Below are 57,671 nucleotides of genomic sequence, written 5' to 3' on the forward strand. Positions count from 1 at the left end.
GGGCAAGGCGCGCGCCTACGGCAATGCTCTCGTTGATCGAGCGATCCTCGGGGTAGTAGTACGCGGTGTCGGCCATGTAGAAGCCTTCCAGCGGAGTCTTCATCGGTGGCAGCATGTCCTGGAACCCTGGCGGGCAGATGGTCTGGGCATACTCATAGCGGTGGCAATGGGTGGCCTTGATCCAGTCCGGCTTGAATGCCGGGTTGATCATCGGCAGATAGCTGAGCACTTCATCGATGAGCTGCTGGTTGCTCCACTGCCACTTCGGGTGCGTCTTGGGCATGTAGTACGGGGCATAGACGATGTGTTCGCCCGGCCCGTTGCCTGGATTGAGGTTGCTGTATTCGATCAGCCCGGGGATGGTGATCCGCTCGTCGCTGATGTTCATCCAGAAATTCTCGCTCACCGGCTTGGAGAGCTTGAGGATGACGCAGGCCACCGGGATGTTCTCGATGGCGCCGACCTGCGCGGCGAACGCGACCGGCAGGCCCGGAACCAGTTTGGGCACGTACTGGATCGGCGCAGTGGAGACCACGCGGTCGTACGCGATGTGTCCGTCGCGGGTGACGATGCCGGTGACCTTGCCGTCGGTCGAGGCGACTTCCTCGATGGGCTGGGACAGCAGAATCCGACCGCCAAGCGTCTGCACGTGCGCCGCCATCTTCTCCAGCAGCACGGTCGAACCACCGTCCAGGTAGCCCATGCTTTCATTGAAAAGATTGCGCCGCGACAGGGCCACGCGCTTGATGCGGGTACCGATCCAGGAGGCCGACAGGTCGTTCTGGTACTCGAAGAACTTCAGCGCGAAGGCCTTCTCCCACATCACCTTGTAGGCCTTGGGCCCAATCCAGCGGGTGATCCAGTCGCGCGCGTTCTCTTTGTCCAGCGCGGTCCAGTCCTGGATGCCCTTGGTATGCATCACGTGCAGGGCATAGCGGACCTTGTCGATCAGGCCCAGGTGCGGGAAACCGAGCAGCGCGAACGGAGTACCCCACTTGTGGAGTTTGCCTTCGTAGTAGTACCCCATCTTGGTGTCCGTCCAGTGCAGGCGCTCGGACAGCTGCATTTCATCCAGCAGCTTGAACAACGGATAGTCGGTCTTGCAGATGAAATGGTAATAGCGCTCGATGCGCAGGCCGTCGAAATCGAAATCTGCCGACATGCCACCAATGCGGTCGTCGCGCTCGTACACGTCAACCCGGTGCCCCTGCTTGAGCAGCTCCAGTGCTGCCATAAGACCCATGGGGCCACTGCCGATGATGGCGAAATTGCTCATGTGATTGTTCTTCCGTCTGTTTTGTTCGGTCAGCGCTGCAAGACGATGTGGCTGTAACGCGGGTCGGTATAGCTTTCGCGGATGGCTTCCTCGAACGGCGTCTGCTTCACCCCGAACACGGCTTCGGTATCGATACCTTTGAAGTCATCGCCAGCGCTCAGCGCCTTCAGCTGGTCGGCGGTGAACGGCGGCTTGCTGCTGAACATGCTGTAGACCCGCAGCAGGAACGCGAAGAACCCGATCGGGATATGCACGATCAGGGTATGCAGCTTCTTGACCCTCTTGATCGTGCGGATGATGTCCACGTAGTCCACGCGCGTGGCGCCGACGATGTCGTAGATGTCGCCGTCCGGCTCGCGCGCGATGCACTGCACGATGCAGCGGCAGAAATCGCGCTCGTACAGCGGCTGGCGCATGAACTTGCCGTCGCCGGGGATCGGGAACACCGGCGTGCGCGCCATGAAGCGCGAGAGCCAGCCAAGGTGCTTGGGATCGAACCAGCCGAACATCAGGGTCGGCCGCAGCACGCAATGGGCAATGCCACTGTTGCGCACCTGGGCTTCCTGCAGCGTCTTGGTCTCGGTGTAGTCATCGGTGGCGACCGAATTCACCACCGACGAGCTGATGTGCACCATGTAGGGCACAGTGTGCTCGGCGCAGGCAGACAGGACACGTTCGGTGGCCTGCAGGTTGTTGCGGTCGAACAACGCCCGGAATTTTCCGGTGATCTGCGCATGCAGCTGCACTACCAGACGCGCACCGGCAAACGCCTGGGTCCAGTCGCCCGGCTCGGCCAGGTCGGCCAGGATGGTCTGAACGTCCGGATGGAGCTCGCGCAGGATGGCCAGGTTGTGCTCGTGCTTGTCGATGGCGACCAGCTGGGTATAGCCCTGCTGTTTCATCTCGACAATCAGGTTCTGTCCCACCAGGCCTGCGGCGCCGGTCAGGACGATCTTGTCACTCTTCTGTGCCATGCTCGGGCCCGGTATAGGTATGAACGACGGTAATCAGCGCTTGTACGCAACGACCAGCGCCTGCTTGCCCAGGACGTGCCAGGCCAGCGGGATCTTCAGGTAAAGCGACACCAGCCAGGGGGCCTGGGGCAACCGGCTCTTGGTGGTGTAAGGCAGGAACTTGGGCACCACCACCTGCGGGTCCAGGCCGGCCATCAGCACGCCTTCGACCAGGCTGCGATCGCTCAATGCAGTATGGTGGTCGAAATAGTCCCAGTACTCGTCGTACAGAAAGCGGATGTTCGGCTGCAGAATGATCACGCGGCCGCCCGGGCGCAGCATGCGCGCGCTCTCGCGCAGCGTCTGCAGGACCAGGTCCTTGGTGGGCAGGTGCTCCAGGAAGTTGCTCATGAACACCGCATCGACGCTGCCGCTGGGAATGGAGCTCACCGCGGTGCAGGATTCGTTGATGATGCGGATGCCATCGGCGGCGAACTTGCGCACGTCCGGGTTGAGGTCCACCGCGATCTTGTGCGCGGCCGGGATGTTGTTGATGAACTCGCAGTAGCCGGCGCCGATATCCACGACGGTCTCGTCCGGCTTCACGTACCGGCTGAAGTACTGCGTGCAGAGCACCTGCCAGATACGGTTCTTGTTGGCGAGTTCTTCCTTGGGAAAACGGTGCTGATAGAGCACATCCAGATCGTGGTCGATATCCGGCATCGGTAGGCGTCCTTGGTCAGGGCTGGATCAAAGGGAAATACGGCGGAAAACAAATTCGGGAATATTCTTGATCACCATCATGATCGCCCACCAGAAACCCGGCAGGTAGGCCACCGCGCGGCGCCGGTCCGAGGCGCGCACGATGCCCTGCGCGACCTTGTCGGCCGAGGCCCACAGCGCGCCCTTCTTGAAGGCCTGCGTCATCGGGGTATCGACGAAGCCGGGCTTGATGGTCAGCACATTGATGCCCAGCTTGCCCAGGCGCTGGCCTTGTCCGCTCAGGAACGCGGTGACCGCCGCCTTGGCGCTGCCGTACAGGTAATTGCTGGCGCGGCCGCGGTCACCGGCGACCGAGGAGATCACCGCCAGGTTGCTGCCGGCCGACAGGCGCTGCGCCAGTGCCGTACACAGCGCGATGGTCGAGGTGCCGTTGGTGATGAACTCACGCATCGCCAACTCCACCGACTGGTCGCAGGCGGCCTGGTCGGGCAGGGTGCCGTGGGCGATCAGCACCGTATCGATGCCGCCGCTGGCTGCCCAGGCCGCATCGAGCATGGCCGCGTGACCGGCCAGGTCGTTGACGTCCAGCGCATAGGCATCCACCTGGTGGGCGCCGCGCACGCGCAGGTCGGCGGCGATGGCGTCCAGGCGGGTCGCATTGCGGCCCACCAGGAAAATCGTGCTGGCGCGGGCGGCATACAGCCGTGCCACCGCTTCAGCGATGGCGGAGGTGGCGCCGATGATCAGAACCTTTTGCATGCTTACTCCATGACCCGGCGCCAGAAGCCGGACGAAAAACGGGGATCGATATGCTGGGAGAAGGCCTCCCAGGCCGGGAATGCCTGGCGGAACAGGGCGCCGGACATGCGCGCATCCTTGGCCGGGTACACCGCTCCACCGGCCTCGGCGACGATACGGTCGAGCCGCTCCAGCATCCTGAACAGGTCAGGGCCGGTATTCGGGAAATCCAGCGCCAGCGTCGTGCCCGGGCGCGGGAAGGAAAGCATACCCGGTGCCGGGGCGTCCCCGAATTCCTTCAGGACCGCCAGGAACGACCCGCGCCCGCTGCGCGATATCTCTGAAAGCAGGGCGGCCGTGGCATCCCGCGCGGCCGCCGGGGGCAACACGCACTGGTGCTGCAGGAACCCGCCGGGGCCGTACATCCGGTTCCAGTCGTTGATGCCGTCCAGCGGGTAGAAATAGCTCTGGTAGTGGGACAGGTGGCGTTTGCGCCGTGCCGGCTGCCGCCAGTAGTACAGCGTATTGAACGGGCGCAGGGTCAGGCCGTTGACCATGGAGACCGGCGGCACGAACGGGATGCTGCGGCGGGGCATCGCGCTGGGCGTGGCCGCGCGCGGGTCGCCCCGGGCATGGTCGCCGCGCAGGAAGTGGCCGCGCCCGAGCTGCTTGCCGGTGGCCAGGCAATCGATCCATGCCACGGTGTATTCGAAGCCGGCCGCCGAGTCGCGCGAGAGCGCGAAGAAGTCGTCCAGCGAGTCGAACCGGATGGACTCGGTTTCGATCCACGGCCCGGGAACGCGCCGCAGTTGCAGTTCGGCCCAGGTGATGAACCCGGTCAGGCCCAGCCCGCCCACCGTGGCGGCGAACCGCCCGGTGCCGTCGTTCCCGTCCAGTTCGATCCGTTGGCCGTCGCTGCGTAGCAGTTCCAAGGCCTGCACGTGGTGGCCAAAACTGCCGGCGCGGTGATGGTTCTTGCCGTGCACATCGTTGGCGATCGCCCCGCCGACCGTGGCGTAGCGGGTTCCCGGGGTGACCGGCAGGAACCAGCCCTGCGGCAGCGCCAGCTCGATGATCTCGGCCAGGGTGACGCCGGCCTCGCAGCGCACTACGCCGGTGGCGGGGTCGAAGGCGATGAACCGGTCCAGCGACCGCGCCATCAGCAGCGTGCCGTCCGGATTGAGGCAACTGTCGCCGTAGCTGCGCCCATTGCCATGGGGCAGCATCAGGCCATCGACGGCCGGCAGCAGGGCAGCACGGTCGGTAACCGGCGCCAACTGCTGCGTCGCCCGGGGATAACGCCCCCAGGACTGGCCGCCGGCAGCACTCATATCGCGGCCAACACGATCACCACGCCCAGCGCGATGACCATCTGGCTGCCACGGTCGGTGGCGGCGAACACGATGGGGTCATCGTGCATGTCGCCACGATGGGACACGATCCACATGCGGCTGATCCAGTACAGCAGGATCGGGCAGAGCAGCCACAACACCTTGGGGTGCCGGTACAGCTCCAGGCTCTCGGGGCTGTTGATGTACAGCGCGAACACCAGCACGCCGATGTAACCGGCGGCGGCGCCCAGCGACTGCACCAGCGGCAGGTCGGCGACCGAGTAGCCACGCCCGATCGCCAGCTCCTTGCCATTGGCCAGGGCGGCGGCCAGCTCGGTGTAGCGCTTGAGCATGGCCAGGCTGAGGAAGACGAACATCGAGAATGCCAGCAGCCAGAACGACAGTTCCGAGCCGATGGCCACGGTGCCGCCGATGATGCGTACGGTGTACAGCGCCGCCAGCAGCACCACGTCGATCATGACGATGCGCTTGAGCTGCAGCGAATAGCCCAGGGTCATCACGTAGTAGCACAGCAGGACCAGCGCGAACGAGGGGCTGCACAGCAGCGCCAGCGCGAACCCGGCCAGCGTGAGCAGCGGCGCGACCAGCAGGCCGTGCAGCAGCGGCAGCGTGCCGGCGGCGAACGGGCGCTTGCGCTTGCGCGGGTGCATCCGGTCCGGGGTGAGGTCGAGCAGGTCGTTGAGCAGGTACACGCCGGACGCGCAGAGCCCGAACGCCAGGAACGCCGTGCCGGCATCCACCAGTGCGGTGGGGTCCAGGAAGCGGTGGGCGGTCAGCAGCGGCACCAGCACCAGCAGGTTCTTGAGCCACTGGTAGATGCGCAGTGCCTTGATCCAGGTGAGCAGGCCGCCGTTCTGCGCGGGCAGGTGCGCCAGGACCTCGGTACGCTTGGCCGCATCACGGGCCAGGCCCTCGCCGTTGTTGACCACGATGGCGCCACCAGCGTGGGCCCAGACCTGCAGGTCGACCCGGCCGTTGCCCATGTAGTCGAAGCCGCGCTCGCCGAATCGTTCGGCCAGCGCCTTGCCCTTGTTGTGGCCGGACAGGTTGGTGTGGCCGTCGCTGGCCATCACCTCTTCGAACAGGCCCAGGTGGTCGGCGATCGGCTGCACCAGCATCTGGTCCGACGCCGTGCACAGCACGCGCGGCCGCTGCGTAGTGGTGCGCAGGATCTCCAGCACGCGCTCGTCATAGGGCAGCGTCTCGGCGGGCAGCTGCACGCGCGAGGCCAGCTGGCGCTTGACCGCGGCCTTGCCACCCAGCAGCCAGAACGGGATCAGGAACAGATACAGTGGGTTGCGGGCCAACAAGGCCAGCAGGGATTCGTAGAGGATGTCGCTGCGCAGCAGGGTGCCGTCCAGATCGACGCAAAGCGCACGGTTATCAGCCTTCATGGCGGGGCGACTCCTGCGTCGAATATCCAAATCGGGTCATGGCGGCCGACTTCACATACCTGAAAATTGACCGAATAGTATAGCGCGCGCGGTGAAACGATCCCCCTCACCATCAGGGCTTGGTCCGTGCCTCCAGTGAGGCCATCGCCAGCATTCCGACGGCGACGGCCAGCCAGAGGCTGGCGAGACGGATGCCAATGGCCACCGCCAGTGCAGCGTCCGTCGCGACGCCCAGCGCGCCGAGCATCAGCACGATCGCCGCCTCGGTGGTGCCCACGCCACCGGGCACGAACGACAACGCACCCACCAGCATCGCCAGGGGATAGATGGACAGGGCATGCTGCCACGACACCTCGATGCCCAGCGCCAGGCACAGCCAGGCGAACGCAAGGGAGGTGAGCAGCCACGCCACGGCTCCATACAGGGCGCTTACCGAGGTAAGGCCGGGTGCCAGCAATGGGCGCAGGTCCTGCGCACCGCCGAGCAGAAAGCGGGCAAGGCGTCGCACGCCCGCACCCGGGAGTCGGGAAACCAGGGCGGCGGCCAGCCGTTGCAGCCCGGGCCAGCAGGCCAGTACGCAGAGCGCCAGGACCAGTGCCAGCACGACGGCCGACAGCACGCCGAACAGCGGCACCAGACGCGCGGCTGCCGCGCTGAGCGCGGTGATGACCAGAAGATCCAGCGCCCGCTCGTAGACGAACGTTGCCAGGGTGGTCGATGCAGGCACGCCGAGTCGGGAAAAATAGCGGATGCGCAGCAGTTCGCCGGCTTTGCCGGGCGATGCGGTGAAGGCGAAGCCCGCCAGGTACGCATACAGCCCAGAGCGCCAGGGCACGCGATGGCCCTGGGCTCGCAGCACCGTGTGCCAGCGCTGGTAGCGGACCAGGTAGCTGCACAGCACCAGCACGACGCAACCGCACAACGGCGCCGCGAGTTGGCTCAATCGCGACAGCACATGCTTGTCGCGATCGACATACCACAGTGCCACCACGTAGACGAAGGCGATGACGGACAGCCAGCCCAGCGCCCGGCCCCGGCGAACCGGGGCGGGGGAGGTGAGGGAGGTGCCCTCGGCCACGCTTACAGCGCCGCTTCCAGCTCCGGCAGCAGCGTGAACAGATCACCCACCAGGCCGATATCGGCGATCTCGAAGATCGGCGAGTCCGGGTCCTTGTTGATCGCCACGATCGTGCCGGCATCCTTGATCCCGGTCAGGTGCTGGATCGCGCCGCTGATGCCCACGGCCACATACAGCTCCGGGGAGATGATCTTGCCGGTCTGGCCGACCTGCAGGTCGCTGGGCACATAGCCGGCGTCCACGGCGGCGCGCGAGGCACCGACGGCGGCACCGAGCTTGTCGGCGAGCTGGAAGATCACCTTGAAGTTCTCTTCCGAGCCCACGCCACGGCCACCGGAGACCACGCGCTTGGCGCTCTGCAGGTCGGGGCGGTCGGTCGCACCGGCGGCCAGGCCGACGAAACGCGTGTGGGTCGGCAGGGCCGCATCGACGCTGGCCGCTTCCACCGCGGCGCTGCCGCCCTTGGCCGCTTCCGGCCAGGACGCCGCGCGCACCGTGGCGACCACGATCTGGTCGGCCGGCACCTCGACGGTGATGATGGCGTTGCCGGCGTAGATCGGGCGCTTGAAGCTGTGGCTGCCTTCGACGGTCATCAGGTCCGAGACCTGGTTGACGCCCAGCAGGGCAGCCACGCACGGCATCAGGTCCTTGCCGAAGGTGGTCGACGGGCCGAACACGTGGGTGTAGCCCTTGGCCAACTGCGCGATCTGCGGGGCCAGCACCTGGGCCAGCGCCTGCGCGTTGGCGGGGTTGGCCACGGTCAGCACCTTGGCTACGCCGGCGAGCTGGGCGGCTTCCGCGGCCGCGGCGGCCGGGTCGGCAGCCAGCACCAGCACGTCGATGCTGGCACCGCTGATGGCGGCGGCGGCGCTGACGGTCTTGGCGGTGGCGGCGTTGAGCTTGCCGTCGTGGTGCTCGGCGACAACGAGGATCTTGGTCATTACAGCAACCCCTTCTGCTTGAGTGCGGCGACCAGTTCGGCCGCGTCCTTGACCATCACGCCCTTGCTGCGCTTGACCGGCGCGGCGTACTGGGTGGTCTTGACGGTATCGGCGGCGTCCACGCCGAGGTCGGCCAGTTGCAGGGTTTCCATCGGCTTGGCCTTGGCCTTCATGATGTCCGGCAGCTTGATGAAGCGCGGCTCGTTCAAGCGCAGGTCGGTGGTGACCACGGCCGGCAGGTCCACTTCCAGCGTTTCCAGGCCGGCATCGACTTCACGGGTGACCGTGGCCTTGCCGCCTTCGATCTGCAGCTTGCTGGCGAAGGTCGCCTGCGGGCGGCCCCACAGCGTGGCCAGCATCTGGCCGGTCTGGTTGGCGTCGTCGTCGATGGCCTGCTTGCCGAGGATGACCAGGTCCGGCTGTTCCTTCTCGACCAGCTTGAGCAGGGTGCGCGCGGCGGTCAGCGGCTGGATGGCCTGGTCGGTGACCACGTGGATGGCGCGGTTGGCGCCCATGGCCAGGCCGTTGCGCAGGTGGGCCTGGGCGTCGGCGGGGGCGATGGTGGCCACCACGACTTCGGTGGCGATGCCCTGGTCGCGCAGGCGCAGCGCTTCTTCCAGGGCGATCTCATCGAACGGGTTGGGGGACAGCTTGACGCCGTCGGTGACCACGCCGGAACCGTCCGGCTTGACCTGAATGCGGACGTTGTAGTCCACCACGCGCTTGTACGCGACGAGGATTTTCATCTGGTGCTGGATCCTTCAATAACGGGGGAACGTCCGGTTCTGTTCACAGCAACCGGTTCGGGGGTGGGACCGCGATTCTAACTGGCCGGAGGCAACCATGCGAATGCGTATGGTTATGCTGCGGTGCGGCATAATCTGCGCATTCCGTCGTCTTCGTTCACGTCCAGCACGCAGTCGTGAAGACGGCCCGCATGTATCCTGTAGCGCTGCATCCGGCGCGCTGCATTGGCGGCCGGAGACTCTAGAACCGAACAGGAGAACGGGTAGTGCCCACATGGCTTGTCACCGGCGGAGCCGGATTCATCGGCGGAAACTTTGTCCTGGAAGCGGTCGCCAAGGGCGTCAAGGTGGTCAACCTTGATGCGCTGACCTATGCCGGCAACCTGAAGACCCTGGCGCCGTTGGACGGCAACCCGGACCACGTGTTCGTGCACGGCGACATCGGCGACCCGTCGCTGGTGGCGCGCCTGCTGGCCGAACACCAGCCCGATGCGGTGCTCAACTTCGCCGCCGAGAGCCACGTGGACCGCTCCATCGATGGCCCGGGTGCCTTCATCCAGACCAACGTGGTCGGCACCCTGGCCCTGCTCGAGACCGTGCGCGACTACTGGAAGGCGCTGCCGGCCGACAAGGGCGCGGCCTTCCGCTTCCTGCACGTGTCCACCGACGAGGTCTACGGCACCCTGGGCGAGACCGGCAAGTTCACTGAAACCACCCCGTTCGCGCCCAATTCGCCGTATTCGGCGTCCAAGGCCGCCTCCGACCACCTGGTGCGTGCGTTCCACCACACCTACGGTTTGCCGGTGCTGACCACCAACTGCTCGAACAACTACGGCCCGTACCACTTCCCGGAGAAGCTCATTCCGCTGGTGATCGCCAAGGCGCTGGCCGGCGAGCCACTGCCGGTCTATGGCGACGGCAAGCAGGTACGCGACTGGCTGTTCGTCAGCGACCACTGCGAAGCGATCCGCACCGTGCTGGCCAAGGGCCAGGTCGGCGAGACCTACAACGTGGGCGGCAACTCGGAAAAGCAGAACATCGAGGTGGTGCACGCCATCTGCGCGCTGCTCGACGCGCGCCGCCCGCGCGAGGACGGCCAGCCGCGCAGCAGCCAGATCACGTACGTCACCGACCGCCCCGGCCACGACCGCCGCTACGCGATCGATGCCTCCAAGCTCAAGGACCAGCTGGGCTGGGAGCCGAAGTACAGCTTCGAGCAGGGCATCGGCTTCACCGTGGACTGGTACCTGGACAACCAGGAATGGGTCAACGGCGTGCTCGACGGCAGCTACCGCCTGCAGCGCATCGGCACCACCGCCTGAGTGGCGGTGATCACCAGACAGAGGAATAACGCATGACTCAACGCAAGGGCATCATCCTCGCGGGCGGTTCGGGCACGCGCCTGTATCCGATCACCAAGGGCGTCAGCAAGCAGCTGCTGCCGGTGTACGACAAGCCGATGATCTATTACCCGCTCAGCGTGCTGATGCTGGCCGGGATCCGCGACGTGCTGATCATCAACACGCCGCACGAGCAGGCGCTGTTCCAGAGCCTGCTGGGCGATGGCTCGCAGTGGGGGATGAACATCGAGTACGCGGTGCAGCCGAGCCCGGACGGGCTGGCGCAGGCGTACCTGATCGGCAAGGACTTCATCGACGGCAAGCCGAGCTGCCTCGTGTTGGGCGACAACATCTTCCACGGCCACGGCCTGCGCGAAGTGCTGCGCAATGCCGACCAGCGCGATACCGGCGCCACCGTGTTCGGCTACTGGGTCAACGATCCGGAGCGCTACGGCGTGGCCGAGTTCGACAAGGCCGGCAAGGTGATCGACCTGGTCGAGAAGCCGGCCAACCCGAGGTCCAACTATGCGGTGACCGGGCTGTATTTCTACGACGGCAATGCCAGCCATCATGCGGCCGAGCTGAAGCCGTCACCGCGCGGCGAGCTGGAGATCACCGATCTCAACCAGCGTTACCTGCGCGAGGGCAACCTGCACCTGGAAGCGCTGGGCCGCGGTTATGCATGGCTGGATACCGGCACCCATCAGTCGTTGCTGGAAGCGTCCAACTTCATCGAGACCATCCAGACCCGCCAGGGCCTGCAGGTCTGCTGCCCGGAAGAAATCGCCTTCGGCCAGGGCTGGATCAGCGCCGAGCAGCTGGAGGCGCTGGCCGCCCCGCTGATCAAGAATGGCTACGGCCAGTACCTGCATAAACTGGCTGTACGAGGAGTGGTGCCGTGAAAATTATTGAGACCAAGCTCCCGGGCTGCGTGGTGATCGAGCCGGCGGTGTTCGGCGACGAGCGCGGCTTCTTCTTTGAGACCTGGAACGCCGAGCGTTTTGGCCAGCACGGGCTGCCGACGAAGTTCGTGCAGAGCAACGTGTCCACCTCGGCCAAGGGCGTGCTGCGTGGCCTGCATTACCAGTGGCCGCGGCCGCAGGGCAAGCTGGTCAGCGTGCTGGAAGGCGAGGTGTATGACGTGGCGGTGGACATCCGCCGTGGTTCGCCGACGTTCGGCCAGTGGGAGGCGGTGGTGCTGAGCGCGGAGAACAAGAAGCAGTTCTGGATCCCGGAAGGCTTCGCGCATGGCTTTGCGGTGCTCTCCGAACGTGCGGTCTTCAGCTATCTGTGCACCGAGGTGTACCTGAAGGACTTCGACGCCGGCGTGCGCTGGAACGATGCCGACATCGCCGTGGATTGGCCGATCAGCGCACCGACGCTGTCGGGCAAGGACGAGGCGGCGCCGTTCCTGAAGGACATCGCCGATGATCGCCTGCCGGTCTACCAGCCGTGACCGTGCTGCTGTTCGGTGGCAACGGCCAGCTCGGCCAGGAGTTGCAGCGCGCTCTGGCGCCGCTGGGGACGCTCGTGGCGACCACCCGCAGTGGCACCCTGCCCGATGGCAGCGCCTGCGAAACGGCCGATTTCAACGAGCCCGAGTCGCTGGCAGCGCTGCTTGATCGCGTGCGCCCGGAGGTGGTGGTCAACGCGGCCGCCTACACCGCGGTGGACCGCGCCGAGGACGACCGCGATGCGGCCTGGCGCGCCAACGCCGAGGCACCAGGCGTGATCGCACGCTGGTGCGCGGCAGCGGGCGTGCCGCTGGTGCATTACTCCACCGATTACGTGTTCGACGGCCAGGGCACCCGCCCGTACCGCGAGGACGACGCCACCGCGCCGCTGGGCGTGTATGGCGCCAGCAAGCTGGCCGGTGAAGAGGCGATCCGGGCCGCCGGTGGACGGCACCTGATCTTCCGCACCGCGTGGGTATATGCCTCGCACAGCGCCAACTTCCTGCGCACCATGCTGCGCGTGGGCGCCGAACGTGATGTGCTGCGCGTGGTGGCCGACCAGGTCGGCACGCCAACCCCGGCGGCGCTGATTGCCGATGTCACCGCGCAGGCCTTGCAGCATGCCGGTGGCCTGTCGGGGACCTGGCACCTGACCGCTACGGGCGAAACCAGCTGGCATGGGTTTGCCGAAGCGATCTTCGACGAGGCGGTGTCGACTGGGAAGCTGGCGCGCGCGCCGAAGGTAGAGGCGATCACCACCGCCGACTACCCGACCCCGGCCAGGCGTCCGGCGTATTCGCACCTGGATGTGCGCAAGCTGGAGTCGGACTTCGGCATCGGGCTGCCGAGTTGGCAGGAAGGGCTGAAGCGGGTCATCGCAGCGCTCTGACGCTGCACGGTAGCGCCACGCCATGCGTGGCTGCACTGCCCGATCACCTGGACCACGTCAGCCACGCATGGCGTGGCGCTACCAGGCAATGAAAAACCCGGCCTCGGCCGGGTTTTTTGTCTGTGCGGCGCGCTTCGATCACGTGCGGCCGTAGGTATCCTCGAAGCGCACGATGTCGTCCTCGCCCAGATAACTGCCGGACTGCACTTCGATCAGTTCCAGCGGCAGCTTGCCCGGGTTCTTCAAGCGGTGGGTCACGCCCAGCGGGATATAGGTGCTCTGGTTCTCGGTGAGCAGCAGCACTTCCTTGCCGCGGGTCACTTCGGCGGTGCCGCTGACCACGATCCAGTGCTCGGCACGGTGGTGGTGCATCTGCAGGCTGAGCGTGGCACCGGGCTTGACGGTGATGCGCTTGACCTGGAAACGCTCGCCATGGTCGATCGAGTCGTAGGCGCCCCATGGGCGGTACACCTTGCGATGCCAGGTGGCCTCGGGCCGCGCGGCGGCCTTCAACTGCGCCACCACCTGCTTGATCTCCTGCATGCGGTCGCTGCGGCCGACCATCACCGCGTCATCGGTTTCGACCACGATCACATCGTCCAGCCCGACCAATGCGATCAGGCGCTCGCCGTAGGCATAGGTATTGCGGCAGTCGATGGCGATGACATCGCCGTGGTGGGCGTTGCCGTCGCTGTCCTGCGCGGACACATCGCGCAGCGCGGTCCACGAGCCGACGTCGTTCCAGCCCGCGTCGAGCGGCACCACCACCGCGTCGGCGGTCTTCTCCATCACCGCGTAGTCAATGGAATCGGACGGGACTGCGGCGAAGGCCTCCTTGTCCAGGCGGGTGAAATCCGCATCGCGACGTGCCTGCTGCCACGCCGTGCGGCTGGCGGCGAGCATGGCCGGATTGAATTTCTCCAGCTCGGCCAGGTAGCGCGATGCCTTGAACAGGAACATGCCGCTGTTCCAGAAATACTCGCCGGACTGCACGTACTGCTGGGCGGTGTCCGCGTCAGGCTTCTCGACGAAACGATCGACCGCGCGCACGTCCCCGCCCGACACCGCCTTGATGTAGCCATACCCGGTTTCCGGGCCGGTCGGCACGATCCCGAAGGTCACCAGCTTGCCCTCGCGCGCGGCGGGCAGGGCGCGCAGCACGGTCGCTCGGAACGCGTCTTCATCGGCGATCACATGGTCCGACGGCAGCACCAGCAGTAGTGCATCGTCGCCGTCGCGGGTCGCCTCGAGCGCGGCGACTGCGATCGCCGGCGCGGTGTTGCGACCGACCGGCTCGAGCAGGATGGCCAGCGGCTGCACGCCGAGTTGCTGCAGTTGCTCGGCCGCAACAAAACGGTGTTCCTCGTTGGCCACTACCAGCGGCGCGCGCCCGGCGATGGGCGCGATGCGCTGCCAGGTGGCCTGCAGCATGGTCTGCTCACCGGCCAGCGCAAGGAACTGCTTGGGATAGGCCTCGCGCGACAGCGGCCACAGCCGGGTGCCGGAGCCGCCGGACAGGATGACGGGAAGCAGGTCGTTCATCGGGGTGGGGGCCTCAGGATGCCGTGATCAACTGGGAGAGTTCATCGGTACGCTGCTGCAGCAGCGCCGCATCGCCACGGGTTTCGACATTCAGGCGCAGCAGCGGCTCGGTATTGGAGCTGCGCAGGTTGAAGCGCCACTGGCCGAAATCCGCACTGATGCCATCGGTGTGGTCCAGCGCCGGCGCCTGCGCGGCGTAGTGGTCCATCACCCGGGCGACTGCGGCCTTGGCATCGCTCACCTTGAAGTTGATCTCGCCGCTGCAGGGGAACTTGGCCATGCGCGCCTCGACCAGATCGGCCAGCGAACGGCCGGACTCGGACACCAGGGCGGCGATCAGCAGCCACGGGATCATGCCGGAGTCGGCGTAGGCGAACTCGCGGAAGTAATGGTGCGCGCTCATCTCGCCGCCGTACACGGCGTTCTCGCTGCGCATCTTTTCCTTGATGAAGGCATGGCCGCTCTTGCACAGCACCGGCTGGCCGCCGGCCGCCTCGACCATCTCCACGGTGTTCCAGGTCAGGCGTGGGTCGTGCACGATCTTGCCGCCCGGCTGGCGCGCCAGGATCGCCTGGGCGAGCAGGCCGACCAGGTAATAGCCCTCGATGAAGCGGCCGTTGTGGTCGAAGAAGAAGCAGCGGTCGAAGTCGCCGTCCCAGGCGATGCCGAAGTCCGCGCCATGCTCGCGGACGGCCTGCGCGGTCATCGCGCGGTTCTCCGGCAGCAGCGGGTTGGGGATGCCGTTGGGGAAGCTGCCATCGGGTTCGTGGCAGATCCGGATGAACTCGAAGGGCAGGTGCGGGGCGAGCAGGTCGACGATGGTGCCTGCGCCGCCATTGCCTGCGTTGACCACCAGCTTCAGCGGCTTCAGTGCGGCGCGGTCGATATAACTGAGCAGGTGCGCGATGTAGGCGCTCTTGTCCGGGTGCGACTGCAGGCCGGCCTTGGGCTCGACCGGTGCTGCGCTGTCGGCTTCGACCGCGTCGGAAATGGCGAGCAGGCCGGTGTCCGAACTGATCGGGCGGGCCTGCTCCTTGACCAGCTTCATGCCGTTGTAGTCCATCGGGTTATGGCTGGCGGTGACCATCACCCCGCCGGCCGCCTTGAGGTGGTCCACCTGGAAATAGACCTCTTCGGTGCCGCACAGGCCGATGTCCAGCACGTCGCGCCCGGCGCCGCGCAGGCCGGCGGCCAGGGCGTCCTGCAGGGCGGGGCTGGTCAGGCGGATGTCATGACCGACCACCACCGTACCGGGGGCGAGCTGCGCGTCCAGCGCCACGCCGATGCGGCGGGCCAGGTCTTCGTTCAGTTCGTCCGGCACGCGGCCGCGGATGTCGTATGCCTTGAATGCGGGGAGGGTCATCTATTCAGTCCTTCTGCCAGTCAGCGGGCTAGTTTAGCCGCAGGCATGTATGTGAATCGTTTTCAACGCCGACGGCCGGTGAACGGCACCCCGGGCACGTCGGGCAGCCCCGGCGTACTGGCTACAATGGCCGCTTACATCAACGAGGTGAGGGCGTAGATGAGTACTTCCCCAGGCAACGCCGGACGGCGTGGCAAGCAGTACGCCAGCGCGGCCGACGCGCTGGACGGCGTGGTCGCCGATGGCCAGACCCTGGCCGTGGGCGGGTTCGGCCTGTGTGGCATTCCCGAGGCGCTGATCGGCGCACTGCGCGACACGGGGGTGAAGGGCCTGACGGTGATCTCCAACAACGCCGGCGTGGATGGCTTCGGCCTGGGCCAGCTGCTGGCGACCCGCCAGATCCGCAAGATGATTTCGTCCTACGTGGGCGAGAACAAGGAGTTCGAACGGCAGTTCCTGGCCGGTGAGCTGGAACTGGAGTTCAACCCGCAGGGCACCCTGGCCGAGCGCCTGCGCGCCGGCGGTGCCGGGATCCCGGCCTTCTTCACCGCCACCGGCTACGGCACGGTGGTGGCTGAGGGCAAGGAAACCCGCGCGTTCGACGGCAAGCACTACGTGATGGAAACCGCGCTGCGCGCCGACGTGGCGCTGGTCAAGGCGTGGAAGGCCGACGCGTCGGGCAACCTGGTGTTCCGCAAGACCGCGCGCAACTTCAACCCGGCCTGCGCGATGGCCGGCAAGCTGTGCATCGTCGAGGTGGAAGAGGTGGTGCCGGTGGGCAGCATCGATCCGGACCAGGTGCACCTGCCGGGCATCTACGTGCACCGGATCGTGCACAACCCGCATCCCGAGAAGCGAATCGAACAGCGCACCGTGCGTGCGGAGGGCAACTGACATGGCGTGGACCCGCGATGAAATGGCCGCGCGCGCCGCGCGCGAACTGACCGACGGTGCTTACGTGAACCTGGGCATCGGCCTGCCGACCCTGGTCGCCAACCACATCCCCGAGGGCGTGGATGTGTGGCTGCAGTCCGAGAACGGCCTGCTCGGCATCGGCCCGTTTCCGACCGAGGCCGAGGTCGACGCCGACCTGATCAATGCCGGCAAGCAGACCGTCACCGCACGCCCGGGCGCCAGTTACTTCGGCAGCCACGACAGCTTCGCCATGATCCGCGGCGGCCACGTCAACCTGGCCATCCTCGGCGCGATGCAGGTGACCGACAAGGGCGACCTGGCCAACTGGATGGTGCCCGGCAAGATGGTCAAGGGCATGGGCGGGGCGATGGACCTGGTGGCTGGCGTGCAGCGCGTGGTGGTGCTGATGGAGCACACCGCCAAGAACGGCGAGCACAAGATCCTGCCCGACTGCACGCTGCCGCTGACCGGCGTGGGCGTGGTCGACCGCATCATCACCGACCTGGCCGTGTTCGACGTGACCGACGCCGGCCTGCTGCTGGTGGAGGCAGCGCCGGGCGTGGGAGTGGAGGAACTGAAGGAAAAGACCGGCGTGGCATTCGCCGCCGCCTGAGGTGATGGCGCCGCCCCGGCCAGCCGGGGCGGACGCTCATCCGCGCCTGGCGTAGGCGTAGCCGCTTGCGTCCGGTGCGCCCTTGCCAAGGCTGTCCACGCTGAAACCGGCATGCGCGCAGACCGCGCCAAGCAGGCGCTCGATCGCATGCGCGAGGGTGCCGTCGATCTGGCCTTGCTCGTGCTCGAACGCGCTGCGGTACAGGTGCGCATCCAGCAGCGGCCGCAATGCCGCCAGCCGCACCCAGAACATGCTGCCGGCGCTGAACTGCGTGTCCAGCGGCGCTACCGACAGGCCAAGCCTGGCCTGCAATCGGGCCAGCGCCGGTGCGTTGGCGCCGATGAAGTCGCGGACCGGCAACAGGTGGCCCCGCGGCGCCAGCAGCCCCAACGAGGGATCGCTGCCGAACGCGTCGACGGCCTGTTGCGCGTGGCCGTCGAGCAGCAGCTGCTGCAGCATCTCATCGCGCCACTGCGCACCCTGCTGCATGTGGGTCGAGCGCTTGGTGTGCAGTTTCAGCACCAGCGTTTCGCCCTGCCCGAGCAGCAGCTCGGCGACCTGCAGGAAGGGCAGGATGTCGCGGCCGTGGTTGGCGTAGACCATCACTTCGCCGCGCAGCTCGGCCAGGTGCAATGCGGCGTCCACCGCCGGGCGATGTTCCTGCGCGGTGGTGATGACCAGGCGGCACGCCAGCCCGCTGCGCTTGAGCTGCTCGAGCAGGGCGGCGAACTCAGGCAGATGCCACGCATGGATCACCACGCACGGACGCGTGCTGGCCTTGCCAGTGGTCGGCGCATGCAGCGCCTTCCGCGTCGCCTCCAGGTAGGCATGCCCCAGCCGTGCATCCGGCTCCAGCACTGCGCCTTCGGCCCACTCGTTCCAGGCGTTGATGAAGACCAGGCGCTGGTTGGCCGGCGCGGCGGCCAGGCGCGTGTGCACGGTGGTCGACAGCCAGTCGCCATACCCACGCGGTGAGGCGTGCAGGTAGACCCGGCCCTTGCCGGAGCGGCGTGCCTCGTTGTCCCAGCCCGGGTTGACCCCGGGATAGAGCGTGTACGGCGGCAGCGGACGCGCGGCGATCTCCGCGGCCAGTTCGCGCCAGTCGCGTACGTCGCCCTGGAAATCCGGATTGATCAGGTACTGGTCGGCGGTGAGCGAGCGCGGGTTGCTCATGTTCGGGGGGAACTCGACCGCGGCATCGAAGCCGATGTCGCGCGGATCGGGGCGCTCGAAGCCCTGCACGTAGGCCAGGTGGATCTCGCCGATGCCGTTGTCCAGGCACCACTGCCGCCAGCGCCGGGCGGTCGCGCGCGCATCGGGCAGCAGGTGCGGGCGGTACACCAGCAGCATGGGCTTGCCGTCCACGGTCAGGGCACGGCGGTCGCGCAGGTAGTCGGCGACGTGGGCGATGAAGGCCAGGTCGTCCTCGGCGCTGTGCTGCTGGCCGATCAGGATGTCCTCGTCGCGACCGTCCCAGCGCCGCGCCCAGTTCTCGTTGGCCCAGCACAGGCAGAACGGCAGGTCGATGCTGTCGTCGGCCAGCCACTGGCGCAGCGGCGTCTCCATCAGCGTAGTGCCGCTGAACCAGTAGTAATAGAAGCAGAACGCGCCGATGCCGTATTCGCGGGCCAACTGCGCCTGGTCGCGCATCACCTGCGGGGTGCGCAGGTCGTAGAAGCCCAGGTCGGCGGGCAGGCGCGGCTGGATGTGGCCTTCGAACTGGGGCAGGGCGCGGGTGACGTTGCGCCACTCGGTGAAGGCCTTGCCCCACCACGCATCGTTCTCGGCGAACGGGTGGAACTGCGGCAGGTAGAACGCCACCAGCGTGGCCGGCAGCGGTGCAGGCAGGGCCTCGCTGCGATGCGCGACATAGCCGATCGCGGCTTCATCGGCACGCAGCAGCGGGCGAGGGAGGGGACGATTCACCTGCCCCGGGCTGGCATCGATGCGGCCGCGCGGCGGCGGCGGCACCCAGTCGCCGTGATCGCGCAGGAAGCGTGCGCGCAGTCGATCACGCTGGCCATCGGACAGTGGCAGCGCCCGGAAACCGGCGCGCAGCGCCACGAAGACCGCCTGGCGCAGCCGGGCCTTGAGCGTGGTCACGCGCGACCGACCTCGATCCAGGGGAAAACGACAGCAGGCATGCGGGCTCCAGCGCTCCAACGGGTGGGGGCATTCTCGGGCTTTGCCCGCGCACCGGCAAATCGCCGCGTGCTAGCGTTCATCCATGGATCTCCACCTTCCCGATGCGCAGGTGCACTGGCACCGCCACTGGCTTGCCGCCGCCGATGCCGATGCCCTGCAGCGCACCCTGCGCGAGGACGTGCCGTGGGAGGTGCACCGCATCCGCATGTTCGGGCGCCAGGTCGACTCGCCGCGGCTGAGTTGCTGGATGGGCGACCCGGCCGCGCGCTATCGCTATTCGGGCACCGACTTCGTGCCGGCAGCATGGCACCCGGCGCTGCTGCCGCTGCGCGAGCGGTTGGCTGCGTTCTGCGCCACGCCGTTCAACAGCGTGCTGCTCAACCGCTACCGCGATGGCGATGACGGCATGGGCTGGCACAGCGACAACGAGCCCGAGCTCGGGCCGACGCCAATGATCGCGTCACTGAGCCTGGGCGCCGAACGTCGTTTCCTGCTGCGCCGACGCGAGGACCACGCGCGCAAGGCCGAGGTGACGCTGGGGCATGGCGACCTGCTGCTGATGGGCGGGCAGACCCAGCGCCATTACCAGCATGCCCTGCCGAAAAGCGCGCGGCCGCTGGCCGAGCGCATCAACCTCACCTTCCGCTGGATTGACGCAGCCGGCTCGGCATGACCTGCGCCTGCTGGTAGTCGGCCTGGCCGGTCACCAGCGTCCAGCCCACCAGCTCGGTGGTCATGGCCTGCAGGCCCTGCTCGAAGGCACGCGCCACATCGGCGGTAGCGGTGGTCGGCACCGGCTGTTCCTGGCGGAAGGTGCGGTCGGCGACCACGCGCTGGTCGATCACGTGGATCAGCTTGGCGTTGACCTCGATCAGCGCCGCCGGGGTGGCCTGGCCGCGGTAGTCGGCCTCGAAGCGGCGCACGTCCAGGGCCAGCTTGTAGTCGGCGCGAATGCCGGTGGTGGCACGGGCGACGCCGGCGACGCGGCCGGAATCCTCGAAGCCGCGCACCAGCGCGTCGTCCAGCATGTCGGTGGCCGGCTGCGCCCAGCTCACGCCCTTGTACACCTCCAGCTCGGACGGCGACGGGCGCACGTTGATGCGCGGGCTGTCGACCACGCGCGCGGCGCTGGGCTTGACCACGACGAGCTGCCAGTCGACCTTTGGCCAGCCGGGATCGGCCTGGATGCGCACGATCGGCGAATAGATGGTCACTGCGCTGCGTTCATTGCTGCCCAGCAGCGAGCAGCCGCCGAGGGTGGCGATCATCGCCACCGGCAGGAGGATTCGGGTGAGGGTCGGGCGGCTCATTTGGGTTCGAACTCCTTGGGCGCGTCGCGGCCCAGCAGATAGCGTGCCGGGTTGTTGTCCAGCTTGTCGCTGACCCGGCGCAGGTCGCGGATCAGTCCGCGCAGCTCGGTCAGGGTCGGGCCGAGCTGGGCCAGGCCGTCGTTGGCGAAGCTGTTGATCGCCGCGCGGTTCTCGCCGAGGATCGAATCGGCGCTGCCGGCGGCCGAATCCAGCTTGGACAGGGTGGTTTCCAGCTTGTCCAGGATTGGCGGCAACTGCTGCACCAGATTCTGGTCCAGCCGCTGGATGGTGCCATTGGTGCTCTTCAGGGTCACATCCAGGCTGCGCGCGGCATCGCGCGCGCTGAGCAGCAGCGCCTGGGTGCCCTGGTCACGGTCGGCGAGGCCGCCGCTGATCGTTTCCAGGTTGGCCAGGGTGGCGTTGATGCTGGCCACGTTGCGGTCGCTCAACACCTGGTCCATGCGCTCGACGATGCGGTTGGCCACGTCGGTGATGTTCTGCAGGGCCGAGGGGGTGGTCGGGATGATCGGCGCCGGGTCCTTGTTGACCGCGGTCAGCGCCGCGGCCTGCGGGGTGCCGCCGCTGAGCTGGATGATCGACGGGCCGGTCAGGCTGGTGATCGCCAGCTTGGCGCGGGTGTCGGTCTTGACCGGGGTATTGGAGTTCAGGCGGATGCGCGCGACCACCTGGCGCGGGTCGTCCGGGACCAGGTTCAGCTCGGTGATCGAGCCCACCGCGATGCCGTTGTACTGCACCGGGCTGCCGACCGACAGGCCGGTGACCGCCTCGCGGAACACCACCCGGTACTCGGTCCAGGTGCGGTCGGAGGAGTACTTGGCCGCCCACAGGCCGAAGGCCAGCAGCGCCAGCCCCACCACCAGGGTGAACGCGCCGATCAGGACGTAATTGGCTTTGGTTTCCATGGCTTACTCGCTCTCGTGCTTTGCATCGCGCGCAGCACGCGCGCGCGGTCCGTGGAAGTATTCCTGGATCCACGGGTGGTCCAGTTGTTCGATCTCGTGCAGCGGGGCATTGGCGATCACCTTCTGGTCGGCCAGCACCGCCACCCGGTCACAGATCGCATACAGGGTGTCCAGATCGTGTGTGATCAGCAGGACGGTCAGCCCCAGCGCTTCCTGCAGGGTCTTGATCAGCCGGTCGAAGGCGGCCGCGCCGATCGGGTCCAGGCCGGCGGTGGGCTCGTCCAGGAACAGCAGCGGCGGGTCCAGCGCCAGCGCCCGGGCCAGGCCGGCGCGCTTGCGCATGCCGCCGGACAGCTGCGAGGGCAGCTTGTTGATCGCGTCGGCCGGCAGCCCGGCCAGCTTCACCTTCAGCAACGCCAGCTCGTAATGCCAGCGCTCGGGCAGCTCGCGGTGGTGTTCCTTCAGCGGTACCTGCACGTTCTCGCCGACGGTCAGCGAGGAGAACAGCGCGCCGTCCTGGAACAACACCCCGGTATTGCGTTCGATGTGCAGGCGGCTGGCCGGATCGTCCGAGCGCGCGTCCACGCCGAGCACCTCGATCTGGCCGGCATCGGGCACCCGCAGGCCGAGGATGCTGCGCATCAGTACCGACTTGCCCGTGCCCGAGCCGCCGACCACGCCGAGGATTTCGCCACGGCGCACGTCCAGGTCCAGGCCATCGTGCACGGTCTGCGCGCCGAAGCGGTTGGTCAGCCCGCGTACGCGGATGGCCAGGCCGGCGTCATCGCCGGTGGTGTCCTCGGGTGCGGCCAGCGCGGCGGTCTCGGTGGTCATCGCTTACCAGCCCATCTTCATGAACCACAACGCGGCGAACGCATCGAGGATGATCACCAACGAAATGGCCTGCACCACGCTGGAGGTGGTGCGCTCGCCGACCGACTGTGCGGTGCCTTCGACCTTCAGGCCTTCCAGGCAGCCGATCAGGCCGATCACCAGCGCGAACACCGGCGCCTTGGACAGGCCCACCAGCATGTTGCGTACTTCCATGGTCTCGTGCATCCGCGCGATGTACATCTGCGGCGGGATGTCCAGGTCGAACGCGCCCACGGTGATGCCACCGGCCAGGCCGGCGACCATCGCGATGAAGGTCAGCAGGGGCAGTGTGATCAGCAGGGCGACCAGGCGCGGCAGCACCAGGAGGTCGATCGGATCCAGGCCGAGGGTGCGCATCGCATCGATTTCCTCGCGCGCCTTCATCGCACCGATCTGCGCGGTGAAGGCGCTGGCGGTGCGGCCGGCCAGCACGATCGCGGTGAGCAGGACGGCGAACTCGCGCAGGAAGGCGATGTTGACCAGCTCGACGACGTAAATCTCCGCGCCGAAATCGCGCAGGATGGTCGAGCCGAGGAAGGCGATCACCGCACCGACCAGGTAGGAGAGCAGGGCCACCAGCGGCACCGCATCCAGCCCCACCTGTTCCATCTGCGCCACGGTGGCGGTCAGCCGGAACCGACGTGGCTCCTTGATCAGGCGTGCGCCCTTGACCAGGTTCTCGCCGAGGAAGCTGGCCAGGGCGACGATGTTGTGGCCCATGCCGTGCACGCTGACGCCGAGGCGCTCCAGCGCGGCCAGCACGCCGAAGTCGCGCTTGGACCGCGGGCGGTCGTCGGCGACCTCCTCGATGGTGCAGACCAGTGCGCGGTGTTCCTCGCGGAACTGCAACGCCTCGTCGGCCAGGTCGGCGCGGCGGGCCACGCGCAGGACCTGCAGCACGCCGGCCGAATCGAGCTGGGTGATGCCGCTGGCGTCGATGCCGGTCAGCGCATCGGGAATGCCGCGCAGCACTTCGGCCGCGTCCAGCGCGGTATGCAGGGTCCAGTGGCCGGACAACCGGACCAGGCCGGAATCCTGCGCATCCAGTTCGAGATGGGGGGCTTGGGTTGGCGTCATGGGGCGTCCTGCGCGCAGCATACCTTGTCCGTGTCGACATCAAGTGTGTGCGTTGCGACATGATTGTTCAGCCGGGGCGGGCTTCGGGTAATACTACGAAGCATGTCCGTCGATACCGCCACCATTGCCACCCCCCAGGCCACCTATGCGCAGCGCGTGGCGTTCGTGTCGGAAATCGCCGGGCGCCTGCACAGTTACGGCACCACCGCGCAGCGGCTGGAGGCGGCGGTGGTGGCGCTGGCGCAGCGGCTGGACCTGGACTGCGAGCCCTGGTCGAACCCGACCGGGCTGATCCTGAGTTTCAGCGACCCGACCAAGGCGATCGGTTCGTCGGACATCACCCGCGTGATCCGGCTGGCACCGGGCGAAAATGACCTGCATAAACTCAGCATCGCCGACCAGATCACCGATGCGGTGGCCACCGGCAGCATGAGCATCGCCCAGGGCCATACCGCCCTGCGGCAACTGGACAAGGACCCGGGCCGGCGCGGCAAGATCCGGATGATCCTGTCCTACAGCCTGGGCGCGGCCGGCGTGGCCGGGCTGTGGAAGTTGCCGTGGCTGGATATCGCCACCGCCGGGGTGATCGGCCTGCTGATCGGGGTGATGACGCTGTACACCGATCGGCGCCCGGCCAGCCGCGAGGCGAGCGAGGCATTGGCGGCGTTGCTGGCGGGCACGGTGGCGGCGCTGGTGGCCTCGTTCCTGGGGCCGCTCAATCTCAATACCGTCATCATCGCCTCGCTGGTGGTCATGCTGCCCGGGATGTCGCTGACCAATGCGGTCAACGAGCTGGCCAGCCAGCATTGGGTGTCGGGCACGGCGCGGTTTGCCGGGGCGATCACCACGATCCTCAAATTGACGGTGGGTGCGGTGATCGCGGTGACATTGTCGGGGATCATCGGGCTGGAGCCGCACGTACGCGCGTCGCGCCCGCAGGCCGACTGGGTGGAGTGGTGCGCGCTGCTGCTGGCGGCGTTCGCGTTCGCAATGCTCTTCAAGGCCAACCGCCGCGATTATCCGTGGGTGATGGCGGCCTCGGTGGCCGGCTACGCGATTTCCAAATTCGCCGGGCAGGCCTGGGGACTGCCGGCGGGTATTTTCATGTCGGCGATGCTGATGACCGCGGCCGGCAATCTGTTCGGGCGGCTGGTGCAGCGCCCGGGCGCGATCATCCGCCTGCCCGGCATCATCATGCTGGTGCCCGGCAGTACCAGCCTGCGCGGCGTGCTGACGCTGGTGCAGCAGCAGGACATGAGCGCCGGCCAGACCGTGCTGATGACCGTCCTCAACGTGGTGATGGCGCTGGTGGCCGGCTTGCTGTTTGGCAATCTGCTGATTCCGGCGCGGAAGAATCTCTGACGGGTGTTGGGGTTTTGGGGTTTCTTGTAGGCGTGTCAGAGCGCAGGGCCGCTTGTCCCGTGGCTGGGCGGGGATGTGGCCATCGAAAAGACAGCGGCGAAAAAGCGCTTGGTGGCCCGCTTTCCGTTGCGCACCAGCACACTGTCAACGGGTGGGTGCGGGTGGGTTGGCGGGACCGTCATGCGCCATGGATGGCGCATGCGAGCCTACACGGACGTATTTACGGCGTGTCCCGCCAACCCACCCGTACCCGCCCAAGCCAGCAGGGCACGCACTCGCCAGTCGTTGATCCTGCAGTGCTCCAGCAACGGCCCTTCGCGCAGCTGAAAAACGCGCAGACCAAAAAAAACGCCGGCATCGCGCCGGCGTTTTCCGTTTTCAGTTTCCGATGAAACCGGAGACGATTACTTCTTGATCAGGAACTCTTCGACCTTCTTGCCCTTGGTGGTCAGCGCGGCCAGCCAGCGCGGCTGCTTGCCACGGCCGGTCCAGGTTTCCTTCGGGTTGGCCGGGTTGCGGTACTTCGGGGCCACCTTGCCAAGCTTGCGCACGGCCTTCTTGGCCGGGGCCTTGGTTGCCTTCGCGGCGCGGCCGCGGGTCGGGGCGGCGCCACCGAACACTTCCTCGATCGAATAACCGTGGGCCTTGGCCAGCTTGGTCAGCTGCGCGCGCACCTTGGTCACCGCCGGGCGCTTGGCCACGATGGTCTGCTGCTTTTTGGCGTTCTTGATCAGGGCGCCCAGCTCTTTGGCGGACAGGCCACTCAGGTCAATACTCATCAACTGCTCCGGAATCTAATTAAGGACGGGGTGGGCCAGTCCTTGGCTTGCGCGACAGCATACATATCCAGCCGGATGCTGCACAGAGTTAACCGGCATATTCAATCGCCGCAAGCAAAAGAAAAGCCGGGATATTCCACCCGGCTTTTCCTGATCAACCCGCCAGTCGGCCCAGCAGGGCGTCGCGGTCCAGGCTCTCGGCCTCGCTGGCGCTGCGCGACCGGTATTCGTAGGTGCCGGCGGCCAGGCCGCGCTCGGACACCACCACCCGGTGCGGCACGCCGATCAGTTCCATGTCGGCGAACATCTGGCCCGGACGCAGGCCGCGGTCGTCCAGCGCCGCATCCAGGCCCGCGGCCTGCAACTGCGCCAGCAGCTCGGCGGCGGCGGTGGCCACGGCCTCGTCCTGCTTCGGGTTGATCACGCACACCACCACCTGCCACGGCGCCATCGCGGCCGGCCAGATGATGCCGGCCTCGTCGTGGTTCTGTTCGATGGCTGCGGCGACGATGCGCGAAATGCCGATGCCATAGCAGCCCATCGCCATCACCGCCGCCTTGCCGTTCTCATCCAGCACGGTGGCCTTGAGCGCCTGCGCATACTGCCGGCCCAGCTGGAACACGTGGCCGACTTCGATGCCGCGCGCGATCTTCAGCTCGCCGCCATCGGCGGCGCGGTCGCCTTCCTTCGCGTTGCGGATGTCGGCCACTTCCGGCTCGGGCAGGTCGCGGCCCCAGTTGACCCCGGCGATGTGGAAACCCGCCTCGTTGGCGCCCACCACGAAGTCGGCCAGCGCCGCCACGTCGCGGTCGGCGACGATGCGGATCGGCTGGGCCGGGTTGAGCGGGCCCAGGAAGCCGGGTTCGCTGCCCAGGTGCGTGGCGATCTCCGCCTCGCTGGCCATGCGGTAGCCCTGCAACCCGGCCACCTTGCCCAGCTTGATCTCGTTGACCTCGTGGTCGCCGCGCACCAGCGCCAGCACGAAGCCATCGGTGCTCATGATCGCGATCGACTTGACCGTGCGCTCCAGGCCCAGGCCCAGCAGCGCGGCCACCGCTTCGCAGGTCTTCTGGGTCGGCGTCTCCACCTTGCGCTGCGCCTCGCTGGCGGCCGGGCGCTCACCCGGGGCAGCGGCGATCGCCGCTTCCATGTTGGCGGCGTAGTCCGAGCCGGTGGAGAACACCAGCGCGTCTTCGCCGGACTCGGCGATCACGTGGAATTCCTGCGAGGCGTCGCCGCCGATCGCGCCCGAGTCGGCCTGCACCATGCGGAAATCCAGGCCCAGGCGGGTGAAGATGCGGCTGTAGGCCGCCTTCATGTTTTCGTACTCGCGCACCAGGCAGTCGTCGTGCAGGTGGAAGGAGTAGGCGTCCTTCATCAGGAACTCGCGGGCGCGCATCACCCCGAAACGCGGGCGGATCTCATCGCGGAACTTGGTCTGGATCTGGAAGAAGTTGACCGGCAGCTGCTTGTAGCTGGACAGCTCCTGGCGCGCGAAGTCGGCCGCGGCCTCTTCGGCGGTGGGGCTGTAGCAGAACACCTGCTCCTTGCGATCCTTGATCTTGAGCAGCTGCGGACCGAACTTTTCCCAGCGCCCGGTGCTTTCCCACAGTTCCTTGGGCTGGATGGTCGGGATCTGGAATTCGACCGCGCCGGCGCGCTCCATTTCCTCGCGCACGATGCGCTCGACCTTGCGCAGCACGCGCAGGCCCAGCGGCGACCAGGTGTACAACCCCGAGGCCAGCTTGCGGATCATGCCCGCGCGCAGCATCAAGCGGTGGCTGGTGAGCTCCGCGTCACTGGGGGTTTCCTTGGTGGTGTGCAGGTGGAACTGGGAGAGGCGCATCGTCGGCTTCGCTGAACGGCAGAAGCCGATATTCTGCCAGCCCAGCCGCCGCCCTGCCCATCACGCCGGCCGGGCGGGCCGGAAGCGCCCCCGATGCCGCGGCGCCGACCGGGGCCGGCTCAGCCGGCCGGCTTGCAGTGGACCTTGATCGCCGCGTTGGCCAGGTCCTTCTGCGCACTGCGCTGTTCCGGGCTGAGGGGGCTGTCGGCCTTGCCGTCGCCGTTGGTGTCCTGCATCACTGCGCCCTGTCCGTTGAGCAGGGTCAGGTTGTTGCGTGCGGTGGTGCAATCGGCCGATTCGGCCGGCGCCTCGGCGACAGGCGCCGCGCGGGCCACCGGGGCGCGGGTGTCCACCTCGCGCGATTCGTACTTCTGGCCGGTCGGGGCCTTCTCCGAATACTGGGTCACGCCTTTGGCGTCCTTCCACTTGTAGACGGTTCCGGCAGTGGCCGAGGCGCTGGCGAGCAGCAGCAGGCAGCACAGCGAGGGCAGGGCACGCATGGCAACTCCGGGCATCAAGGTCAGGGGGGCGATTGCAGCATCCCGGCCGGGCGCTGGCAAGCCGGCGGCGACGGGCGGGTGCCCGGGCTGCCCCAAAGGCCACCGCACCCACTAAACTGGCCGCATGGATGAGATGAAACCCCCGCCGCGCAACCGCAGCATCTACCTGCTGCCCAACCTGTTCACCACCGCGGGCCTGTTCGCCGGCTTCTACGCGATCATCGCCGCGGCCAACGGCGACTTCGTCAATGCCGCCATCGCCGTGTTCGTGGCCGCGGTCATGGACGGCCTGGACGGCCGCGTGGCCCGGCTGACCGGCACCAGCAGCGAATTCGGCGTGCAGTACGACTCGCTGGCCGACCTGGTCAGCTTCGGCATGGCCCCGGCGCTGGTGATGTACCACTGGTCGCTGTCGTGGCTGAAGTTCGACGATCCGGTGATGGGCCGGGTCGGCTGGGCGGTGGCGTTCCTGTACGCGGCCTGCGCCGCCCTGCGCCTGGCCCGTTTCAATACCCAGGTCAGCGTGGTCGACAAGCGCTGGTTCATCGGCCTGGCCAGCCCGGCCGCGGCCGGGCTGATGATGTCCTTCGTCTGGGCCTTCGCCGATGGCAACCTGGGCTGGGACGGCAACCAGCTGCGCTACGTGGCCCTGGGCGTCACCCTGGTGGCGGCCTTGCTGATGGTCAGCCGGATCCGCTTCTGGAGCTTCAAGGGCAGCGGCCAGAAGGGCCCGCGCGCCGACCGTGTGCCGTTCCTGGCGTTGGCCCTGGTCCCGATCGCGATCGCGATCATGGTGATCGATCTGCCGCGCGTGTTGTTCGCGGTGGGCGTGGTCTACGCCCTGTCCGGGCCGGGTTTCTGGCTGTGGCAGCGGACCCGCAAGACGGCCGAGCCAAGCGCGTGAGCGAGACCGGCCTGCCGCCGCTGTGGTCGCCCGCGCAGCAGTCGTGGCTGCAGGCGATGGGCTATACGGTGTTCGTGGATGCCCAGGTCGACGAGGTGGCTGCCAGTGCACCGATCGAGCTCAGCGTGGCTGTTGCGCCGCCCGCGCCAGTGGCCGTGGTGGCCGCGCCTGACGCGGCGGCGGCGGCCCCGCCGCGGCGCAGCGCCGCACCGCCCAGCGAGCCGGTGGCCCCCGCCGCTGCGCCCCCTGCGCGCAGCGCCGCCCCCGGGCGCCGGACCGCGGTACGCATGCCCGATCGCCTGCAGATCGCGCTGCTGCGTGCCTCCGGCTGCAATCCGGCCGAGCCCGATACCCAGGCGCTGATGGCTGGCTGGAACCTGGACGAGCTGCGCGGCAATGCCGCGGCCAAGCGCGCGCTGTGGCCGCAACTGCGCGCGCTGCGCAAGCGGGGCCGTGCGTGAGCGCGGTGAGCTCGCCGCGTCCGGTCGCCCTGCGCGCCTTGCGCGAGGCCGACCTGGATGCGCTGATGCCGATCGAGCTGCGCGGGTATCCGTTCCCGTGGACGCGCGGCATCTTCGTGGACTGCCTGCGCGCCGGCTACCCGGCGCTGGCACTGGAAGAGGACGGCGTGCTGGTGGGGTACGGCGTGCTGAGCATCGCCGCCGACGAGGCGCACGTGCTCAACGTCTGCGTGGACACGCATACCCAATCGCGCGGCCTGGGGCGGTACCTGTTCCGCGCGCTGGTCAAGCTGGCGCGTGACCACGGTGCGCACCGCGTGTTCCTGGAAGTGCGCCCGTCCAACACCCCGGCGGTGGCGCTGTACCACAGCGAAGGCTTCAACGAGATCGGTCGACGCCCGCGCTACTACCCGGCCCGCGATGGGCGCGAGGATGCGCTGGTGATGGCCATGGAGCTGGTCGAGGACGACATCCAGACAATGCCGCCGCTCTGACGGCGCGTGCATCCCAGGCCGACACGCACCCGGTGGCGCCACCGTCATCGACCGTCGGGGGATTGCCGCAGCTGCGCTGCGGCAGCCGAGCATGGCTCGGCTCTACCATCGGCGTCTTGCTTCGCTGGATCTGCGTCTGATGGCCATGGAGCTGGTCGAGGACGACGTCCAGACAATGCCGCCGCTCTGACGGCGCGTGCCTCCCAGGCCGACACGCACCCGGTGGCGCCGCCGTCATCGACCGTCGGGGGATTGCCGCAGCTGCGCTGCGGCAGCCGAGCGTGGCTCGGCTCTACCATCGGCGTCTTGCTTCGCTGGATCTGCGTCTGATGGCCATGGAGCTGGTCGAGGACGACATCCAGACAATGCCGCCGCTCTGACGGCGCGTGCATCCCAGGCCGACACGCACCCGGTGGCGCCGCCGTCATCGCCCGTCGGAGGATTGCCGCAGCTGCGCTGCGGCAGCCGAGCATGGCTCGGCTCTACCATCGGCGTCTTGCTTCGCTGGATCTGCGTCCGGCGCTCGGCGGGTTGTGCGTGGTAATGGGTTATGCGAGCCTCACTACCGCTGCCCCCAGCACGATCAACCCCGCCGCGATCCAGCGCTGCCGGGTGACCCGCTCATGCAGGAGGAATGCCGAGATCAGGATGCCGAACAGGATCGAGGTCTCGCGCAGCGCGGATATCATCGCCACCGGGGCGACCGTCATCGCCCATAGCGCCAGCGCGTAGGAGGTGAGGGTGCCGACGCCGCCGACCACCCCGTAATGCCAGTTGGCACGTGCATACGTGCGCAGCGCGGCGGCACGCGTGCACAGCGCCCAGATCGGCAAGGGCAGGCCCGACAACAGGAACAGCCACAGCGTGTAGCTCAGCGCCGCTCCGGAGTGACGCGCGCCCCAGGCATCCACCAGCGTGTACGTGGCAATGACACCGGCGTTGAGCAGCGGCAACCACAGGTGATGGCGCGAGATGCCACGCGTCATGCAGAGGATGCCGGCGCAGATCAGCGCGATGCCGGCCCAGGCGATCCACGCCAGGCGTTCGCCAATGAACCATGTGCCCACCAGCGCGACGAGAAGCGGCGCGCAGCCACGCATCAGCGGGTATGACGCACTCATGTCGGTCAGCTGGTAGGTGCGGGCGACCAGCGCGTAGTAGATGACCTGTAGCGCGGTCGATGCCGCCAGCCACGGCCAACTCTGCGGTGCGGGGGCGGACAGGAACGGCAGGCCGATCGCAGCGAGGATCGCCGCCGAGCCGGTGACCAGGATCGTGGTCAGCAGCGTGTCGCGACCCCGTTTGACGATCGCGTTCCAGCTGGCATGCAACAGTGCCGCGAACAGCACGATGCAGAAGAGAGAAAGCGACATCGTGTCTGCGGACAGTCATTGCGTGGACGAACCCGCATGATGCCGCAGATGCGCGGGCATCGTATCGTCTGCCGCGCGCGCCGGCACCCTGTCCGCCATCGGCCCGGGTAGAGCCACCCCATGGGTGGCTGCACGTAGACCGGCCCGGGAGGCGCCACACATGGCGTGGCGCTATCCTCCAGCCGAGGCCCGCCTATCAGGTATCCGGGTAGAGCCACCCCATGGGTGGCTGCACGTAAACCGTGCTGGGAGGCGCCACGCATGGCGTGGCGCTACCCTCCAGCCGAGGCCCGCCTATCAGGTATCCGGTAGAGCCACCCCATGGGTGGCTGCACGTAGACCGGCCCGGGAGGCCGCCACGCATGGCGTGGCGCTATCCTCCAGCCGAGGCCCGCCTATCAGGTATCCGGGTAGAGCCACCCCATGGGTGGCTGCACGTAAACCGTGCTGGGAGGCGCCACGCATGGCGTGGCGCGCTGCTCCCGTGCTTACAGCTTGGCGCGCTGCTCGACCAGGCCGGCCAGCTGTGCGGTCCACTCGACCAGGCGCACGCGCTCCTGCTCGACCACCGCCGCCGGCACCTTGTCGGTGAACTTGGCCAGCTTGGTCTCGCTCTTTTCCTTCTCCGACTCCACCCGGGCGATTTCCTTGTCCAGGCGGGCGCGTTCGGCACCCAGGTCGACCAGCCCTTCCAGCGGCACCAGCAGCTTGAGCTCGCCGACGATCGCCGCCGCGGCCGGCGGCGCGCTGGCCGCGTCATCCAGCCACTGGATGCTCTCCAGCTTCAGCAGGAACGACAGCGACGCGCTGTAGCGCTGCACGCGCGCACGGTCCAGTTCCAGCCCGCCGAGCAGGCGCAGCGGGACCAGCCTGGAGGGCGCCACGTTGAGCTCGCTGCGGACGCGGCGCAGGGCGCTGATCGTCCCCTTCAGCCACTCCACGTCGGCCTCGGCCTGGGCGAAATCGCCCGCGAACTCGGCGGCCGTGGGGTAGGGGCGCAGCGACAGGGTGGCCTCGGCCAGGCCGAGGCGCGGGGCCACCTGCTGCCACAGCTGCTCGGTGATGAACGGGGTCAGCGGGTGCAGCAGGCGCAGCAGCGCTTCGAGCACGTACAGCAGGGTGTGGCGGGTGCTGTCGGCATCGGCGGCGTCGCCGGCGTTGAGCGCCGGCTTGCTCAGCTCCAGGAACCAGTCGCAGAACTCGTTCCAGGCGAACTCGTACAGGCACTGCGCCAGCAGGTCGAAGCGGTAGGTGGCGTAGTGGCCCTGCGCCTCGGCCGAGACCGCGGCCAGGCGCGCCAGGATCCAGCGTTCGGCATCGGTACGCGGCTTCGGCACGCCGGTGAAGCTGCTGCCCTCGGTGTTCATCAGGGTGAAGCGGCTGGCGTTCCACAGCTTGTTGCAGAAATTCTTGTAGCCCTCGGCGCGGTTCATGTCGAACTTGATGTCGCGGCCGTGGGTGGCCAGCGCGGCGATGGTGAAGCGCAGCGCATCGGCACCGTGGGCGATGATGCCCTCGGGGAATTCCTTGCGGGTCGCCTTCTCGATCTTCTCCACCATGCGCGGCTGCATCAGCCCGCCGGTGCGCTTGGCCACCAGGTCGTCGATGCTGATGCCGTCGATGATGTCCAGCGGGTCGAGCACGTTGCCCTTGCTCTTGGACATCTTCTGGCCCTGGCCATCGCGGATCAGGCCCGTGAAATAGACGTCCTTGAACGGGATCTTCCCGGTCAGGTTGTCGGTGGCCATGATCATGCGCGCCACCCAGAAGAAGATGATGTCGAAGCCGGTGACCAGCACCGACGACGGCAGGTAGCGGTCGAAGCCGCGCTCGGCCATCGCCTGCGCGTTGGGCCAGCCCAGGGTGGAGAACGGCCACAGCTGCGAGGAGAACCAGGTCTCCAGCACGTCGCTTTCCTGGCGCAGCACGACCTCGGCGCCGAGTGCGTTCTTCTCGCGCACCTCCACTTCGCTGCGGCCCACGTAGCAGGTGCCCGTCGCGGCATCGAACCACGCCGGAATGCGGTGGCCCCACCACAGCTGGCGGCTGATGCACCAATCCTGGATGTTGGCCATCCAGTGGCGATAGGTGTTGATCCAGTTCGGTGGCACGAAGCCGATCGCGCCCGGCTGCCCATCGGTGCCTTCGACGAGCTCCAGGCCACGCCGCGCCAGTTCGTCCATCTTCACGAACCACTGGTCGGTGAGGTACGGCTCGATCACCTGGCCCGTGCGGTCACCGCGGGGCACCTGCAGCTTGTGCGCCCTGGTCTCCACCAGGATGCCCAGGTCCTCCAGTTCGCCCAGCACGGCCTTGCGCGCCTCGTAGCGGTCCAGGCCCTGGAAGCGCTCCGGCGCGTTCTCGTTGATCGCCGCCACCGGGGTGAACAGGTTGATCATCGGCAGGTCGTGGCGCACGCCCACCTGGTAGTCGTTGAAGTCATGCGCGGGGGTGACCTTGACCACGCCGGTGCCGAACGCACGGTCGACGTAGTCGTCGGCGATCACCGGTACGCGGCGACCGGTCAGCGGCAGCACCACGTGCTTGCCGATCAGGTGCAGGTAGCGCTCGTCTTCGGGGTGCACCATCACCGCGGTGTCGCCCAGCAGGGTCTCCGGGCGGGTCGTGGCAACGACCAGGTAATCACGGGTTTCGCGCAGGGTTTCCACGCCATCGGCATCGCGCTCGACGTGCTCGTAGCTCAGCCCTTCGTCCAGCGTGTAGGCGATCGACCACAGGAAACCGTCTTCCTCGGCGCTCTCCACTTCCAGGTCGGAAATGGCGGTCTTCAGCACCGGGTCCCAGTTGACCAGGCGCTGGCCACGATAGATCAGGCCCTGTTCGTGCCAGCGCACGAAGGCTTCGATCACCGCTTCGGACGGTTGCGGGTCCATGGTGAAGGTGCTGCGCGACCAGTCGGCCGAGGTGCCGAGGCGGCGCATCTGGCGTTCGATGGTGTCGCCGGACTGCTGCTTCCACTCCCAGACCTTGCCGATGAAGCCTTCGCGGCCCAGCGAGTCACGGGTCTCGCCCTTGCCTTCGAGCGCCAAGTTGCGGCTGACCACCATCTCGGTGGCGATACCGGCGTGGTCGGTGCCCACCTGCCACAAGGTGTCGTAGCCGCGCATGCGGTGGTAACGCACCAGCGCGTCCATCAGGGTCTGCTGGAAGGCATGGCCCATGTGCAGCGTGCCGGTCACGTTCGGCGGCGGCAGCAGGATGGTGTACGGCTCGCCCTTGCCGGACGGCTTGAAATGGCCGGCCTTCTCCCACGAGTCGTACAACTCGGCTTCAAAGGAGGTGGGGTCGTAGCTGGAGGCGAGTTGGGTCATGCGGGAACCAGGATCGAAGACGGGAGATGGGGTTCCGGAAGATCAGCGGCCGAGGGCGCGCCGGATCTTCTGGTCGGTATGGAACTGCGAGACCGCATACGCGGCCCAGATGGCCGCGGGCAGCCAGCCGATCAGGGTGATCTGCAGGATCAGGCAGAGGATGCCTGCGAACGGGCGCCCGATGGTGAAGAAGGCGAACCAGGGAAAGATCAGGGCGATCAGCAGGCGCATCAAGGGCTCCGGTAGGCAGCGGCACCGCGGCGGGCGCCGCGCCGGTTACATGTCGTACTTGTTCAGGTCAAAGCCCAGGGCCTTGTACTGGCGCCAGCGCTCGCGCAGCGGTTCACGCGCTTCCGGGTCGGCCGGCACCACTTCCAGCACGCGGTCACACTCGGCCAGGTAGGGGTCGTCGCGCAGGTTGATCACCAGCGGACGCGCCGGGGCCGGGGTGCCGGGCACGGCGATCAGCACCAGGGCCTCTTCCTCGTCCATGTCTTCGCCGGCAATCTGATGCGGGATGTAGGCATCGTTGTCGAATGCCCACAGCAGCTCGTCCAGCTCCTCGGCCTGGGCCTGGTCGCGTGCCAGCACCAGGGTGAACAGCCCGGCGTCATTGGCCTTGCGGGCCAGCTCGCAGACCAGGCGCAGGGGCTCGGTGAGGAAGCGGGGCTTGGCGATCAGGTAGAAATCAGCACGGGACATGGGCAGGCCAGGAACGGAGGGAAAGGCCCGGCGCGGGCCGGGCAGGACCGCGGCCGCCGTGCGGCGGCCGCGATCGGGACAGCATCAGGCGCGGGCGGCCTGGTCCAGCAGCCACTGGCTCAGCAGGCCGACCGGGCGACCGGTGGCCATGCCCCGCTTGCCTTCGTCGCTGGCGACGCCGGCGATGTCCAGGTGGGCCCAGCGCTGGCCGTCGGTGAAGCGCGACAGGAAGCAGCCGGCGGTGATGGCGCCGGCCCAGCGGCCGCCGATGTTGTAGACGTCGGCGAAGGTCGAATCCAGCATCGGCTGGTACTCGTCCCACAGCGGCATGCGCCAGGCGCGGTCGAACACGTGCTCGCCGGCGGCCAGCAGTTCGTTGGCCAGGTCGTCGTGCTTGGTCATCAGGCCGGCGGTCTGGTGGCCCAGGGCGACCACGCAGGCGCCGGTCAGGGTGGCCACGTCGACCAGCGCGGCCGGCTCGAAGCGCTGCGCGTAGGTGAGCGCGTCGCACAGGATCAGGCGGCCTTCGGCGTCGGTGTTGCCCACTTCGATGGTCTTGCCCGACATCGAGGTGATCACGTCCGAGGGACGGTAGGCATTGCCGTCGATGGCGTTCTCGACCGCCGGCACCACCACCACCAGGTTCAGCGGCAGCCTGGCGGTGACCGCCGCGACGAAGGTGCCGATGACGTTGGCGCCACCGCACATGTCGTACTTCATCTCTTCGATGCCGCCCTGGGTCTTCAGGTTGACGCCACCGGTATCGAAGGTGATGCCCTTGCCGACCAGCACGTAGGGCTTGGCGTCGCCGCCGTTGCGCCACTTCAGCACGATCATGCGCGGGCGGTTGGCCGAGCCGCGGGCCACGGCCAGCAGCGAGCCCATGCCCAGCGCTTCCATCTGCGCCTCGTCCAGGATCTCCGCCTCGGCACCGTCATGGGCCTGGGCGAAGGCGACGGACGACTCGGCCAGGTAGGCCGGGGTGCAGACGTTCGGCGGCAGGTTGCCCAGCTCGCGGGCGTACTGCACGCCGGCGGCGATGGCCTGGCCCTGGGCCAGGGCCTCGGTGTCGCTGCCAGCGACCGCCAGGGTGGTCAGGCCGGGTTCGTCGACCTTCTTCTTGCCCAGCGTGGCGCTGTAGCGGTAGGCGGCGTGGTCGGCGGTGATGATCGCCTGGCGGATGTTCCAGGCCGCATCACGGCCCTTGACCTCCAGCTCGCTCAGGGTGAACAGCGCGTGGTGGTTGACCCCGGCCTTGAGCGCGCGGCTGGCATCGCCCACCGCCTTGAGGTACTGCGGCACGCCGAACTTGGCCGGCTCGCCCAGCCCGACCACCAGCACGCGCGGAGCGGTCACGCCCGGCAGGTCGTGCAGCAGCGTGGTGTTGCCGGTCTTGCCGCCGACGTCGCCGCGGGCCAGCAGGGCCGACAGGCGACCCCCGGCGGCGGTGTCCAGGGCCTGCGCCGCCGGGCTCAGGGTCTGGTCGGCGAAGGCGCCGACGATGACGCAATCGAACGCGGCCGAGGCCGGCGCTGCGTGGTTCAGGGTGAATTCCAGGGCCATTGATCAGATTCCGTTGGCAAATCCGTACAATCGCGAGCTGTTTACGTCCCGTCAGTAGACTGGGCAGCACCGCGAACGAATCCGAGAGTTTAAACCACCGCCCCATGTCGAAGCTCGATCGCTATCTCCTGCGTGATTTCGTCCAGAGTTTCCTGGCCACCCTCATCGTATTGCTGGTGGTGAGCGTCGGCGGTGTCCTGGTGGACATCCTCGGCAACATCGCCGATGGCCGGCTGCCCGCCCGCCTGCTGTTCTCCCAGCTGGGCCTGCAGTTCATCGTGTACATGCCGCTGATCCTGCCCCTGGCGCTGATGCTGGGCCTGCTGCTGGCCACGGCCCGCCTGTACCGGGACTCGGAAATGGCGGTGCTGACCGCCATCGGGGTGGGGCCCAAGCGGCTGCTGCGCCCGGTGCTGATGCTGGTGCTGCCGGTGGTGGCCCTGATCGGGCTGTGCTCGCTGTGGCTGGGGCCGTGGGCCGACCGCACCGGCGAGACCATGATCGAGGAGGCCAACCGCAGCGTGGTCATGGCCGGGCTGGAGTCGGGCAAGTTCACCACGCTGCCCAACGGCGGGGTGGTCTACCTGTCCTCGGTGTCGCCCGATGGCACACAGCTGGGCAAGGTGTTCATGCAGCGCCAGAAGGACGACCGCATCGAGGTGGTCTCGGCCGACCGCGGCCGGATGTTCTTCGAGGGCGCCCGCCAACGCTATCTGGAGCTGGAAGATGGCCACCAGGTGGAAGGGCCGGCCGCCGGCGCGCTGGACTACCGCCTGATGACCTTCGCGCGCAACGACGTGGCCATGCCCGACGGCGCCGATACCCGCGAGAAGGACGACCCGGAGCTGCTGCCGACCAGCCGGCTGTTCGGCGATGAACGTCCGGCCGCGCAGGCGCAGCTGCATTCGCGGATCACCCCGCCGCTGATCGCGCTGGCCTTCGCGCTGATGACCCTGCCGCTGGCGCGCAGCTCGCCGCGGCAACAGCGCTACGGCCGCATGATGCTGGCCTTCCTGGCCTACATGGTGGGCATGAACCTGATGTTCATCGGCACGCGCTGGATCGCCGATGGCAAATTGTCCGGCAGCGTCGGACTGTGGTGGCTGAGCCTGCCACTGCTGGCGCTGGCGATCTGGATGTACCTGCGTGATGGCAAGCTGTCGCGCCCGCGGAGGACCGCATGAAGCTTCGCCCGATGCGGTTTGACGTTTACCTGGGCCGGGCGGTGTTCAGCACCGTGCTGCTGACCTGGGCGGTGCTGGTGGGCCTGGACGTGGTGATGGCCTTCTCCGGCGAGTTCAAGGACGTGGGCAAGGGCAGCTATACGCTGGGCCATGCGGCGGCCTGGGTGCTGTACACGGTGCCGCGCCGGGCCTACACCTTCTTCCCGACGGCGGCGGTGATCGGCTCGCTGATGGGCCTGGGCCAGCTGGCGGCGACCTCCGAGTTGACCGCGCTGCGCGCGCTGGGCCTGTCGCGCAAGCGTCTGAGCGCATCGGTGGCGATCGCGCTGTCGTTGCTGACGGCGGTGATGGTGTTCAGCGGCGAGACGCTGGCGCCGTGGGCGCAGAGCCGTGCCGACGACATCAAGATGAGCGCCAAGTGGGGCAACAGCATGGCCGTGGCGCGTTACTCGGGCGTCTGGGCGCGCGAGGGCGATACGTTCCTCAATGCCGGCGCGGGCGATGAGCAGCTGTTGCCCGGTGGCGGGACCAAGCTGGTGCTGCGCGACGTGCGCCTGTACAAGATCGGCGACGATGGCCGGCTTGCCTCGTTGACCTATGCCGGGTCGGCCGAGCATGGCAGTGATGGCTGGGTGCTGAAGAAAGTGCGCCGGGATACCTTTGGCGAGCGTTCGGCCACGCGTGAAACGGTCGAGTCCGAGCCGTGGAATTCACGGCTGGATGCGGCGGCGCTGGCCAGCGGCATATCCAAGCCGCGCAACCTGACCGCGATGGACCTGCGCACCAGCATCGAGTACCGCAAGCGCAACGGGCTGGATGCGCGCGATTACGAGGACATCTACTGGAGCCGCTGGTTCTACCCGGTCAACGTGCTGGCGCTGTGCCTGGCGGCGGTGCCGTTCGCCTTCGGCTCGCTGCGCAGCGGCGGCATGGGCAAGCGCCTGTTCCTGGGCATCCTGTTCGCACTGGGCTTCTGGCTGCTGCAGTTGTTCTTCGGGCGCATGGCCGGCGCGCTGAAGTTCGATTACCGGATTGCCTACGCGCTGCCACCGATCGTGATGCTGGCGGTGTCGGGGATGCTGTTCCGACGCAAGTCCGGATGAGGCCGGGCTGATCCCGGCGGCGCGATCAGCGCTTGGGCAGGCGCCGGATCCGGGTGCCGCTGGCACGGTCATGCCACGCCAGCCGGTGGCGGTCGATCAATGCCCACCACAGGCCGAGGCCCCCGAGCAGGACCGAGAGCGTGCCCACCGCATACCGCAGCCACAGCTGCCGGCGGGTCGGGGCGCTGCCATCGGGGTTGACCACCTGCAGCCGCCACGGGCGCATGCCCAGGGTCTGGCCGCCGCGGCGCCAGCTGAGCGTGGCGTACACACCGGTGACGATCCAGCAGCACAGCCAGAGCAGCCATTGCAGGGCGCTGAAGGCCGGGATGTTCTCGCGTTCGGCATGGCCGGACAGCGTATAGGCCACGGTGAACAGGGTGCCGACCAGCATCCACAGCGCCAGTGCCGGGAACAGGTCGTAGAGCAGGGCCAGCAGGCGCCACAGCAGCAGGCTGGCGGGGCGGTCGGTGCGCGCGGCGGGAGCGGGGGTGGTGGCCATCGGCCGAGCATACCTGTGCATCGGCGCGGCTTCGATGGCCGCGGCCGGCGTCGCTCCGTATGCTGGCGGCATGTCCGATGCCTCCACTCCCGCGCTGCGCCGCCAGTTGGTCCAGCAGCTTCCGCCGTTGCGCGATGACGACAACATCCTGATCCAGCGTTTCCTCGATGCGATCTGGGCCGAGCATGGCCTGGCGCGGGCCAGCCTGGACAGCTATCGGCGCGATCTGGAAGGGGTGGCGCGCTGGCGCGATGGGGCGGGCGGCGGGCTGGGGGCAATCGACCGCGCGGGGTTGTTCGACTACCTGGCCTGGCGGGCGCGGCATGGCTGGTCGCCGCGCAGCAACGCACGGCTGTTGTCGGCGCTGCGCGCGTTCTTCGCCGATGCGGTGCGCCGCGGTCAGCGCAACGAGGACCCCAGCGCCCTGCTGGATCCGCCGCAGTTGCCCCGCCTGCTGCCCAAGGCCCTGGCCGAGAGCCAGATCGACGCGCTGCTGGGCGCACCTGACGTGGAGACGCCCCTGGGCCTGCGCGACCGGGCGATGCTGGAGCTGATGTACGCGGCCGGCTTGCGGGTCAGCGAACTGGTGCAGTTGCCGGCCAACGCGGTCAACCTGCGCCAGGGCGTGCTGCGGGTGACCGGCAAGGGCAGCAAGGAGCGGCTGGTGCCGCTGGGCGAGGAGTCGCAGCACTGGCTGGAACGTTATCTGGCCGAGTCGCGGCCGTTGCTGGCCGGCAAGCGGGCGGTGCCGGTGGCCGCCGATGGCGCGGTGCCGATGTTCCTGGCCCCCTCGCTGGAGCCGCTCAGCCGCCAGCAGTTCTGGGGACTGGTCAAGAAGTACGCGGTGCTGGCCGGGATCGACCCGGTGCGGATCAGTCCGCATGGGTTGCGCCACAGCTTCGCCACCCATCTGCTCAACCGCGGCGCGGACCTGCGCGCGCTGCAGATGCTGCTGGGGCACAGTTCGCTGTCCACCACCCAGATCTACACCCTGGTGGCGCGTGAACACCTGCAGAAGCTGCACGCCAAGCACCACCCACGGGGCTGAGTGCGGTGGCGGGAGCCGCTGCACGTCACTGTTCCGTCGCGGTCCAGCTGCGGCGCCGGGTGGCTGTGCGAGAATCAGCGCTACCTTCTTTCCCCCCGGATCGCTCGATGCTCCGTGTTGCCTTTGCCGCGCTCCTCGGCGCGCTCAGCCTGACTGCCTGTGCGCAGCAGCCCTCCGCTCCGGCCGCCAGCAAGGGCGCCGCGGCCCCGGCCAGCACGGCCGCCTCGGCCGGCGGCACTGCCGACCAGCGCGTGCGCAGCGCGCTGCTGACCCTGGACCCGAAGTTCCAGCCGGACTTCATCGGTGCAGCGCCGTTCCCCGGCTTCCGCGAAGTGCTGGTTGGCGGCCAGGTGCTGTACGTGTCCGATGACGGGCGCTACCTGATGCAGTCCCAGCCCTACGACATCCAGAACAAGGCGCCGGTGAGCAGTGCGGGCCTGCTGTCCTACCGCCAGAAGCTGCTGGCAAAGGTGCCGCGAAGCGAGCGCATCGTATTCGCCGCGCCCAATGCCAAGTACACGGTCAGCGTGTTCACCGATATCGAGTGCGGCTACTGCCGCAAGCTGCACCAGGACATCGCCGAGCTCAACCGCAACGGGATCAGCGTGGAATACCTCGCCTTCCCGCGCATGGGCCTGGGCAGCCAGGACTACACCGACATGATCTCGGTGTGGTGTGCCGACGACCGCAAGCAGGCGTTGACCGCGGCCAAGACCGGCAAGCCGGTCGCGCCGAAGAACTGCACCAACCCGGTGGCCATGCAGTACACGCTGGGCCAGCAGATCGGCGTCAACGGCACCCCGGCGATCTTCGCCGCCGATGGCACCCAGCTCGGTGGCTACGTCCCGCCGGCGCAGATGAAGGCCGCGCTGGAGCGGATCTCCGCCGGCGGCAGCCGCTGAAACCAACAACGCCCCGGCATGGCCGGGGCGTTGTCGTTACGGGGTAGGCCCGGTCAGGGGCCGGCGCCCGGTCAGTTCAGGCCGTCGCTGACCGCCTTGGTCAGCGTGCCCTGCGCATCATCGCCGCTGAACTCCCAGAAGAACGCGCCGCCCAGCCCCTGGGCCTTCACGTAGCCCATCTTCTCGGTGACCATCGCCGGGGTGTCGAAGCTCCAGAAGGTGGTGCCGTTGGAGATCCACGTGGCCTTGGCGACGGTGTCGGTATAGCCCGGCCAGGCCAGGTTCTTGAGCACCTTCCAGTCTTCGATGCCGGCCTCGTAAGTGCCCGGCGCCGCGCCGCTGGCGCTCTTGTACAGGCCGTTGTTGCCACTGGCCACGCCCGTCCAGCCACGCCCGTAATAGCCGATGCCGAGGTTCAACTTGGACGCCGGCACACCGCGGCTGAGGAAGGCCTCCATCGCATCGTTGCTGTTGTAGAGCTTCTGGTCACCGGTGGACGGATCGGCCGGGGAGTCGAACAGCGCCGAGTGATGGTTGGTCTGCGGGTCCCACGCACCGTGGAAGTCGTAGGTCATCACGTTGATGAAGTCCAGGTACGGGTGGTACGCGGCCGGGTCGGTCACGCGCACCTTGTCGATGCCCGCGCCCACCGCCACCGTCAGCAACAACCCCGGACGCACCGCATCGAGCTGGCGGCGGAACTCGGCCAGCAGCGCGGTGTAGTTGGCGTTGTCGGCCGGGGTGCCGCAGCTCAGCCCGCAGGCCACCGGGTATTCCCAGTCGATGTCGATGCCGTCGAACACGCCCGCCGCCGCGCCCACGCCACCGGCGCCGTCGGTGACCGGCAGGTTGCCCTTGATGTAGGCATCGATGCACGAGGCCACGAAGGCCTGGCGGTTGGCCGGCTGTGCCGCGCTGGAGAAGCCGCGCGACCAGGTCCAGCCGCCCAGCGAGATCAGCACCTTCACGTTCGGGTGCTTGGCCTTGAGCTGCTTGAGCTGGTTCCAGTTGCCACGCAGCGGCTGGTCCCAGGTATCGGCGCCACCGCTCACGCTCTCGCCGGCACCGAAGGCCTTGGTGTAATCGGCGAAGGCATCCCCGCCCACGCCCGTGTTCGGGTCCGAGGCCTGGGTGACGCCCACTTCGCAGCGGTTGTTGCGCACGTTGCCGAAGGCGTAGTTGATGTGGGTCAGGCGTGCGGCCGAGCCACTGGTGTCGATGTTCTTGACCCGGTAGTTGCGCCCGTAGATGCCCCACTGGGTGAAGTAGCCGATCACCCGCTTGGCGCCGCCACCGCCGCCGCCGGCCGAGGTGGTCACGCTGATCGCGCCGCTCTGTGCCGAGGCGTTGCCGGCGTTGTCGCGCGCACGCACGGTGTAGGTGTAGGCGGTGCTGGCGGTGAGGCCGCCATCGGTGTACTGGGTGGCGCTGGGCGAGCCGACCAGGCTGCCGTTGCGGTACACGTCGTAGCCGGCCACGCCGCTGCCGCCGCTGTTGTCGGTGGCCGCACTCCAGGCCAGGTTGACCGTGGTGGCGGTCTTCGACGGCGCAGCCAGCCCGCCGGGGACGCTGGGTGGGGTGGTGTCGTTGCTGGCCGCGGTGACGGTCACGCTCACCGTGGCCGAGGAGGTCACGGCGTTGTTGTTGTCGGTGGCCACCGCCTTGAAGGTGTGGCTGCCGGCGCTCGCGTTGGTCCACGTCACGCTGTACGGCGCACTGGTGTCGATGCCCAGCGAGGTGCCGCCGCGGAAGAACTCCACCTTGCTCACGGTGCCATCGCTGTCGCTGGCGTTGGCACTGACGGTGATGCTGCTGCCGGCGCTGAAGCTGGCCCCGGCACTGGGTGAGGTCAGGCTGACGCTGGGCGGCTGGTTGCTGCCGCTGCCATCGCAGGCGCCGAGGTTGGTGTAGTACGGCGCACCGGCCGGGTGGTCGGGCGGGGCGTTCCAGATGTCCTGGTTGGCCCGGTACAGCACGCCGCCCTTCTGCAGGGTGGTGCCGGAGAGGTAGATCACCGCCGGGTTCCATTCCGGCGCGCCGGTACAGTTGGCGGCCAGCGCGAGGGTGGGCGTGGTGGCCGCCGTGGCCAGGGCCAGGGCCAGCAACCAGCGTTTGCGGCGGCCCGCCGCATGGAGGGATATCGATGTCACCGCACTGCGCATCATCGGGTCAGGCATGGTCTTACTCCGATCTAGTGATGGGCGCGGGCCGCCGGGTGGGGCGGCCCGCGTGCAGCAGGTCCGGGCGCCGGGGAGAGGCCGGCAACAGCAGGGGGCGGACAAGGACCTGGCCGTGGGCCAGGTGGTGATAACGTTGTCATGCATTCCCGGATCAATCCGTGAGCCAGCGCAAGGTTCGGCCGTGAAGACCGGGCCGGCCGCCTACCCGCCGGGGCAGCCCCGGGAGCGGACTTGGGTACAATGGTGGGCCCCGTTCCCAACCACGGTTCCCCGGACATGATGGTCCTCGAGGGCGCATCCGCCCTTTCGCCGTTCCGCCGCGAACGTCTTGAATCCCGCCTGCAGTCCCTGGCCGCCGATCTGCGCATCACCGGTGCCTGGCATGTCTACTTCATCCAGACCGAGGGCGATGCGGCCCCGGACCCGGCGATCCTGAGCCGGATCCTGGAGGCCCAGCCGGACCTGGCCGGGCGTGAGGACGGGGCCGTCTCCCGGTTCGTGGTCCCGCGGTTGGGCACGCTGTCGCCCTGGTCGAGCAAGGCCACCGAGCTGGTCCGCGGTGCCGGGCAGCCGATCCGCCGGGTGGAACGTGGCCTGCGCATCGACCTGGCCGGCTGGCCGGCCGATGCGGCCACGCAGGACGCGGTCAGCCGCGCGCTGCACGACCCGATGACCCAGTCCGTGCTGGTCCAGGCCGACCAGGCCCAGGCGCTGTTCAGCGCGCCGGCGCGCGGCGAGCTGGAACGCATCGCCCTGGACGACCTGGAAGCGGCCAACCGCCGCCTCGGCCTGGCCATGGCCCAGGACGAGATCGACTACCTGCGCCAGCGCTTCGGCGAACTGGGCCGGCAGCCGTCGGACGTGGAACTGATGATGTTCGCGCAGGCCAACTCCGAGCACTGCCGGCACAAGATCTTCAATGCCAGCTGGACCATCGACGGCGCCGACCAGTCGCATTCGCTGTTCCGGATGATCAAGAACACCCACCAGCAGACCCCGCAGCACACGTTGAGCGCGTACAGCGACAACGCGGCGGTGGTCGCCGGCTTCCCGGCCGCGCGCTATCGCCCGGACCCGGCCAGCGGCCAGTACCGCAGCGAGGCGGTGGTCGATTCGGCGTTCTGCATCAAGGTGGAAACGCACAACCACCCGACCGCGATCGCCCCGTTCCCGGGCGCGGCCACCGGTGCGGGCGGTGAGATCCGCGATGAAGGCGCGACCGGCCGCGGCGGCAAGCCCAAGGCCGGCCTGACCGGCTTCTCGGTCTCGCACCTGCGCATCCCGACCCTGCCGCAGCCGTGGGAGGCGCCGCGTGCGCTGAACCCGCGCATGGCCCCGGCGCTGGACATCATGCTGGACGGCCCGCTCGGCGGCGCTGCGTTCAACAACGAGTTCGGCCGCCCGAACCTGCTTGGCTACTTCCGCAGCTTCGAACTGCCGGAAGGGCAGGGCCTGACCCGCGCCTACGACAAGCCGATCATGCTGGCCGGTGGCCTCGGCGCCATCGACCAGAACCAGGTCGAGAAGCTGCGCCTGCAGCCCGGCGATGCGGTGATCGTGCTGGGTGGGCCGGCGATGCTGATCGGCCTGGGCGGCGGCGCCGCCAGTTCGGTGGCCTCCGGTGAAAGCGCCGAAGACCTCGATTTCGCCAGCGTGCAGCGCGACAACCCGGAAATGGAGCGGCGCTGCCAGGAAGTGATCGACCGCTGCGTCGCGCTCGGCCTGGACAACCCGATCCGCTGGTTCCACGACGTGGGTGCCGGTGGCCTGTCCAACGCGATTCCCGAGCTGCTGCACGACTCCGGCGTGGGCGGTGTGATCGACCTGGGCAAGGTGCCCAGCGATGACCCGTCGCTGTCGCCGATGCAGTTGTGGTGCAACGAATCGCAGGAGCGCTACGTGCTCGGCGTGCCGCAGGCGCGCCTGGCCGAGTTCGCCGCCCTGTGCGCGCGCGAGCGCTGCCCGTTCGCCGCGGTCGGTGTCGCCACCGCCGAAGAGCGGCTGGTGGTGGCCTACTGCGCCACCGTGGACACCATCCCGGCCGATGCGCCGATCGACCTGCCGATGGACGTGCTGTTCGGCAAGGCGCCGAAGATGCATCGCGATACCGCGCACCCGGCCGCCCCGCGCTGGCCGGCGTTGAAGACCGCCGGGCTGGACCTGCATGAAGCCGGCCTGCGCGTGCTGGCACACCCGTCGGTGGCCTCCAAAAACTTCCTGGTCACCATCGGCGATCGCAGCGTCGGCGGCTTGACCGCACGCGAACAGATGATCGGCCCGTGGCAGTTGCCGCTGGCCAACGTCGCCATCACCCTGGCCGGGTTCGATACGCTGGCCGGTGAAGCGATGGCGATCGGCGAGCGCACGCCGCTGGCCCTGCTCGACGCGGCCGCCTCGGCGCGCATGGCCGTGGGTGAAGCGATCACCAACCTGTGCGCCGCCCCGGTGGATGCGCTGGAGACGGTGAAGCTGTCGGCCAACTGGATGGCGGCAGCCGGCCACGACGGCGAAGACGCACTGCTATACGACGCGGTGCGCGCGGTGGGCATGGAACTGTGCCCGCAGCTGGACCTGAGCATTCCGGTGGGCAAGGACTCGCTGTCGATGCAGGCGCAGTGGCAGGCCGACGGCCAGGCGCACAAGTCGGTGTCACCGGTGTCGCTGGTGATCTCCGCCTTTGCTCCGGTCGCCGATGCCAGCGGCCAGCTCACCCCGCTGCTGGATCGCGACACCGACAGCGAGCTGTGGTTGATCGGCCTGGGTGCCGGCAAGCAGCGCCTGGGTGGCTCCATCCTGGCGCAGGTGCATGCCGACCACAGCGCACTGCCGGCATTCGCCGGCGCGGTGCCGGACCTGGACGATGCGCAGCGGCTGCGCGCGTTCTTCGAGCTGATCCGCGATGCGCGCCAGGCCGGCCTGCTGCTGGCGTACCACGACCGCAGCGACGGCGGCGCGTTCGCCGCGCTGTGCGAAATGGCCTTCGCCTCGCGGCTGGGCCTGGACATCACGCTGGATGCCTGGGGCGATGATCCGTTCCGCAGTCTGTTCAATGAAGAACTGGGCGCGGTGGTGCAGATCGCCAAGGAAGACCGCGCGGCCTTCGCCGACCTGGTCGAGCGCCACGCGCTGACCGAGTGCGCCCAGCGCATCGCCCGCCCGACCACCGCGCCGGTCGTGCGGGTGTCGCTGCAGGGCGAGAGCCTGGTCGAGTGGCGCTGGGAAGCGCTGTTCGATGCCTGGTGGTCGGTCACCCACGCCATGCAGAAGCTGCGCGACAACCCGGACAGCGCCGACCAGGAGCGTGCGGTCGCACGCAGCTTCAACGCGCCGGGCCTGAAGCCCAAGCTGACCTTCGATCTCAACGAAGACGTGGCGATGCCCTTCATCAACACCGGCGCGCGTCCGCGCGTGGCGGTGCTGCGCGAGCAGGGCGTCAACGGCCAGATCGAGATGGCCAACATCTTCGAACGTGCCGGCTTCGATGCGTTCGATGTGCACATGAGCGACCTGATCGACGGCCGCGTGGCCCTGTCCGATTTCACCGGCCTGGCCGCCTGCGGTGGTTTCAGCTACGGCGACGTGCTGGGTGCCGGCCGTGGCTGGGCGACCTCGGTGCTGGAGCGCAGCGCGCTGCGCGATGCCTTCGCGGCGTTCTTCGCGCGCGGGGACAGCTTCGCGCTGGGCGTGTGCAACGGCTGCCAGATGATGAGCCAGCTCAAGGACATCATCCCCGGTGCCGAGCACTGGCCGCAGTTCCGCCGCAACCGCAGCGAGCAGTTCGAGGCGCGCACGGCGTTGCTGGAAGTGGTGGAGTCGCCGTCGATCCTGCTGCGCGGCATGGCCGGCTCGCGCCTGCCGGTCGCGGTGGCGCATGGCGAAGGCCAGGCGGTGTTTGCCACGGCGGTCGACCAGGCCGCGGCACGCGTGTCGCTGCGCTACGTGGACGGCGACGGCAACGTGGCGACGCAGTACCCGCTCAATCCGAACGGCTCGCCCGACGGCATCACCGGCCTGACCAGCACCGACGGCCGGGTCACCATCATGATGCCGCACCCCGAACGCACGCCGCGCGCGCTCAACCTGAGCTGGCGTCCGAGTGACTGGCAGGGCGATTCGCCGTGGCTGCGGATGTTCCGCAACGCAAGAGTATGGTGCGGCTGATACGGCGCACGCTGCCGATGTCGATGCGATGAAAATCGCGTGAAGAAACCGCCGGTTCTGCCGGCGGTTTTTTTTTGCGTTCGGTGGAAAGTGATCGACAGCAATGAGTTACAGCGCGTTTCAATGTGAAATGGCGTTATGACCATTGCTCACATGAAGCTAACGAAATAAGCCTGTTTTCCGCCGGTTTTGTGACGCGCTTGGCGGTCAGGAGTTTTTCGAAGTCAAAGTCTTGACGTTGTTGGCACGGTGCGTTAACACTGATTGCTCATTTGGAAAGTGTTCAGTTCCACAGTAACCGCAGGGATGGCGCGTCCGCTGTACGTCTGTAACAAGCCATTCGGCACAACGCAGTAAATCAAGCGAGAAAACGCCCCCAGGGGACGTTGGACCACGTGGTCCGGCGTTGGCGTCGCTTTGCCTAAACCAGCCCACTCAGGAGTCGCATCGATGAATCGGATTTATCGCAAGGTCTGGAACAAAGCACTGGGGCAGATGGTCGTCGCCTCGGAATTGGCCAGCAGCCAGTCCGCCGGCGTGGTCATCGACCAGCGACGATCCACCGACACACGCGGCGCGTCGCTGCTGTCGGCCGCCATCGCATTGACACTGGGGCTGGGCACGGCAGCGATCGCGCCGGCCGCGCACGCGCAATCGGTGGAAGTGGGCGGCAATGCCAATTGCGTGGTGCTCAACAGCGGCGTGATCGACAGCTGCGTGGTCGACGGCAACGCCACGGCCTCGGGCAGCAACGCGGTGGCGATCGGCAGCAACAGCACCGCCTCGGCCAGCAACAGCGTGGCGCTCGGTGCCGGCTCCAAGGCCAATCGTGCCAACTCGGTGTCGGTGGGGGATGCCGGCAAGGAACGCCAGGTCACCAACGTGGCGGCCGGTACCGCGGCCACCGATGCGGTGAACAAGGCGCAGCTGGACAAGGTTGCGGTCGCCGCCGAAGGCGCGACCCGCTATTTCAAGGCCGATGGCGCGGGCAACAACAGCGACGCGGCGAAGATCGACGGTGACGGCGCCCTTGCCGCCGGCGCCGGTGCCACTGCCGACGGCGATGCCGCCACGGCCGTCGGCCAGGGCAGCCAGGCGCTGGCCAATGCCACCACGGCGGTGGGCAGCAGCGCGGTGGCCGCGGGCCTGGGCGCTAGTGCGTTCGGCCAGAATGCGCTGGCGCTCGGCGATGCCAGCACGGCCGTCGGGCAGAGTGCGGTGGCGTTCGGGCTGGGCGATGTCGCCCTTGGCGCGTCGGCGGTGGCCGCCAGCGAAAACGGCGCAGCGACCGCGATCGGCGGCCTGGCCGAAGCCAGCGCCGACGGTGCCACCGCGATCGGTGGCGGTGCGCTGGCCATCGGTGCGGGCAGCACGTCGCTGGGCCGCGGCGCAGGCAGCGGCGGCGAAGCCTCGGTGGCGGTCGGCGCGTTCAGCGTGGCCGTGGCCGATTTCAGCGCCGCGCTCGGTTTCAATTCCGCGGCCGTGGCCGTCGGCAGCGTGGCGCTCGGCGCCGGCTCCTACGCCGATCGCATCGACACGGTCTCGGTGGGCAACGGCGAAACCGGCCTGCGCCGCCAGATCACCAACGTGGCCGATGGCAGCGAAGCCAACGACGCAGTGAACAAATCCCAGCTGGATGCCGTGGGCGCGGTGGCGGCCACGACCAGTACGTATTTCCAGGCCACCGGCACTGGCGAGAGCGATGTCGGCGCCTATGCCGACGGCGACAACGCCACTGCCATCGGTGAAGCGTCCAACGCGCTTGGCAATGGGGCCACCGCGCTGGGCAGTGGCGCCACGGCCGTGGCACAGAACGCCACCGCGGTCGGCTTCAACGCCGCGGCCAGTGGGCAGAACAGCGCCGCCTTCGGCAACAACGCGCAGGCCAACGGGCCGGGCAGCGTGGCGGTCGGTGGCGCGGCCGTGGATGCCGATGGCAACCCGCTGATCACCAACGGTGGCGTGCCGGTGGATACCGGTGCCACCAGTGCCGGCGTCGGCGGTACCGCCGTGGGGGCGAGCGCGGAAGCAGCGGGCTTCGCTTCGTCCTCCTACGGTGTCGGCGCGTACGCCGGCGGCGCGCAGTCGTCCGCCTTCGGCGCGGTGTCCAACGCCATTGGCGACTACTCCACCGCGGTCGGCACGCAGAGCGTGGCCACCGGCAACAGCAGCACCGCCATCGGCGGCCCGGCCGACCTGCTGCCGGGCCTGGGCTTCTTCGTGCAGACCCAGGCCAGTGGTGAAGCGGCGACCGCCGTGGGCGCCGGCGCCATCGCCAGTGGCGACTACGCCACCGCCAACGGCACCCTGACCGAGGCGTCGGGCACCGAAGCCACCGCCGTGGGCTACTTCGCCTACGCGCCGGGTGAGGGGGCCACCGCGCTGGGCGCGGAAACCTGGGCCAGCGGCGAACTCAGCACCGCGGTCGGCTTCTATGCCACCGCACGTGGCGCGAACAGCGTTGCACTCGGCGCCAATTCCACCGCCACCCGCGCCAACACGGTGTCGGTCGGCGATGTCGGCAACGAACGCCAGATCACCCATGTGGCCGCCGGTACCGAGGCCACCGACGCGGTCAACAAGGCGCAGCTGGACGGCGTGGCCCAGGTGGCCAACGTCACCGCCAACCGCTTCAAGGCCAATGCCTCCGAGGACAGCGACGTGGGCGCCTTCGCCGAAGGCGATGGCGCGGTGGCTGCCGGTGAAGCGAGCAACGCGCTGGGAGCCGGCGCGGCCGCGCTCGGCAACGGGGCCAATGCGCTCGGCGATGACAGCGTGGCGGTCGGGCGCAATGTCAGTGCCAACGGCAATGGCAGCGTCGCCATCGGCGGTCTCGGCCAGGCCTATGACGAATTCAACCAGCCGCTGGTGGATGCCGACGGCAATGCCGTCACCGTAGGCACTACTGCCGCGCAGGATGCCGTCGCCGTGGGCGCCGGCGCACTCGCCACGGGCACCACCAGCAACGCGTTCGGCAGCGGCGCACAGGCCACCGGCAACAATAGCCTGGCCGCTGGCTACAAGGCGCGCGCCACCGGCGACTACAGCGTCGCCCAGGGCGACAATGCCTTCGCCAGCGGTGAGGAAACCACCGCCACCGGTGCCTACGCATGGGCCACCGAGGACGGTGCCACCGCCTACGGCGCCAGTGCATGGGCCACCGCCGCCAACGGCACCGCGGTCGGCCAGTCGGCATGGGCCAGCGGGACCGGCTCCACCTCCATCGGCTACAACAGCTGGGCCCGTGGCAGCAGCGCCACCGCGCTCGGTCGTGGTGCGTTCGGCTACGGCGACAACAGCGTCGCGGTCGGCTTCCAGGCGCTGGGCAACAGCATCAACACCATCGCCATCGGCACCAACGTGGTGGCCGGCGGCGAGAGCGCGATCGGCATCGGTGCGGGCAGCAATGCCAGTGCATCCAACGCGGTCGCCCTCGGCGCCGGATCGGTTGCCGACCGTGCCTACACCGTGTCGGTGGGCAGCGACACCCGCCAGCGCCAGATCACCCAGGTCGCTGCCGGTACCGAAGGCACCGACGCGGTGAACCTGGACCAGCTCAGCGACGCGACCGCGCAGTTCCAGGCCAGCGGCGACGGCGTGGCCGTGGCCGGCGGTGAGGAAAGCGTGGCCGCCGGGTCCAATGCCGCCACCGACGGCGACTACGCCACGGCGGTGGGCTCGGCCAGCTTCGCTGCCGGCAGCGGTGCCACCGCGCTGGGCAGCGGCGCGTTCGCATTGGCCGACAACGCCAGTGCGCTGGGCTTCAACGCGCTCGCCAGCGGCGCCAACGCGATCGCGGTCGGCGCCAACGCACAGGCCAGTGGCGAATACGCCACCGCGACCGGTGCCGAAAGCGAGGCCACCGGCGAGCAGAGCACCGCGACCGGTGCGGCCAGCATCGCCTCCGGCGCGGGCAGCCTGGCCGGCGGCGCGTTGTCCGAAGCGGCCGGCGAGGAGTCGGTCGCGCTGGGGTACTACAGCACCGCCAGCGGCCAGGGTGCCACCGCCGTGGGCGCTGAAAGCGTGGTCAGCGGCACCTTGTCGGCCGGCTATGGTTTCGGTGCCGAAGCCACTGCCGGTTACACCACCGCGATCGGCGGACTGGCCGTGGCCAGCGCCTTCAACGCCACCGCGCTGGGCAGCTTCGCCCAGGCCACCGGCTCCAACAGCGTGGCCGTGGGTGGCGATGCCGAGGCGTCCGGTGCGTACAGCACCGCCACCGGCCAGGGCAGCCTGGCCACGGGCACCAACAGCGTCGCCGTCGGCGGCTCGCTGTTCGGCCTGCTGGCCACCGAAGCCTCGGGCAATTACTCCACCGCCGTCGGTGGCGGGGCGTGGTCGCCGGGCTTGAACAGCACTGCGCTCGGCAACGCGGCCACCTCCAGTGGCGAGAACAGCGTTGCCCTCGGTGCCGATGCCATCGCCGACCGCGACGACAGCGTGTCGGTGGGCAGTGCCGGGGCGGAGCGCCAGATCACCAACGTCGCCGCCGGCACCGAAGGCACCGATGCGGTCAACCTCGACCAGCTCAACGCCGTGGCGGCCGCAGGCGAGGCGACCAGCAAGTATTTCCAGGCCAGCGGCAACGACAACAGCGATGCCGGGGCATACGTGGAAGGCGATGACGCACTCGCCGCGGGCGAAGCGGCCAGCGCGATCGGCGACGGTGCCACCGCGTTGGGTGCCGGTGCCAATGCACTGGCCACCCGCGCCACGGCCGTGGGCACCGATGCTTTGGCCAGTGCCGAAGGCGCTGCCGCGCTGGGCAGCAATGCGCAGGCCAGTGGCGACAACAGCGTGGCGCTGGGCAGCAATGCCAGCGCGAGCGAGATCGGGGCCAGCGCGGTCGGTAGCGGTGCCATCGCCAGCGGCGCCTATGCCACCGCCACGGGCGTTGAGTCGGCGGCCAGCGGCCAGCAGGCCACCGCCACCGGCTTCCGCAGCAGCGCCTCCGATGCCGGCGCCTCCGCGTTCGGCAGCTACAGCGAGGCCAGTGGCCGCCTGTCCAATGCCTTGGGTTACGGCGCCATCGCCTCCAACACGCTGGCCACTGCGGTCGGCACCTCGGCGACGGCTTCCGGTGCCAGCGCGGTCGCGCTGGGCGAATCCAGCGAAGCCACCGGCGATGAAAGCGTCGCCATCGGTGGGTCGACCTTCTTCGGCCTGATTCCGGCGCGTGCCAGCGGCACCGGTGCAGCGGCGTTCGGCGCCGGTGCCTGGGCCACCGACGACTACGCCACCGCGATCGGCTGGAACTCGTGGGCCGATGCGGCCAGCGCCACGGCGCTGGGTGCCAATGCCTCGGCCGAGGGCGTCAACAGCGTCGCCCTGGGCGCGGGTTCCAGCGCCGACCGCGACAATACCGTCTCGGTCGGCACGGCCACCGCACAGCGGCAGATCACCAACGTCGCTGCCGGTACCGAAGGCACCGATGCGGTCAACCTCAACCAGCTCGATGCCGTCGCCGAGGTGGCCGAGCAGACCAACCGCCACTTCAAGGCCTCCGGCAGCGGCAACGGCGATGACGTCGGCAGCTACGTCGACGGTGCCTATGCCACCGCCGCCGGTGAAGCGGCCAATGCCTTCGGCACCGGTGCATCGGCTTATGGCAGCGGCGCGCTGGCCTCCGGCCGCAATGCCTCGGCGTCCGGCTTCAACGCATCGGCCACCGCCGACTCGGCCACCGCCATCGGTGGTGCGCTGTACTACGAAGATGCCAACGGCAACGTGGTGCTCGACAAGGCCACCAGCGCCAGCGGGATCGGCGCTACCGCGCTCGGCGCCGGTGCGCAGGCGGTGGGGGTGTTCAGCACGGCCAGCGGCGCCGGTTCGACCGCGGCCGGCCTGCAGTCGTCGGCCTTCGGCTACAGCGCCGAAGCCGGCAGCGACTACAGCACGGCCATCGGCACCTTCAGTGCCGCCAGCGGCGTGCGCACCACCGCGCTCGGTTACGGTGCCGAGGCCAGCGGTGACTACGCCTCCGCACTGGGCTGGGGCAGCACCGCCTCGGGTGCCTATGCCAACGCGATCGGTTATGCCTCCCAGGCCAGCGGCGCCAACAGCGTCGCCGCCGGCTCCAACGCCTGGGCCACCGCTGCGCAGACCACTGCGGTCGGCCAGTTGGCGTGGGCGACCTCGGCCGGCTCCACCGCCATCGGCCAGGACAGCTATGCCTACAGCGGCATCAACGCCACCGCGGTGGGCAAGAGCTCCTCGGCCAGCGGCGCCGGCAGCGTCGCCCTGGGCGCCGGTGCGCGCACCAGCGAGGCCAACGTGGTCTCGGTGGGTGGCGGCAATGGCACCACCGGTCCGGCCACGCGCCGCATCACCAACGTCGGCGCGGCGGTCAACGCCAACGATGCGGTGAACAAGGCGCAGCTGGATAGCGTGGCGGCCACTGCCGATGCGGTCGGCAAGCACTTCCAGGCCAGCGGCAGCGGCGTGGCCACGGCCAGCGGCAGCGATGCGCTCGCCGCCGGCTCGGCGGCGACCGCCAGCGGCACCCGCAGCAGTGCGCTGGGCACCGCGGCGGTGGCCTCGGCGACCGGCGCCACCGCGGTGGGTGCCGATGCGTCGGCGCGCGGTGACAACAGCACGGTGCTGGGCCGCTCGGCCTCGACCAACGCGGTCAATGGCGTGGCGATCGGCAACGGCGCCTTCGCCAGCAATGGTGCCGGCAGCATTGCCATCGGTGCGGGCGCCGGCGTGTCCGGCGCCGGCGCGGTGGCGCTCGGCGCAGGCTCGCGTGCGGTGGAAGCGAACGTGGTCTCGGTGGGTGGCGGCAACGGCACCGATGGTCCGGCCACGCGCCGCATCGTCAACGTGGGCGCAGGCCGCATTGCTGCCGGCAGCACCGACGCGGTCACCGGTGGCCAGCTCAACACCACCAACCAGCGGGTCGGCGCGGTGGAAACCCGCGTGGGCGACATCGACGAGCGGATCGGCTCGGTCGAGAACGTCACCGCCAATGCGCTCGGCTACGACGACGCCAGCCGCGACAAGGTCACCTTGTCCGGCATACAGGGCACGGTGCTGGACAACGTGGGCAGCGGCTCGATCGCCTCGGGCAGCCGCCAGGCGATCAACGGGGGCCAGCTGTTCCAGTCGCTGTCCGATGCCGCCAGTTTCCTCGGCGGCGGTGCCAGCGTCGGCATGCAGGGCGTGTTCGTGGCGCCCAACTACGTGATCCAGGGCACGACGTACAACAACGTCGGCGATGCGCTAGGTGCGCTGGATCGCAAGGTCAGCGACCTCGACCAGCGCGTGGCCGGCAGCAGCACCGCCCGCGCCCGCGCGGCCGCACCGTCCACCGCCAGCCTGGCCAGTGCCTCGGTGGCCCGTGTGGATGACGCGGTGGCAACGGCCAGCGTGCAGGGCACGCCGACCGCCGCCAGTGCCGGTGCGGCACAGGTGGTCAGCGCACCGGCGGCTGCTGCACCGACCGCGGTCAATGCGGTGGTGATGGGCGATGGCGCGGTCGCCACCGGCGCGTCGGCCACGGCGATCGGCCAGGGCGCCACCGCGACGGCCGCCAACTCGGTCGCGCTCGGCCAGGGCTCGGTCGCTGATCGGGCCGATACGGTATCGGTGGGCAGTGTCGGTGCCGAACGCCAGGTGGCCAACGTGGCTGCCGGTACCTTGGCCACCGATGCGGTCAACAAGGGCCAGCTGGACGGCGGCATCGCCACGGCCAACAGCTACACCGACCAGCGCTTCGGCGCGATGGCCGACAGCTTCGATATCTACAAGGGCGAAATCGACCAGCGCCTGCGCCACCAGGATCGCCGCATCGACCGCCAGGGGGCGATGAGCGCGGCCATGCTCAACATGGCCACCAGCGCCGCCGGCGTCCGCACCCAGAACCGGGTCGGCGTGGGCGTGGGCTACCAGGGCGGCGAGTCGGCGCTGTCGCTGGGCTACCAGCGTGCGCTCAGCGAGCGCGCCACGGTGACCATCGGCGGTGCCTTCAGCAGCGATGACAGCTCGGTGGGCGTGGGTGCCGGCTTCGGCTGGTAAGCGGAACGTGGCAAGGCGTGGCCCGGTCGGGCCACGTCGCAAGCAATGCAAGGCCTGAGGGGGCGGGTCACGGGGACCCTGGCCAGGGCCGGCCAGGGAACTCGCATGGAATGTTGGCCTGAACAGTCGTTTGATCCATGACCTTGAAGAGGATTTCAACGTGACCAGTAAGCAGAACCTTCGCATCAACGTGCTGGCAGCCGCGATGCTGTCGATCTCCGCCGGTTCGGCGTTCGCCGCCAGCCCGCGTACCGAGGAACCGCAGCGTCCGGCAACCGCCGCGCAGCAGACCAGCAACGGCATCATCGTCAAGTACCGTACCGGCACCGCCGCCGCGTCGGACCGTTCGGCGAAGCTGGCGGTGGTCAATTCGGCCCTGTCGCGCGCCAGCCTCAACGGTGGCACCGCGCGCGCCGGTGCGCTCAGCCCGCAGGTGGTGCGCAAGCTCGGTATCGGCGCGGACCTGATCCGCCTGCAGAGCCGCCTGGGCGATGCGGAACTGCAGAAGGTGCTGGCCGAGCTGAAGGCCGATCCGGCCGTGGAATACGCGGTGGTCAATGCGCGCATGCAGCGCGCCGACCTGCGCGCCAAGCCGACCGAGACCAAGCAGCTGGTTCCCAACGATCCGTACTACGCGCAGTACCAGTGGCACTTCAGCAGTGCCACCGGCGGCATCAACGCGCCGTCGGCGTGGGATGTCTCGCAGGGCGAAGGCGTGGTGGTGGCGGTGATCGATACCGGCATCCTGCCCGACCATGAGGACTTCAGCGGCAACCTGCTGCAGGGCTACGATTTCATCAGCGACGCGGAGACCTCGCGGCGTCCGACCGACGCCCGCGTGCCGGGTGCGCTGGACTACGGCGACTGGGTGGAAAATGACAACGAGTGCTACACCGGCTCGCTGGCCGAAGACAGCTCCTGGCACGGCACGCACGTGGCCGGTACCGTAGCCGAGGCGACCAACAACGGCGTCGGCATGGCCGGCGTGGCGTACAAGGCCAAGGTGCTGCCGGTGCGCGTGCTGGGCAAGTGCGGCGGCAGCCTGGCCGATATCGCCGACGCGATTACCTGGGCCTCGGGTGGCACGGTGGCGGGGATTCCGGCCAACGCCAATCCGGCCGAGATCATCAACATGAGCCTGGGCGGCAGCGGCGCCTGCGATCCGGTCTACCAGGCCGCGATCAACGGTGCGGTGTCGCGCGGCACGCTGGTGGTGGTGGCCGCGGGCAACGCCGGTGGCAATGTCTCCAACGCGCGTCCGGCCAACTGCAACAACGTGGTGGCGGTGGGCGCGACGCGCATCACCGGCGGGATCACGTACTACTCCAACTACGGCGCGGCGGTGGATCTGTCGGCCCCGGGTGGCGGTGGCAGCGTCGATGGCAATCCGGGTGGCTACATCTGGCAGGCGATCTCCAGCAGCACCACCTCGCCCGAGCTGGGCACCTCCGATTACGGCGGCAAGGGCGGTACGTCGATGTCGTCCCCGCACGTGGCCGCGGTGGCCGCGCTGGTGCAGAGCGCCCGCATCGCCAACAACCGCGACGCGTTCACGCCGGCCGAGCTGGAGGCGCTGTTGAAGTCGACGGCACGCAAGTTCCCGGTGACCATCCC

Annotated in this window: 43 protein-coding genes and 1 pseudogene (2 of these 44 running past the window's edge); 18 read left to right on the plus strand and 26 right to left on the minus strand. The window is 68.5% G+C overall.

Annotated elements, in window-relative coordinates; all coding sequences use genetic code 11:
• From AC1DGC_RS11615 to AC1DGC_RS11655, 9 genes are all read right to left on the minus strand, one after another.
• A protein-coding gene (locus AC1DGC_RS11615) for an NAD(P)/FAD-dependent oxidoreductase (protein ID WP_478047914.1) crosses the window boundary here: on the minus strand, window positions 1-1,276 show its 5' portion. 23 nt of this gene lie to the left of the window's left edge; the window shows 1,276 of its 1,299 coding nt (coding positions 1-1,276); it begins with the start codon at window positions 1,274-1,276; its stop codon lies beyond the left edge, outside the window.
• Window positions 1,277-1,305: 29 nt separating this feature from the next.
• Complete coding sequence (locus tag AC1DGC_RS11620) at window positions 1,306-2,250, minus strand: NAD-dependent epimerase/dehydratase family protein (RefSeq protein ID WP_478047915.1); 945 nt, start codon at window positions 2,248-2,250, stop codon at window positions 1,306-1,308.
• Between the two features lie 33 nt (window positions 2,251-2,283).
• Complete coding sequence (locus AC1DGC_RS11625) at window positions 2,284-2,952, minus strand: class I SAM-dependent methyltransferase (RefSeq protein WP_449335671.1); 669 nt, start codon at window positions 2,950-2,952, stop codon at window positions 2,284-2,286.
• Window positions 2,953-2,979: 27 nt separating this feature from the next.
• Window positions 2,980-3,711 (minus strand): SDR family oxidoreductase, encoded by a 732-nt coding sequence (locus tag AC1DGC_RS11630; protein ID WP_478047916.1) that lies wholly within the window; start codon window positions 3,709-3,711, stop codon window positions 2,980-2,982.
• Between the two features lie 2 nt (window positions 3,712-3,713).
• Window positions 3,714-5,021, minus strand: coding sequence for an FAD-binding oxidoreductase (locus AC1DGC_RS11635; RefSeq protein ID WP_478047917.1), 1,308 nt, complete (start codon window positions 5,019-5,021; stop codon window positions 3,714-3,716).
• Window positions 5,018-6,436, minus strand: coding sequence for a UbiA family prenyltransferase (locus tag AC1DGC_RS11640; RefSeq protein WP_449335668.1), 1,419 nt, complete (start codon window positions 6,434-6,436; stop codon window positions 5,018-5,020). Before AC1DGC_RS11640 ends, AC1DGC_RS11635 begins: the two co-directional genes overlap by 4 nt.
• A gap of 112 nt (window positions 6,437-6,548) precedes the next feature.
• The gene (locus AC1DGC_RS11645; protein ID WP_478047918.1) at window positions 6,549-7,514 is read right to left on the minus strand and encodes a lysylphosphatidylglycerol synthase transmembrane domain-containing protein; all 966 of its coding nucleotides are present in this window, start codon (window positions 7,512-7,514) and stop codon (window positions 6,549-6,551) included.
• A gap of 2 nt (window positions 7,515-7,516) precedes the next feature.
• On the minus strand, window positions 7,517-8,455 hold the full coding sequence (locus AC1DGC_RS11650) for an electron transfer flavoprotein subunit alpha/FixB family protein (RefSeq protein WP_394163803.1): 939 nt from the start codon (window positions 8,453-8,455) through the stop codon (window positions 7,517-7,519).
• A complete protein-coding gene (locus AC1DGC_RS11655; protein ID WP_394163804.1) occupies window positions 8,455-9,201 on the minus strand; it encodes an electron transfer flavoprotein subunit beta/FixA family protein in 747 nt (248 codons plus the stop codon). The genes AC1DGC_RS11650 and AC1DGC_RS11655 overlap by 1 nt, the downstream gene beginning before the upstream one ends.
• 266 nt (window positions 9,202-9,467) lie before the next feature.
• On the opposite strand from AC1DGC_RS11655, the gene rfbB reads away from it, so the two are divergent.
• The 4 genes from rfbB to rfbD are packed head-to-tail and all read left to right on the plus strand — an operon-like array spanning window position 9,468 to window position 12,884.
• Window positions 9,468-10,523: a dTDP-glucose 4,6-dehydratase gene (gene rfbB, locus AC1DGC_RS11660; protein WP_394163805.1), complete on the plus strand. Its 1,056-nt coding sequence runs from the start codon at window positions 9,468-9,470 to the stop codon at window positions 10,521-10,523.
• Window positions 10,524-10,555: 32 nt separating this feature from the next.
• Complete coding sequence (rfbA, locus tag AC1DGC_RS11665) at window positions 10,556-11,443, plus strand: glucose-1-phosphate thymidylyltransferase RfbA (protein ID WP_394163806.1); 888 nt, start codon at window positions 10,556-10,558, stop codon at window positions 11,441-11,443.
• Window positions 11,440-11,997, plus strand: a complete 558-nt coding sequence (gene rfbC / locus AC1DGC_RS11670; RefSeq protein WP_394163807.1) for a dTDP-4-dehydrorhamnose 3,5-epimerase — start codon at window positions 11,440-11,442, stop codon at window positions 11,995-11,997. The genes rfbA and rfbC overlap by 4 nt, the downstream gene beginning before the upstream one ends.
• The gene (gene rfbD / locus AC1DGC_RS11675; RefSeq protein ID WP_478047919.1) at window positions 11,994-12,884 is read left to right on the plus strand and encodes a dTDP-4-dehydrorhamnose reductase; all 891 of its coding nucleotides are present in this window, start codon (window positions 11,994-11,996) and stop codon (window positions 12,882-12,884) included. Before rfbC ends, rfbD begins: the two co-directional genes overlap by 4 nt.
• 138 nt (window positions 12,885-13,022) lie before the next feature.
• Here rfbD and AC1DGC_RS11680 read toward each other — a convergent pair whose 3' ends face one another.
• Both AC1DGC_RS11680 and AC1DGC_RS11685 read right to left on the minus strand, forming a co-directional pair.
• Window positions 13,023-14,426, minus strand: a complete 1,404-nt coding sequence (locus tag AC1DGC_RS11680) for a mannose-1-phosphate guanylyltransferase/mannose-6-phosphate isomerase (RefSeq protein WP_449335664.1) — start codon at window positions 14,424-14,426, stop codon at window positions 13,023-13,025.
• A 13-nt stretch (window positions 14,427-14,439) separates the two neighbouring features.
• Window positions 14,440-15,789 (minus strand): phosphohexomutase domain-containing protein, encoded by a 1,350-nt coding sequence (locus tag AC1DGC_RS11685; protein WP_394163810.1) that lies wholly within the window; start codon window positions 15,787-15,789, stop codon window positions 14,440-14,442.
• Window positions 15,790-15,948: 159 nt separating this feature from the next.
• On the opposite strand from AC1DGC_RS11685, the gene AC1DGC_RS11690 reads away from it, so the two are divergent.
• Window positions 15,949-16,683, plus strand: a complete 735-nt coding sequence (locus AC1DGC_RS11690) for a CoA transferase subunit A (protein ID WP_394163811.1) — start codon at window positions 15,949-15,951, stop codon at window positions 16,681-16,683.
• Between the two features lies 1 nt (window position 16,684).
• On the plus strand, window positions 16,685-17,317 hold the full coding sequence (locus tag AC1DGC_RS11695) for a CoA transferase subunit B (protein ID WP_478047920.1): 633 nt from the start codon (window positions 16,685-16,687) through the stop codon (window positions 17,315-17,317).
• 36 nt (window positions 17,318-17,353) lie between these two features.
• Here the strand turns inward: AC1DGC_RS11695 and AC1DGC_RS11700 are convergent, their stop codons facing one another.
• Window positions 17,354-19,420, minus strand: a complete 2,067-nt coding sequence (locus tag AC1DGC_RS11700) for a glycoside hydrolase family 99-like domain-containing protein (RefSeq protein WP_478047921.1) — start codon at window positions 19,418-19,420, stop codon at window positions 17,354-17,356.
• Window positions 19,421-19,544: 124 nt separating this feature from the next.
• Here AC1DGC_RS11700 and AC1DGC_RS11705 point away from each other — a divergent pair, with 124 nt between their 5' ends.
• Window positions 19,545-20,135 carry an alpha-ketoglutarate-dependent dioxygenase AlkB family protein gene (locus AC1DGC_RS11705; RefSeq protein ID WP_259207066.1) on the plus strand — a complete coding sequence of 197 codons (591 nt, stop codon included), beginning with the start codon at window positions 19,545-19,547 and terminating at the stop codon, window positions 20,133-20,135.
• Here AC1DGC_RS11705 and AC1DGC_RS11710 read toward each other — a convergent pair.
• Genes AC1DGC_RS11710 through AC1DGC_RS11725 form a run of 4 tightly spaced genes read right to left on the minus strand, consistent with a single transcriptional unit; the run spans window position 20,098 to window position 23,645 of the window.
• Complete coding sequence (locus AC1DGC_RS11710; protein ID WP_394163814.1) at window positions 20,098-20,772, minus strand: ABC-type transport auxiliary lipoprotein family protein; 675 nt, start codon at window positions 20,770-20,772, stop codon at window positions 20,098-20,100. The two genes, AC1DGC_RS11705 and AC1DGC_RS11710, sit on opposite strands and share 38 nt — an antisense overlap.
• Entirely contained in the window at window positions 20,769-21,695 is a 927-nt protein-coding gene (locus tag AC1DGC_RS11715; protein ID WP_259207063.1) for an MlaD family protein, read from the minus strand. The genes AC1DGC_RS11710 and AC1DGC_RS11715 overlap by 4 nt, the downstream gene beginning before the upstream one ends.
• 3 nt (window positions 21,696-21,698) lie before the next feature.
• Window positions 21,699-22,529: an ABC transporter ATP-binding protein gene (locus tag AC1DGC_RS11720; protein WP_259207061.1), complete on the minus strand. Its 831-nt coding sequence runs from the start codon at window positions 22,527-22,529 to the stop codon at window positions 21,699-21,701.
• Between the two features lie 3 nt (window positions 22,530-22,532).
• Complete coding sequence (locus AC1DGC_RS11725) at window positions 22,533-23,645, minus strand: ABC transporter permease (RefSeq protein WP_259207059.1); 1,113 nt, start codon at window positions 23,643-23,645, stop codon at window positions 22,533-22,535.
• A gap of 102 nt (window positions 23,646-23,747) precedes the next feature.
• Here AC1DGC_RS11725 and AC1DGC_RS11730 point away from each other — a divergent pair, with 102 nt between their 5' ends.
• Entirely contained in the window at window positions 23,748-25,007 is a 1,260-nt protein-coding gene (locus tag AC1DGC_RS11730) for a threonine/serine exporter family protein (protein WP_259207057.1), read from the plus strand.
• A gap of 407 nt (window positions 25,008-25,414) precedes the next feature.
• Here the strand turns inward: AC1DGC_RS11730 and AC1DGC_RS11735 are convergent.
• The 3 genes and pseudogenes from AC1DGC_RS11735 to AC1DGC_RS11745 form a co-directional block, all read right to left on the minus strand.
• Window positions 25,415-25,786, minus strand: a pseudogene (locus AC1DGC_RS11735) (H-NS histone family protein); the annotation flags it as partial.
• Window positions 25,787-25,940: 154 nt separating this feature from the next.
• Window positions 25,941-27,632, minus strand: a complete 1,692-nt coding sequence (locus AC1DGC_RS11740) for a proline--tRNA ligase (RefSeq protein WP_259207053.1) — start codon at window positions 27,630-27,632, stop codon at window positions 25,941-25,943.
• A gap of 119 nt (window positions 27,633-27,751) precedes the next feature.
• Window positions 27,752-28,132: a DUF4124 domain-containing protein gene (locus AC1DGC_RS11745; RefSeq protein ID WP_259207052.1), complete on the minus strand. Its 381-nt coding sequence runs from the start codon at window positions 28,130-28,132 to the stop codon at window positions 27,752-27,754.
• A 124-nt stretch (window positions 28,133-28,256) separates the two neighbouring features.
• Between AC1DGC_RS11745 and pssA the strand changes: the two genes are divergently transcribed.
• The 3 genes from pssA to rimI are packed head-to-tail and all read left to right on the plus strand — an operon-like array spanning window position 28,257 to window position 29,991.
• Window positions 28,257-29,036, plus strand: a complete 780-nt coding sequence (gene pssA, locus AC1DGC_RS11750; protein ID WP_259207048.1) for a CDP-diacylglycerol--serine O-phosphatidyltransferase — start codon at window positions 28,257-28,259, stop codon at window positions 29,034-29,036.
• 56 nt (window positions 29,037-29,092) lie between these two features.
• Complete coding sequence (locus AC1DGC_RS11755) at window positions 29,093-29,497, plus strand: hypothetical protein (protein ID WP_478048002.1); 405 nt, start codon at window positions 29,093-29,095, stop codon at window positions 29,495-29,497.
• Complete coding sequence (rimI, locus tag AC1DGC_RS11760; protein ID WP_259207046.1) at window positions 29,494-29,991, plus strand: ribosomal protein S18-alanine N-acetyltransferase; 498 nt, start codon at window positions 29,494-29,496, stop codon at window positions 29,989-29,991. Before AC1DGC_RS11755 ends, rimI begins: the two co-directional genes overlap by 4 nt.
• Window positions 29,992-30,539: 548 nt before the next feature.
• On the opposite strand, the gene AC1DGC_RS11765 is transcribed toward rimI, so the two are convergent.
• The 5 genes from AC1DGC_RS11765 to AC1DGC_RS11785 form a co-directional block, all read right to left on the minus strand.
• Window positions 30,540-31,364: an EamA family transporter gene (locus AC1DGC_RS11765; protein WP_394163815.1), complete on the minus strand. Its 825-nt coding sequence runs from the start codon at window positions 31,362-31,364 to the stop codon at window positions 30,540-30,542.
• A gap of 488 nt (window positions 31,365-31,852) precedes the next feature.
• Window positions 31,853-34,696 carry a valine--tRNA ligase gene (locus tag AC1DGC_RS11770; RefSeq protein ID WP_478047922.1) on the minus strand — a complete coding sequence of 948 codons (2,844 nt, stop codon included), beginning with the start codon at window positions 34,694-34,696 and terminating at the stop codon, window positions 31,853-31,855.
• Between the two features lie 42 nt (window positions 34,697-34,738).
• Window positions 34,739-34,927, minus strand: a complete 189-nt coding sequence (locus tag AC1DGC_RS11775; RefSeq protein WP_259207041.1) for a YqaE/Pmp3 family membrane protein — start codon at window positions 34,925-34,927, stop codon at window positions 34,739-34,741.
• A gap of 45 nt (window positions 34,928-34,972) precedes the next feature.
• Window positions 34,973-35,398 carry a DNA polymerase III subunit chi gene (locus AC1DGC_RS11780; protein ID WP_259207039.1) on the minus strand — a complete coding sequence of 142 codons (426 nt, stop codon included), beginning with the start codon at window positions 35,396-35,398 and terminating at the stop codon, window positions 34,973-34,975.
• Window positions 35,399-35,482: 84 nt separating this feature from the next.
• Window positions 35,483-36,961, minus strand: coding sequence for a leucyl aminopeptidase (locus AC1DGC_RS11785; protein WP_394163817.1), 1,479 nt, complete (start codon window positions 36,959-36,961; stop codon window positions 35,483-35,485).
• Between the two features lie 104 nt (window positions 36,962-37,065).
• Here AC1DGC_RS11785 and lptF point away from each other — a divergent pair, with 104 nt between their 5' ends.
• Both lptF and lptG read left to right on the plus strand, forming a co-directional pair.
• The gene (gene lptF / locus AC1DGC_RS11790; protein WP_259207035.1) at window positions 37,066-38,145 is read left to right on the plus strand and encodes an LPS export ABC transporter permease LptF; all 1,080 of its coding nucleotides are present in this window, start codon (window positions 37,066-37,068) and stop codon (window positions 38,143-38,145) included.
• Window positions 38,142-39,248 carry an LPS export ABC transporter permease LptG gene (gene lptG / locus AC1DGC_RS11795; RefSeq protein WP_259207033.1) on the plus strand — a complete coding sequence of 369 codons (1,107 nt, stop codon included), beginning with the start codon at window positions 38,142-38,144 and terminating at the stop codon, window positions 39,246-39,248. Before lptF ends, lptG begins: the two co-directional genes overlap by 4 nt.
• Before the next feature lie 25 nt (window positions 39,249-39,273).
• On the opposite strand, the gene AC1DGC_RS11800 is transcribed toward lptG, so the two are convergent.
• A complete protein-coding gene (locus tag AC1DGC_RS11800; RefSeq protein WP_478047923.1) occupies window positions 39,274-39,750 on the minus strand; it encodes an RDD family protein in 477 nt (158 codons plus the stop codon).
• A gap of 70 nt (window positions 39,751-39,820) precedes the next feature.
• On the opposite strand from AC1DGC_RS11800, the gene xerD reads away from it, so the two are divergent.
• Window positions 39,821-40,798, plus strand: a complete 978-nt coding sequence (gene xerD, locus AC1DGC_RS11805; RefSeq protein ID WP_259207029.1) for a site-specific tyrosine recombinase XerD — start codon at window positions 39,821-39,823, stop codon at window positions 40,796-40,798.
• 107 nt (window positions 40,799-40,905) lie between these two features.
• Window positions 40,906-41,700, plus strand: coding sequence for a thioredoxin fold domain-containing protein (locus AC1DGC_RS11810; RefSeq protein ID WP_259207028.1), 795 nt, complete (start codon window positions 40,906-40,908; stop codon window positions 41,698-41,700).
• Between the two features lie 71 nt (window positions 41,701-41,771).
• Here AC1DGC_RS11810 and AC1DGC_RS11815 read toward each other — a convergent pair whose 3' ends face one another.
• Window positions 41,772-43,877 (minus strand): glycosyl hydrolase family 18 protein, encoded by a 2,106-nt coding sequence (locus tag AC1DGC_RS11815; protein WP_259207025.1) that lies wholly within the window; start codon window positions 43,875-43,877, stop codon window positions 41,772-41,774.
• Window positions 43,878-44,156: 279 nt separating this feature from the next.
• Here AC1DGC_RS11815 and purL point away from each other — a divergent pair, with 279 nt between their 5' ends.
• From purL to AC1DGC_RS11830, 3 genes are all read left to right on the plus strand, one after another.
• Complete coding sequence (gene purL, locus AC1DGC_RS11820; RefSeq protein ID WP_478047925.1) at window positions 44,157-48,041, plus strand: phosphoribosylformylglycinamidine synthase; 3,885 nt, start codon at window positions 44,157-44,159, stop codon at window positions 48,039-48,041.
• Between the two features lie 450 nt (window positions 48,042-48,491).
• The gene (locus AC1DGC_RS11825) at window positions 48,492-56,057 is read left to right on the plus strand and encodes an ESPR-type extended signal peptide-containing protein (protein ID WP_478047926.1); all 7,566 of its coding nucleotides are present in this window, start codon (window positions 48,492-48,494) and stop codon (window positions 56,055-56,057) included.
• Between the two features lie 160 nt (window positions 56,058-56,217).
• A protein-coding gene (locus tag AC1DGC_RS11830) for a S8 family peptidase (RefSeq protein WP_478047927.1) crosses the window boundary here: on the plus strand, window positions 56,218-57,671 show its 5' portion. 400 nt of this gene lie beyond the right edge of the window; only the first 1,454 of its 1,854 coding nucleotides appear in the window; the start codon lies at window positions 56,218-56,220; the stop codon falls past the right edge of the window.

The sequence above is a fragment of the Stenotrophomonas sp. 05N37 genome, assembly GCF_056397365.1.

Bases quoted from the DNA above. Each gene is read 5' to 3' on its own strand.
- rfbA (WP_394163806.1), top strand. From the start codon at position 10,556: ATGACTCAACGCAAGGGCATCATCCTCGCGGGCGGTTCGGGCACGCGC.
- lptG (WP_259207033.1), top strand. From the start codon at position 38,142: ATGAAGCTTCGCCCGATGCGGTTTGACGTTTACCTGGGCCGGGCGGTG.
- AC1DGC_RS11625 (WP_449335671.1), bottom strand. From the start codon at position 2,952: ATGCCGGATATCGACCACGATCTGGATGTGCTCTATCAGCACCGTTTT.
- pssA (WP_259207048.1), top strand. From the start codon at position 28,257: ATGGATGAGATGAAACCCCCGCCGCGCAACCGCAGCATCTACCTGCTG.
- AC1DGC_RS11815 (WP_259207025.1), bottom strand. From the start codon at position 43,877: ATGCCTGACCCGATGATGCGCAGTGCGGTGACATCGATATCCCTCCAT.
- AC1DGC_RS11690 (WP_394163811.1), top strand. From the start codon at position 15,949: ATGAGTACTTCCCCAGGCAACGCCGGACGGCGTGGCAAGCAGTACGCC.
- AC1DGC_RS11755 (WP_478048002.1), top strand. From the start codon at position 29,093: ATGGGCTATACGGTGTTCGTGGATGCCCAGGTCGACGAGGTGGCTGCC.
- AC1DGC_RS11725 (WP_259207059.1), bottom strand. From the start codon at position 23,645: ATGACGCCAACCCAAGCCCCCCATCTCGAACTGGATGCGCAGGATTCC.
- AC1DGC_RS11640 (WP_449335668.1), bottom strand. From the start codon at position 6,436: ATGAAGGCTGATAACCGTGCGCTTTGCGTCGATCTGGACGGCACCCTG.
- AC1DGC_RS11730 (WP_259207057.1), top strand. From the start codon at position 23,748: ATGTCCGTCGATACCGCCACCATTGCCACCCCCCAGGCCACCTATGCG.
- AC1DGC_RS11740 (WP_259207053.1), bottom strand. From the start codon at position 27,632: ATGCGCCTCTCCCAGTTCCACCTGCACACCACCAAGGAAACCCCCAGT.
- xerD (WP_259207029.1), top strand. From the start codon at position 39,821: ATGTCCGATGCCTCCACTCCCGCGCTGCGCCGCCAGTTGGTCCAGCAG.
- AC1DGC_RS11715 (WP_259207063.1), bottom strand. From the start codon at position 21,695: ATGGAAACCAAAGCCAATTACGTCCTGATCGGCGCGTTCACCCTGGTG.
- lptF (WP_259207035.1), top strand. From the start codon at position 37,066: ATGTCGAAGCTCGATCGCTATCTCCTGCGTGATTTCGTCCAGAGTTTC.
- AC1DGC_RS11630 (WP_478047916.1), bottom strand. From the start codon at position 3,711: ATGCAAAAGGTTCTGATCATCGGCGCCACCTCCGCCATCGCTGAAGCG.
- AC1DGC_RS11620 (WP_478047915.1), bottom strand. From the start codon at position 2,250: ATGGCACAGAAGAGTGACAAGATCGTCCTGACCGGCGCCGCAGGCCTG.
- AC1DGC_RS11765 (WP_394163815.1), bottom strand. From the start codon at position 31,364: ATGTCGCTTTCTCTCTTCTGCATCGTGCTGTTCGCGGCACTGTTGCAT.
- AC1DGC_RS11780 (WP_259207039.1), bottom strand. From the start codon at position 35,398: ATGTCCCGTGCTGATTTCTACCTGATCGCCAAGCCCCGCTTCCTCACC.
- AC1DGC_RS11710 (WP_394163814.1), bottom strand. From the start codon at position 20,772: ATGAGCCGCCCGACCCTCACCCGAATCCTCCTGCCGGTGGCGATGATC.
- AC1DGC_RS11680 (WP_449335664.1), bottom strand. From the start codon at position 14,426: ATGAACGACCTGCTTCCCGTCATCCTGTCCGGCGGCTCCGGCACCCGG.
- AC1DGC_RS11800 (WP_478047923.1), bottom strand. From the start codon at position 39,750: ATGGCCACCACCCCCGCTCCCGCCGCGCGCACCGACCGCCCCGCCAGC.
- AC1DGC_RS11635 (WP_478047917.1), bottom strand. From the start codon at position 5,021: ATGAGTGCTGCCGGCGGCCAGTCCTGGGGGCGTTATCCCCGGGCGACG.
- AC1DGC_RS11810 (WP_259207028.1), top strand. From the start codon at position 40,906: ATGCTCCGTGTTGCCTTTGCCGCGCTCCTCGGCGCGCTCAGCCTGACT.
- AC1DGC_RS11745 (WP_259207052.1), bottom strand. From the start codon at position 28,132: ATGCGTGCCCTGCCCTCGCTGTGCTGCCTGCTGCTGCTCGCCAGCGCC.
- purL (WP_478047925.1), top strand. From the start codon at position 44,157: ATGATGGTCCTCGAGGGCGCATCCGCCCTTTCGCCGTTCCGCCGCGAA.
- AC1DGC_RS11705 (WP_259207066.1), top strand. From the start codon at position 19,545: ATGGATCTCCACCTTCCCGATGCGCAGGTGCACTGGCACCGCCACTGG.
- AC1DGC_RS11685 (WP_394163810.1), bottom strand. From the start codon at position 15,789: ATGACCCTCCCCGCATTCAAGGCATACGACATCCGCGGCCGCGTGCCG.
- AC1DGC_RS11775 (WP_259207041.1), bottom strand. From the start codon at position 34,927: ATGCGCCTGCTGATCGCCCTGATCTTTCCCTGGTTCGCCTTCTTCACC.
- AC1DGC_RS11655 (WP_394163804.1), bottom strand. From the start codon at position 9,201: ATGAAAATCCTCGTCGCGTACAAGCGCGTGGTGGACTACAACGTCCGC.
- AC1DGC_RS11770 (WP_478047922.1), bottom strand. From the start codon at position 34,696: ATGACCCAACTCGCCTCCAGCTACGACCCCACCTCCTTTGAAGCCGAG.
- AC1DGC_RS11650 (WP_394163803.1), bottom strand. From the start codon at position 8,455: ATGACCAAGATCCTCGTTGTCGCCGAGCACCACGACGGCAAGCTCAAC.
- AC1DGC_RS11720 (WP_259207061.1), bottom strand. From the start codon at position 22,529: ATGACCACCGAGACCGCCGCGCTGGCCGCACCCGAGGACACCACCGGC.
- AC1DGC_RS11825 (WP_478047926.1), top strand. From the start codon at position 48,492: ATGAATCGGATTTATCGCAAGGTCTGGAACAAAGCACTGGGGCAGATG.
- AC1DGC_RS11695 (WP_478047920.1), top strand. From the start codon at position 16,685: ATGGCGTGGACCCGCGATGAAATGGCCGCGCGCGCCGCGCGCGAACTG.
- AC1DGC_RS11785 (WP_394163817.1), bottom strand. From the start codon at position 36,961: ATGGCCCTGGAATTCACCCTGAACCACGCAGCGCCGGCCTCGGCCGCG.